Genomic DNA, 57,671 nt, shown 5'->3' with positions numbered 1-57,671 from the left:
GTCATCTTCCAATGTGGTCAGCACATCTAAAATTTTGTCATAACATTCCCAATCACGTGCTGCACGGCCGATACCGCCATAGACCACCAAGCTTTGAGGGTGCTCAGCAACATCTGGGTCTAAATTATTTTGGATCATGCGGTATACCGCTTCTGTCAGCCAGCTTTTACAGGTTTTCTCACTGCCACGTGGTGCGCGGATCACTCGAGTTGAGTCAGTACGATTTAACATGGTTGTATCCCCTATCATCCATTTTTAATTAACTTTAAATTAACAATTTTATTTATAATAATCTGCGAGATACCCAGTTAGTGGCGATGCACGTGCGTCTTCAAACTAATTAATTGATTATAAATCAACAGATTATTTTTCTATCAACTTGCTCGATACTATCTATTCATTGAGAGCGTTTATCGATGAAGTAAATATATATACATTTACTTCACAAAGTATATACATTTAAATTTGAAATTTTGTAGGAAGTGTGAAGGTTGGAATACGAGGGATGTTATACAACAACAAGTAGCTGTATGTTTCTAGAGAGAAAGTTGTATATACATTTGTTTTTATGCATAGAAACAAGCAAATAACAAAATTGAGAGTCGCTTCACAGAACATTGTAACGATGTATAGAAGTAGATGCGCTATTTATTAGCTATTCACGCTTCTTGCAATTATTTCTTCTAAAAACAGGTTATTTTTCCTCCTGTTTAAAATTGGAGAATTTTATGAGCATCAACATTACTAATTTTTTTAATCGGGTAAGAAATTATTTCATCCCAAAAAACAAAAGAAATTTTGATATAAATAAAGTTATTAATTTAAACAGCCTATTGCCATATTTAATTAAAAATAAATCTTGGTTTTATATCACCGAAGAGAAAGAAGCTATTAATTTTGCTAGAAAGCATTACTATTTGCCACTATTCTCATCATCTAAAAAAAATTGCCATATCTCATTCGATAATATATCAAATGAAAATCAAGTAATTAATTTAGAAATAAAACAAGATATAAATCCTTTTTTTGTAATTGAAAATAAAATAAGATCAAGTGGATATATTGAATTAGAATAATCCCACTTTAAACAAATCGCCTCTGACATACCAAGAATGAATATCCTTATTAAAAATCAACAAGATAACCCAATAAAACTACAATCCATAATGGATATTAAGAAATACCTAGGAAAATTACCGCCTTCACATATATGCCATATTTGTAATATTGCAAATCAAGCCCATTTGGCAGAAGGCACTATTAAAGCCTCGGAAATGATAAGTAAAACCCAATCCGAATTTTTATTTCAAGATCATGGCAAATCATCAATCATGATTAATATTTTAGATAATAATAGCTATCAGGTAAAATCTGAAGGTTACTTTAATTTAATCAATACAAAAACTGGAAAAAAAGTTAATAATTCAGAGGTTATAGCAGAAACGACGACTCATTTTACATTTGATGAACAGGATAAATTAATTGCTGAAAAACAGGACAAGTTAACACTAAAAATAAAAATTGAAACGAACCCACCGCAGCTATAACTCGATAGCATAACCAATAGCAATTTAATGATTTAATAAATAATTTTCTAAATAATTCACGTTGTGGCTAGGCGGCAAAATGAGGATATCTCGGGGAGCATACACAAGTATGTGACCCGAGTAGCTGCATGAAGCCAACAACGCCACAGCGTGAAGGATGACGAAAATTTTAGCCACCGAGATAAGCGCTGCGTACTGCCTCATTCGCTAGCAACGCTTTACCACTGTCTTCCAATACAATGTGCCCATTTTCTAGTACATATCCACGGTCTGCGAGTTTCAACGCTTGGTTGGCATTTTGCTCAACAAGGAAAATCGTCATACCTTCTTCACGTAGCTGTTGGATTGTATCGAAAATTTGCATAATGATAATGGGGGCAAGGCCTAGGGATGGCTCATCAAGCAACAACAACTCTGGCTGGCTCATTAAAGCACGGCCTATCGCTAGCATTTGTTGCTCACCACCTGACATCGTTCCTGAACGTTGGCTTCGGCGCTCATATAGCCTTGGAAACAACTTATAAACCCGCTCAATACGTTCTTGGTACTGTTGGCGATCAGCAAAAAAGCCCCCCATTGCGAGGTTTTCTTCCACAGTCATACGAGAAAATACACGCCGCCCTTCTGGTACTAGAGCAATGTCTTCACGCATAATTTTCGAAGTGGGCAATTGAGTGATATCCACGCCTCGGTAAATGACTTGGCCTTCCGATGCTCGTGGATCGCCACAAAGGGTACTGAGCAACGTTGTTTTCCCAGCGCCATTTGCTCCGATTAAGGTCACAATTTCACCTTTTTGGATATTCAAGCTAATCTCATGTAACGCTTGAATTTTTCCATAATGGGTAGAAACTTTTTTAAACTCTAGCATCAGTAAGCTTCCCCCAAATAGGCTTTTATCACATCTGGATGTTGGCGAATCTCACTCGGTGTGCCATTCGCCAATGGCGTTCCTTGATTCACGACATAAATACGATCTGAAATTCCCATGACTAATTTCATATCATGTTCAATTAATAGAATTGAAACATTATGATGAGTACGCAACTCAGCAATTAAGTCATCCAAATCATTGGTTTCTTTAGGGTTAAGACCTGCCGCAGGTTCATCCAGCATTAAAATTTCAGGGCGAGTGACCATACAGCGAGCAATTTCTAACCGACGCTGCTGACCATAGGCTAAATTACCCGCTTGGCGATTTGCAAAGGGGAGTAAATCAACACGCTCAAGCCATTTTACCGCATTATCAAGCGCTTCAGACTCTGCTCGACGAAATGCAGGGGTTTTCAATAACCCAGAAAAAATGCCACTTTTTAAATGTTGATGCTGCGCCACAAGTAAATTTTCAATCACCGTCATTTCTTTAAACAACCGCACATGCTGAAATGTTCGGATGACACCAAGGCGTGCAATCGCCTGCCCGGTCAGTCCCTCAAGATGTTTTTCTCGATATAAAATCGTGCCACTGGTCGGCTTATAAAAACCGGTTAAACAGTTAAAAATGGTGGTTTTACCCGCCCCATTTGGGCCAATCAGTGAGACGATTTCCCCTTGATTAATAGTTAACTCAACATTATTGACGGCAAGTAACCCACCAAAACGCATTGTTAAGCCATTCACTTGTAACAAAGGCGTGGTTATATGACTCATACGCCCTCCCCTTCAGGGACTTTTTTCACCTGCATTTGACGGCGTTTCATCGGTAATAGGCCTTGTGGTCGCCAGATCATCATCAGCACCATTAGCGCCCCTAATAGCAGCATGCTGTATTGGTTAAGGTCACGCATCATTTCCCGTGATACAACTAAAATAATTGCGGCTAAAATAACGGAGGTTTGTGAACCCATTCCTCCTAAAACGACGATGGCTAACACAAATGCCGATTCCACAAAGGTAAAAGACTCTGGACTAATAAAACCTTGTCGTGCGGCAAATAACGTCCCTGCAAACCCTGCAAAGGCTGCACTGATAGTAAATGCGGTTAATTTTATTCGAGTTGGACTTAACCCTAATGAGCGGCAGGCAATTTCATCTTCGCGTAATGCTTCCCACGCACGACCTAATGGCATACGCAGTAACCGATTGATAACAAATAAGGTTAAAACCACTAATAGTAAAGCGACAAAATACAGGAAGATAATTCGGTCACCTGGGCTGTAATCTAAGCCGAAAAAGTTATGGAAGGTGTCCCAACCCTCTTTCGCGGTACGGCTAAATTCCAAGCCAAAAAACGTCGGTTTCGGTAATTGGCTGATCCCATTTGGCCCACCCGTGATTTCGGTATTATTCAGTAATAAAATACGAACAATCTCCCCAAAGCCAAGCGTCACTATAGCAAGATAGTCACCACGTAACCTTAGCACAGGGAACCCTAGTAAAAAGCCCGCTAACGCAGCGGTTAAACCTGCAATCGGTAAACTTTCCCAGAACCCAAAACCATAATAATGATTTAATAAACCAAAAGTATAAGCTCCGATGGCATAAAAACCGGCGTATCCAAGAACCAGTAATCCTGATAACCCGACAACCACATTTAGCCCTAAGCCTAGCATCACATAAATTAATGTTAGGGTGGCAATATCCACACTTCCGCGAGAAACAATAAACGGCCAAATAATTGCAGCAATAATAATTATAACCGCAAGAATTTTTTGCTTGGTTGTCGAACCATCAAAATCAGGAATAGCCCACGCCTTCTTAGGAACCCCTTGCCAAACTTTACTCAACGTTGGGCGAACCAATTGATAAACAAAGATCACCACAATGCCAGCAATGATCCAGTTCCAACGCACAGAATCCCCAACTGTCACGATCAGTTTTGTGCCATCGAGCGCAAGTTGCAAGCCCATCATAAACAGCGCCAGCACGAAGAAAGTCGAGGAAGCAACAACGGCATTAATCCAATTTTCTTTTCTCATACTTTTTCGACCTCCGGGCGTCCCAGAATGCCGGTTGGCATGATTAATAACACACCTATCAATAAACCAAATGATACAACATCTTTATATTCTGTACTTAAATATGCAGAGGTCATTGCTTCTGCAACGCCTAAGATTAACCCGCCTAACATAGCACCCGGAATACTCCCAATTCCCCCTAGCACTGCCGCGGTAAATGCTTTCATTCCTGCCATAAAGCCAATATATGGGTTAATCACACCATAAAATTGCCCCAGCAGTACACCAGCTACAGCAGCCATTGCCGCACCGATAACGAAGGTCAATGAAATAACTCGATCGGTATTAATACCTAATAAGCTGGCCATTTTAAGATCTTCCGCACAGGCTCGGCAGGCTCTTCCCATCTTTGAATAGCGAATAAATAGCGTCAAAGCTAACATCGCAAGCACGGTAACCACCCAGATGGTCAATTGCATCTTAGTCACCGTGGCTTCAAAACCATCGCTTTCACCTAGAACCCATTGCCCTGTGATCAAACTGGGTAAGGCTAAATCACGGGAACCTTGTGACAGGCTGACGTAGTTTTGTAGGAAAATAGACATCCCGATCGCAGAGATCAACGCAATCAAGCGTTTAGAATGGCGAACTGGCCGATAAGCAACGCGTTCAATACTCCAACCATAGGCGCTAGAGACCACGATTGCCGCAATGAAGGCCGCAGCAACCAAGATCCAGCCGATATCGATCCCAAGCATCATTAAGCCTGCGATCACAATAAAAGAGACATAGCTACCTATCATGTACACTTCGCCGTGGGCAAAGTTAATCATCCCAATGATGCCATATACCATCGTATAGCCGATAGCTATCAATGCATAGGTACTGCCAAGGGTTAAACCATTCAGAAGTTGCTGAATAAAATAGAGAATTTGATCTGACATAAGACTATCCTTTCGAACTACTTGTCCTATATAGAGAGCAGAAGCCGGAAGCAAGTTACTCACTTCCGGTTCTTATTCACTATGCTGGAACACTGCTGAGTACTATTTTACAGAGGTGGATGTCCCATCTTTGTGCCACTCAAATACACCGAATTCAAACCCTTTCAGGTCACCGTTTGGCTGCCAGCTTAATGTTCCCATGACCGTTTCGACCGGGTTTGCTTTCAAGTCTTTCACTAAATCTTCAGGCTCGATGCTGCCAGTACGCTCCATTGCCGTCGTTAAACCTTGGATAGCAGCATAAGTTGTCCAAACAAATGGCCCTGTTGGGTCTTCTTTCTTCGCTTTGATGGCATCAACAATCGGTTGGTTAGTCGCGACTTGGTCATAGCGTTTTGGTAAAGTTACCAGCATGCCTTCCGAAGCATCACCTGCAATATTCGATAGTGAAGAGTTACCGACGCCTTCAGGCCCCATAAAGCGAATATTCAAGCCAGCTTGTTTAGCTTGGCGTAAGATTTGCCCCATTTCTGGGTAATATCCCCCAAAGTAAACAAAATCCACATTCTCTTTTTTCAATTTTGCGACTAAAGCAGAGAAGTCTTTGTCACCCGCTGTTACCCCTTCAAACATCACTTCTTTAACGCCGGCTTTATTGAGGCTTTCACGTACAGAGCGTGCTAAACCTTCCCCATATTGTTGTTTGTCGTGAACAACAGCAATACGGGTTGGTTTGATATCTTCCATAATAAATTTAGCGGCTGTTGGTCCTTGGTCTGAATCCAAACCTGTTGTACGCAACACCATCTGGTAACCACGCGTGGTTAAATCCGCATTGGTTGCTGCCGGGGTGATCATAATGACGCCTTCATCTTCATAAATATCGGATGCAGGCTGTGTTGAAGAGGAACATAAATGCCCAATAACATGGCGGATACCATCGTTAATGACTTTGTTTGCTACCGCAACCGCTTGTTTTGGGTCGCAAGCATCATCATATTCGACTGCCACTAATGTGTTTCCATTAATGCCACCTTTAGCATTAATATCTGCAATCGCTTGGCGCGCACCTGTAAATTCCATATCACCATATTGAGCCACAGGCCCCGACATCGCGCCAACAACCGCTATTTTAATTTCCTTTGCCCATCCCGCTGAACTGAATGCCATCGCAATACAGCCCGCTAATAATGCTTTATTCATATTCTTCATTTTATCGTCCCCGTCTTCATGGTTCTGAGTGTTTGTGTTTGATTTGTAGTAGATTATTATGGTTGACAGGTACAATGCCTGATATTTCAAAATACAGCGAATAAGGCTATATATTTCATAACATTAAACAAGATAATTATGCTAAATAGCAAATGGATATGGCAGGTTTTTACATTAGAAGCAGAATAAAAAACTGATGTGTTAAAGTAGGTTTTTTGTAAATACTAGTGTTATATTCGGGTTAAATTTAAATTAATCCGAGTGAAATTCGGAAAATTCAGTATCACCAAATTTTTCTCTCTAAAATCAAAAAATCGGTTGTAGATCACTCTGGCAGGATGAGTGACTGCAACTCTTACAGGGAAACAAACAAAATATCATGAGACTCACTATTATCCCGCTGGTCAATCCTACTGAGCAACAATATCTGGACTTACATAAAATCTGGCCTGACCAGAGCCCTTTTGAGCTAGTCAAAATGTGTAAAGCAGGTGAGCAATTTTACGCTGCTCGCTTTAATGACCGTCTTCTTGGCGCAGCAAAAATTACTGTGGATCATAACACCGCCACTTTGCAGGATTTTTGCGTACGAGAGGTCACTCGCCGACGAGGTGTAGGCTCATATTTATTAGAAGAAATTTGCCAAGCAATCCCTGATATTTCACTATGGAAATTTGACATTAGTGGGGTTGCCCTGCAAGAAAAAGAAGCAATGCAGCTCTTCTTGTCAGCAAATGGCTTTAATGCCACCGCACAACCTGATATATGGGAAAAACAGCATGAAGTTAAATAAAATTCATCATGTTGCTATTATCGCATCCAATTTTGACGTCAGTAAGGATTTTTATTGCCGTATTTTGGGCTTAAATTTACTTGAAGAACATTACCGTCCAGCAAATAATTCGTGGAAAGCAGACTTAGCTTTTGGTGAGCATTACCAAATTGAGTTATTCAGTTTTGTTAATCCACCAGCAAGGCTGAGTTACCCCGAAGCCACAGGGCTACGTCATTTAGCCTTCGGTGTCGATGATTTAGATAAATGGGTCGTTTATTTAACTGAACAAGGTGTGGCTTGTGAAGCAATACGGGTTGACCCCTACACGCAAAAGCGTTTTACATTTTTCACAGATCCAGATGGCTTACCACTAGAGTTATACAGTGATTAATTGAACAATCAAAAATGTAAAAATAGAAATGATTATCTGCATTTATCCACCTCTTAACAGGCAATAAATGCAGATAATTTTAGTGAGCAACGAATTGGCCAGTAATAAATTACATTTCGCTATCTTCGTCTTCTTCCATCGCCAAACGTAACTTCTTCATGGCGTTCTTTTCAAGCTGACGAACACGTTCTGCAGAAACGCCATATTTATCAGCAAGTTCTTGCAACGTTGTTTTGTTGTCATCGTCTAACCAACGAGCTCGGATGATATCCTGACTGCGCTCGTCCAAAGAGTCTAGTGCATCTGCTAAGCGATCAGTTGCATGGCTTTCCCAATTATCATCTTCAATTGAGCCGGCAAAGTCTGATGCTTTGTCTTGTAAGTATAAGACTGGGGCTACCGGACCACCAAAATCACTGCTGTCATCGTCATCTGACATATCAAATGCCATATCTTGTGCAGCCATACGTGATTCCATTTCACGCACATCTTTAGTACTTACCCCTAACTCTTGGGCAACCATATCGACTTCGTCCTGGTTAAACCAACCAAGACGTTTTTTATTCTTTCTTAAATTAAAGAATAACTTACGCTGCGATTTTGTCGTCGCGACTTTCACAATACGCCAGTTACGTAAAACGTATTCATGAATTTCAGCTTTGATCCAGTGAACCGCAAAGGAAACAAGGCGAACGCCAACTTCAGGATTGAAACGACGCACCGCTTTCATCAGGCCGATATTACCTTCCTGAATTAAATCAGCTTGCGGTAAACCATACCCTGCATAACTACGAGCAACATGAATAACAAAGCGCAAATGCGATAAGATCAGTTGCTTTGCAGCATCCAGATCACCATGGTAATGCAGCCGTTCAGCAAGTTCCTTTTCTTCCTCAGCGGTAAGCATCGGGTAAGAGTTAGCCGCCCGAACGTAGGCTTCAATACTCCCCTGTGGAACAAGAGCTAATGATTGCATGTCTTTGGTCATTCAGATCCTCAATAAAATAATAGAAAACAGATTAGTTTGTATTGATAACCGCATTGGTTAACCATGAGGCAAACACTTTTAGTCTACCAGTTTAACCGCGTTAAATAAATTATATACAAAATTTGTTAACAGTAGGTCAATGTAGGACAAAACAATTCAGACTAAGTTCATTTTTAACGCAAATTTGCAATGGAATCAAAGAGTCATGATATAATTAAATCATGACTCTTTAATAAAAATGACGAGAAAACAACTCGTTACTCAGGTGTAAAGTGTCGTAAATGTTGAAGTGTTGCCAACCATGCTGCTATCCAACCAACCATAGCGGATAACAATAGAATCAATAAAGACTCTTCCCATAACAACCCTTCAATCTGAAATTGTGTACCAAACACACTGGCTACTTTTGCAACACCGTCTGCTAACTGCCAAACAAGTAAAAAGGTCATAATCAAGGAAATAATGGCACCTAATGCGCCCAAGACAAGGCCACCATTTAAAAATGGCCTCATGATAAACCCATCGGTAGCACCAATTAACTTCATCACATTAATTGTATCACGGCGAGCAAAAATATTGAGCCGTACGCTATTTCCTATCACAAGGAACAGCGACACAATCATTAAAATCCCAATGACAGAAGCAACTTTCCCCACCAAACCTGTTAGTGCGGCTAACCGTGCAAACCAGCTATCATCCATGCGAACTTCTTCAATACCATCGACTTGGCTAACCCTATCACGCAGTGTTGTTAATACATCAGAACCTTCAAAATCAATTTTAGGCGTAATTATAGCTACTGCAGGCAGTGGGTTCTCCTCTAGCATGTCGAGCGCAGTACTAAAACCAGACCAACTGCGAAACTCACTCATGGCTTGGTCACGTGAAAGATAATTCACATGGTCAACCCCATCAAGCGCTTGCAACTGCGTTACCACATTTTGCCCACCTTGTTCATCAAGAGATTTATCCAAATAAACAGTGAGTTGTGGTGTTGGGTACCATTGCTCCGCAGCTTGCGAAACATTTTTCCACACAATATAGCAAAGACTCGGTAACGTGAGTGAAATGGCAATAACCATGATAGTCAAAAAGGTGGCTAAAGGCTGTCTAAGCATATCAGCGAGCGCATTCAACCACGAATAACGCCACTGCTCTTTCCAACCGCCTTTTAATGCTTTACTTTTCGATTGCTTGGCTCGTTCCGGCTTACTTTTTCGGACATTCTTAGCCATGTTGACCTCCAAGCATACGGCCTTCACTTAATGTAAGAACACGGTAGTTACGGCGCTCAATCAATGCAATATCATGGGTTGCCATTAAAACGGTCACCCCTACACGGTTGAACTCTTCGAATAAACGCATTATCCCTTCTGACAATTCACCATCAAGGTTACCTGTTGGTTCATCCGCTAATAACATCGTTGGCTTATTCACTACCGCTCGGGCAATACCGACACGCTGTTGCTCCCCACCAGATAACTGAATTGGAAAGTTTTTAGCTTTGTCCAATAACCCGACTTTATCTAATGCCGCAGAAACTCGGCGACGAATATCTTCGGTACTGGCACCAGAAATGATTAGCGGCATTGCGACATTGTCATATACCGTTCGATCAAAAAGCAGGTGGTGATCCTGAAAAATCATCCCGATCTGCCGACGCAGAAACGGGATCTCTCGATTTTTCAAGCGGCTGATATCATGACCATTGAATAAAATATGACCCGCACTTGGGCGTTCAATACCACAAATCAGTTTAAGTAATGTACTTTTACCTGCGCCTGAATGGCCTGTTAGAAATGCCATTTCTCCAGGTTGAAGATGAAAATCAACCCCTTGGAGTGCTTGGCGGCCACCGCGATAAGCTTTACTAACGTGTTCAAAGCGAATCATCGAAAATTATTCCTCTCGGGCAAATAGAGCCTCGATAAAGTCATCTGCTTTAAATGGACGTAAATCTTCAATACCCTCACCAATACCAATATAACGAATTGGAATACCAAATTGGTCGGCAATAGAGAAAATTACGCCACCTTTTGCTGTGCCATCGAGTTTAGTCAGTGTGATACCTGTTAGACCGACCGCATCATCAAAAAGTTTTGCCTGACTTACCGCATTTTGTCCAGTACTTGCATCTAGCGTTAACATAATTTCATGGGGAGCATTTTTATCGAGTTTTTTCATTACCCGAACAATTTTTTTCAACTCTTCCATCAAGTGCGATTTATTTTGTAAACGTCCAGCGGTATCTGCAATTAAAACATCAACCCCTTTCGCTTGTGCTGATTGAATCGCATCAAAAATAACAGATGCAGGGTCTGCACCAGTATGTTGGGCTACCACAGGGATCTTATTACGCTCACCCCATACTTGAAGTTGCTCAACGGCTGCTGCACGGAAAGTGTCCCCCGCGGCTAACATGACGCTTTTTCCTTCCGACTGATATTGACGTGCTAATTTACCAATTGTAGTCGTTTTCCCGACCCCATTAACACCAACCATAAGAATAACATAGGGTTTTTTATCTTCAATCACGAGTGGTTTATCCACTTTCGCTAAAATATCAGACATTTCCTCACGCAATTTGCCATATAACGCTTCTGCATCCTTGAGTTCTTTACGGCTTGCATGTGCCGTTAAGTTATCAATGATTTTACGAGTGGTATCAACCCCGACATCGGCAATCAATAGCTGTTCTTCTAGCTCTTCAAATAAGTCATCATCAATTTTTTTACCTGAAAACAGCCCAAAAAAACCTGAACCTAAATTCTGGCGAGTTTTTAATAACCCTTTCTTTAGCCTAGCAAAGAAACCTTCTTTTTTAGGTTTTTCTTGCTCTGTTGGTGAATTATTTTTTTCTTCTTCTAAACGTAAGCGCTCAGCTTCAGCTTCTTCCTCTGCAATTCTCGCTTCTTCTGCTGCTTGGTGCTCACGTTCCGCTTGTTCTTCGGCTAAACGGGCTTCTTCGGCTGCTTGACGTTCGCGTTCGGCTTGTTCTTCCGCTAAACGTGCTGCTTCTGCTGCTTGGCGCTCGCGTTCGGCTTGTTCTTCCGCTAAACGTGCCGCTTCTGCTGCTTGGCGCTCGCGTTCAGCCTGTTCTTCGGCTAAGCGTGCCGCTTCTGCTGCTTGGCGTTCGCGTTCTGCTTGTTCTTCGGCTAAACGTGCCGCTTCTGCTGCTTGGCGTTCACGTTCCGCTTGTTCTTCGGCTAAACGTGCGACTTCTGCTGCTTGGCGCTCACGTTCCGCGTGTTCTTCGGCTGCTTGAATGACAGCTAACTCCGCCTGACGGCGTTGCTCTTCGGCCTCCTCTGCCGCTTGAATCGCAGCTAGCTCAAGTTGACGCTGACGTTCCATTTCTTCTTCAGCAATACGCATTGCTTCAGCTTCTTGACGCTCACGCTCAGCTTTTTCTTCCGCTAGTTTTTTCTCTTGGGCTTCCTGACGCGCTTGTTCTGCTTGCTCTTGGGCGGCTTGGAGTTCTGCTAGTTTCGCTTCTCGCTCACGTTCTGCTTGCTCTGTTGCTGCCTCAATCTCAGCTTGCTGTGCTTCATACTGACGTTCAGCTTCGTCTTCAGCGGCTTTAATCGCGGCTTGCTCTGCTTGATGTTGGCGTTCTACTTCGGCTGTTGCGGCATCTACCGCAGCTTCATGGGTTGATTGTTTTTCAACGTCCTTGACTATATCATTATCATTCTGTTGAGCTTCTTGTTGCTGGGTTTCTTCTTCATTTTTACGCCCAAACCCCAACCATGAGAAAAAACCTTTTTTCTTGTCTTTAGCCATTTGCCACTACACTCCTCGCGGTAAAAATATGGCACTCGATAATCAAATCGCAATAAAATTATATGCAGTCTACCATTTCATCGCTCAGCAACACATATCTGAAAGAAAAATCCTGCCAATTTAATCTGAATTTTCGTGTTAAAACTGTGAAAATGAAGCACTATAATTGAAATACAGCCAATCAGAGATAACAACACTGCAACTTATCGCCTGACAGGTATACAATAGTAACAATCAAATTTAAGTACATAAACCCGTTAAGCAACAATAAACATTATGGCAAAAAAACCACAATCTCCCTCTTTAGGGCAAATTCGTATTATCGGTGGGAAATGGCGCGGAAGAAAGCTGCCAGTTCGTGATAGTGAGGGCTTACGCCCAACCACAGACAGAATTAAAGAAACATTATTTAACTGGTTGATGCCAATTATTCGGGATGCGCGTTGCTTAGATTGCTTCGCAGGCAGTGGTTCTCTGGGCTTTGAAGCACTTTCTCGTTTTGCAGAAACGGTCACCTTTATTGAGCTCGATAAACAAAACGCACAATTACTGGCTGAAAATAAAGCTCGCTTACAAGCCGATAACGCAACCGTAGTGAATCACAATAGCCTAAATTTTTTAAGCCAAGCAGGTATACCTTTTGACGTCGTTTTCATTGACCCACCATTTCGCAAAGGGCTGCTCAATGAAACCATTCAATTGTTAGAAAAAAACCAATGGTTAGCTGAAGAAAGCTGGATATACGTTGAGTCAGAAGCGGAGTCACCACTTACTGACATCCCAGCTAATTGGCAACTTCATCGCGAAAAAATAGCAGGGCAAGTCGCATATCGCCTTTTTATTCGAACTTCACTTTAGGGACAAAAACATGTTTATCAATATTGGACGCCTGCTCATGATTTGCGTTTGGGGCTTTATGGTCTTTAATCTCATCCACCCATTCCCTAAACCATTGAAATATTTTATGGATATTGCAATGGTTTTTATGATTTTCATGCACGCACTACAAACTATTTTCCTAAAAGCAACGCTGCCAAAAGGAGAGAAAATCTCTGGTTTAGTTCAATTACGCATTTTCTTTTTTGGCGTATTCGAAATGCTAGCCATGCAGAAAAAAAATAAAGCCGATTTAGAAGAAGCAAAGAAAAGACAATCAGGTGAATAACTTATTCTACGCTGGCTCAAAACGAATAAACCGAGTACCTTGCATAATGAGCTTGCCTTCATGGCCAAGCTCAACGCCTTGATACTGTTCTTCCGTTACAATAGTTTTAATAATTTCGCCGCTTGATAGCGTTTTAAAGTGAATCTCATAGCGAAAAGTTTCAGGTGAAACAACATCCCGCTCTCGAGAACGCATGTTAGGATAAGGGTAGTCTTTTTTGCTATCAACCTTTACTAAGTAGCTTACAGGCAAAGCGTTATCATTAAGTTCATTTTGCTTGCGTTGGTCAAAAAAACGCTTAGTGGCGAGCACCGCAATAATCGCTAAAACGATAATCAGTAATATTGGCTTATTCATAATGTGTGCATTTTGCTTAAAAAGTCCGTCATGATAGTTTATCTTATTTAACTAAACAGGACACGTTTCTAAGTTACCGGATCCCTGCCGTGTCATTCATTGAACATATAAGGATGTGTATATGATTAGTTGGCCATTCCTCGCTGTACTCTTTTCCGGTTGGTTATATGTCGATGCCGCCTATCGAGGACCCGGGTGGCAACGTTGGTTATTTCGCCCAATCACACTGCTACTTTTATTACTTTGGGGTTGGAGCTCCGACGACCTTAACCTGCAAAATTATCTTATTCTTGCGGGGCTGCTAGTTTCTCTCGTTGCAGATCTTTCTCGCATGCTTTCAAGTGAGCACTTACTAGCTTCCGTCGCGTTGATGTTCTTGAGTTATTTGATTTATACCATCAGCTTCGGAATGCAATTTAATTTCGGGCTCTATCTACCTTGGCTTGCCGCACCTCTGATTGTCGCTGCCGTTACTTTAGTTTTCATTTGGGGCAAGCTTGAAGGCCTACAAGCTATTGTTTTTGCATCATTAATAATGTGCATGATTATGGCATGGGTTGCTGGTGACCAATATTTTGGTCTCGGTCGTGAATACAACTTCTCAATCATGATTGGCGCATCACTGCTATTTCTTTCTAACTGTATTTGGCTAATTGCTCGATTCCGTATTCCCTTTAAAGCCTCAAAAGCCGTTGTTGCAGCACTATACTTCCTTGGACAGTTTTTCATTGTGCGAGCGATTTACTTATAATCACACCTTTTAGTCATACCATGCCAATTGATAAAAAGTGCTATTTGAGAATTTTATCAATTGGCCGCCCTATTTTTGTTTGACTCTGGAGTAGACTCCAGAGTGTAAACTTATCCACAATGATAGAACACATTGTTTGATAAGGGGGCGCTTATGCACTCACATTCCCATAAAGAAACACATAATCACACAAGTAGCTGCTGCTCTAGCAACAGTTGCTGTTCATCTACTGTAGCGGGCAATAGCCAAAAAGTTAGTGATGACTCACATACTCATGAACATGGTAGTGTGAAGAAACATCCTGACGACGATGAAGGCAGTCACCGGCACAGTGGTGAGTGTCATTCAACTCATGATCACGCCGCCAATGACCATTCTGGTCATGATCACAAACATGGCAATAGCTGCGGGTTAACTGCGGATATCAGCAATGAAGTTGAACCTACCCAAGCGGCAGGCCAGCGCTTTAGCTGGATCATCCGTGGTATGGATTGCCCAAGCTGTGCAAACAAAATTGAAACTGCAGTTAGGCAAATAAGTGAAGTAAAACAAGCCAAAGTGTTATTTGCTACGGAAAAACTGGTGGTTGATGCCAACACCGATATTAGTGTAGCGGTTCGTTCTACCGTTGAAACTGCGGGTTATGAATTACTTGAAGTCGGTGGCAACAGTGCGGCAACTATCGCGCCACCACAAAGCTTACTCAATGAAGCTAAGCCCGTTATTATATTAGCGATTTTAATGGCGATTAGTTGGGGAATTGAGTTTATCAATCCACAGTTGGGTAATATCGCCTTTATTTTAACCACTCTATTTGGGTTATACCCGATCGCACGTAAATCATTGCGCTTAATGCGAACGGGTTCACCTTTTGCTATCGAAACTTTGATGTCCGTTGCCGCAATAGGCGCAATCTTTATTCAAGCAACAGAAGAAGCCGCGATGGTTATCTTACTGTTTATGTTAGGCGAAATGTTGGAATCCTATTCTGCCGGAAGAGCCCGACGAGGGGTTAGCGCCTTAATGGCACTGGTACCAGAAGACGCCGTTTTAATCAAAGATGGGCAAAAAACAACGATTCCTGTTGCGCAATTACGACCAGGAGACATTATTGAGATTGCACCGGGTGGACGTTTACCTACCGATGCGGTGTTAGTGTCAGGTTTTGCCAGCTTTGATGAAAGTGCGTTAACAGGTGAGTCCGTTCCTGTAGAGCGTAATGTCGGTGAAAAGGTGGCTGCAGGCTGCTTATCTGTTGATAGAGCCGTTCAAATGCAGGTGGTATCAGAGCAAGGTCAAAATGCGATTGACCGCATTTTACAGCTAATTGAGGAAGCGGAAGAACGCCGTGCGCCGATAGAACGTTTTATTGACAGCTTTAGCCGGGTTTATACCCCAATCATTATGCTTATTTCAGCACTAGTGATTATTATTCCACCAATATTCTTCAGTGCACCATGGGAGACTTGGATTTACCGAGGTTTAACACTGTTATTAATCGGTTGTCCTTGTGCATTAGTGATTTCAACCCCTGCGGCGATAACGTCTGCACTGGCAACAGCAACACGCCGAGGTGCATTAATTAAAGGCGGTGCGGCACTTGAACAACTGGGCACTATCACGACAATTGCTTTAGATAAAACAGGCACACTCACGGAAGGTAAACCTCATGTCACTGACCTTATTCCTGTAGAAGGCATGACCGAAAGTGAATTAGTCCAAATTACCGCCTCCGTTGAAGTGGGTTCACATCATCCTCTGGCAAAAGCGGTGGTGAATAAAGCAGAGGCGTTATCGTTAGGCATCGTTGAAGCACAAGATCGTAAAGCATTAGCTGGAAAAGGAGTTGAGGGTGTACTTGATGGTAAACGTATACTAGTGAGTGCGCCAAACCGCCTTGATATTCCACTCGATAGTGAATGGCAAAATAAGGTCGAAACATTAGAAGCTGAAGGAAAAACGGTTGTTGTCACACTCGAAAATGACCGCGTAATTGGTTTAACTGCACTGCAAGATACATTGCGCAGCGATGCAGTAGATACGATGAGCATGCTGAAAGCGCTCAATGTGAATGCTGTAATGCTAACAGGCGATAACCCTCGTGCTGCAAGCGCTATCGCGGGCCAATTAGGCATGGAGTACCGCGCAGGGTTATTACCAGAAGATAAAGTGACAGCAGTTATGGCCCTTAATCGTAACCACAGCACAATGATGGTCGGTGATGGTATTAACGATGCTCCTGCAATGAAAGCGTCTAGTATCGGTGTTGCCATGGGTAGTGGTACTGATGTGGCATTAGAGACCGCCGATGCTGCATTAACCCATAACCGTTTGACTGGACTTGCAGAGATTATTGCATTATCTCGTGCGACTCGGAAAATTATTCGTGAAAATATAGCGATTGCCTTGGGGCTAAAAGCAATATTTCTGGTGACCAGTTTATTGGGAATTACCGGGCTTTGGGTCGCCGTACTTGCTGATTCAGGTGCAACAGCACTCGTCACTGCGAACGCTGTACGTTTACTGCGAGTCAAGTTACCTCAAGTGAAAAAATAATTTATACCAATTGATTTAAACGCCACACTTAGTGGCGTTTTTATTTACAACCATTCCAATATTTTGTTGTATTACAATATGTTAAATACAACCTTAATTAGAGAATTAGGACTAACTTTTTCTCCATCAGTCTCAATCTTCGCTAAAATACGTTTTGTAAATAGATTATTTCGGCATGACGTTTAGCAGGTACTTGGCATGGTAAAAAATCACAGTTCAACACCACATGATGCTGCATTTAAAGGGTTTATGTCTAAAATTGATAATGCACGTGATTTTTTTGATATCCATTTACCCGGCCATATTATGCAATTATGTGATTTCAAAACATTAGCGATAACAAACTCTTCTTTCATTGATAACCAGCTACGCACTCGTCTTTCAGATGTTCTCTACACTGTCGAGACACAGCAAGGTGAAGGGTATATTTATATGTTAGTTGAGCACCAATCAACACCAGATAAACTAATGGGTTGGAGAATGATGCATTATGCATTCCTTGCCATGAACCAACATTTACAACAAGGTCATCGTGATCTACCGCTGGTTGTGCCTGTTTTATTTTATCATGGGAAGATAACACCTTATCCATATGCTAAACCATGGACACACTGTTTCCCATGGCCAGAAATTGCATCAAACTTATATAGTCAGCCATTTCCACTCGTTGATATTACTGTTATTGATGATAACGAACTCGTAAATCATCGCAAAGTTGCCGTCATGGAACTCGCAATGAAGCACAGAGACTTAAGAGATAACATAGAAAAAGTCACGCAGCTACTAGCTGAAGCGATGAATCAAAATTATCATCATAGTGATGACATCATCACTATTTTCAACTATTTATTTATTACTATGGATTCACCTCATTTTGAGACAGTGGTTAATCAACTTATATACCAATTAGAAAATAACCAAGAGGCTATTATGAACATCGCGCAACGATTAAAAAATCAAGGGTTACAAGAGGGAATTGATATTGGTGTAAATAGAGGCATTGATATTGGAGCAAACAAAAAACAACATGAAGTTGCACTTAAAGGTTTGCAACTTGGTACAAGTATTGAACTTATCTGCCAACTTACTGGGTTAAGCTATCAGGAAGTATTAAGCCTACAATAATATCCCTACCTCTTGGCAGGGATTAACATACAAAAAGAAATTAGCTAGTAACAACTAGCTCGATTTTTTACGCAACAAATAACGATATGGTGCGTTGTCAGCCTCTACTGCTAATAAATCATGCTCCATAAAGCGGCAAAAACCTGGGATATCACGTGTGGTTGCTGGGTCATCAGCAATAATTAACAACGTTTCACCATCGGCCATGTTACGAACCGTTTTACGCACTAACATCACAGGCTCAGGGCAACGCAGACCTAGTGTATCAAGGGTTTTCGTTGGGTTAGCAAATAAATCAGACATTAAAAAACACTTCTAAAAGGGATCAATAGACTGATTATATAATAAAATATCCATTGATAAATGAACAGTTTTGCATTTGTTGCGCAACAAGAGTATGATGCGCTGCTCCCAAGTGTTGGGATGTATTTCATGGGTTCCCTCACCCCATTGTGACTAAAAAGGTACAATATGTTTGATTTTACTGCGCAGCAAAAAGCCACTGCGTTAATTTGGCTTTCGTTATTTCATATTTTAATCATTACTTCTAGTAACTACCTCGTGCAGTTGCCAATTAATATTTTTGGCTTCCATACCACTTGGGGTGCGTTTACTTTTCCATTTATTTTCTTAGCTACTGATTTAACCGTTCGTATTTATGGCGCGCCGCTTGCACGCAGAATTATCACTGCAGTTATGCTGCCCGCATTACTGATTTCATACGTTATTTCAGCTTTATATTTCCAAGGTGAATGGCAAGGTTTTACCGCATTATCTGAATTTAACTTATTTGTAGCACGTATTGCCGCAGCGAGTTTTATGGCTTATGTACTGGGTCAAATATTAGATGTCAGTGTTTTCAATCGATTACGCCAAAATGCACGTTGGTATGTAGCACCTGCCTGTGCAATGTTCTTTGGTAACTTGATTGACACTATCGCCTTTTTCTTTATTGCTTTTTTCCGCAGTAGCGATCCATTTATGGCTGCAAATTGGGTAGAGATTGCTTTAGTTGACTATGTCTTTAAGCTACTTATTTGCATGCTATTTTTCTTGCCTGCTTATGGTGTGCTTTTGAACTTTATCTTGAAGTCTTTCTTTGCAAACTCAGATAAAAAACAGTTAGCCAATCAACACTAAAAACAAAAAAAGGAGATAGCTAAATGCTATCTCCAAATAAGTTTAACTGAGCTACAACAAAAAATAACAACCCTACAATTCGATAAGTAACAGATCACAAAGCTTTTGCTAGAAGTGAAATTGGGTGCTCACACTTCTTACTCGTCGACATCTCAATCTGCCACTTACAAGTTTCGCAGTCTGTAATCACCATGTCCGCACCACTTTCTTCAATTTGACGGAACAGCCCTGCCCCTATTCCTTGAGAAACCTCATAGTTTTCTTTTTTGAAACCATAGGTTCCTGCGATACCACAACATTGTGAATCCAACACAATTAGCTCAACCCCTGGTACACGTTTAATTAACTCTAACGTATAGGAAGTCCACCCCATTTTTTCCATATGGCATGGTGTGTGATAAGCCACTTTTAAAGGCGTATGTTTCAGTTTGAGTTCACGCCCTTCTTCAAGTAAACGATAAATATAACGCGTTGCGAGCTCAATGTTATCCCTCATTGCAGAAGTATCAACATCAAGTACATGCGTATATTCATCACGGATGGTAAACGTACAGGTTGATGAAGTTGCAACAACAGATACATGTTTTTCAAGGATAGTTTCTTGCAATGACTCTAAATTAACATTGGCTTGGCGCTTCGCCTGTTTCATAAAGCCATTGGCTATTAATGCCACACCACAACATTTTTCACGTTTAAGTAGCTGAACACCAATATTCATGCCGTTAAAGACTTTAATTAAGTCTTTACCTAATTGAGGATGGTTATAATTCACATAACAGCCATGGAAGAACGCAACTTGCTCTTCAAATTTAGCTTGTTCAGCGGCTTGTTTTGCATACCAACGGCGGAAAGTCCCAAACGAATATTTAGGTAATTCACGGCGGTGGTCTATTTTCAATGCTTTATCAAGGATTTGACGTACAGGTTTTAACCCTGTAATAGTATTGACAACTGGTGCAAATGGCGTCGATAACGACCCCATTAAATCTGTATGGCTGAGAATAGCATCACGAATTTTAGGTTTCTGTTGGCTGTAAGTATTACGCGCACGAGCAATAATATCGCCAATCTTCACATCTGATGGACAAGCGACTTCGCAACGCTTGCAGTTTGTACAATATTTCAACGCTTCGTCATACAGCATCGGATCTTTTAAGCGTAAACGCTCACCGTCTGGCCCTGCTTGCTTAGGACCAGGATACAGAGGATTAACCTTTGCAACAGGGCAATAAGTGGTACACACAGTGCATTTAATACAGCTTTCAAAGCTTGCATCTTGAATACTCATTGTGCCACCTCCACCTGCATAGTTTTATTCTTACTCAGTTCATTAATAATTTCATTAGCGGCATATAATGCGCTAATTATCGATACGCCCGCACCACAACCTTGAGTGAGAGGGTCAAAACCGCCTAAAACAGCGCCGGCTACATAAAGATTAGAAATGGCTTTCCCCTCTTTTTGTGCGCGTAGTTTTTCATCGGTTTTCACACCAAAAGCCATATAGGGCTGGGAAGCGAAAAACTCTTTGTTAGTCCATTTTGCACGTTCTGAAATTTCACACAGGTCCAATTGCATCAAAGGCTCATAGACACGGTCAAACTCTGCCACCAAACCATTATTAAAAAAGCTTCCCGTCGCCAGAACAAAATGCTTAGCTTTTAAAGAGATATCGCCATGATTACGAGTCTGGACAGATTCAATTCGGCCATCAACACAATTCACAGCGGTAACTTTATCACCAGGCATCACAATTCCACCTTGGCGACGGAACTGACGCAGTAACATTTCATGCAAACGAATCCCCAATAGCGAAGGAGGAAGAGTCGGTAGTAAAAATAATGGCTTACCTAAGCTCATTTGTAATTCATGTAAAGGTTCATCACTATCGAGTCCGATACAGGCTGGCATAAAAATCGCCTCTGCATCTGTGACCAACGGAGAAATTTCAGCAACCATTTGTGCCATATTTTCTGGTCTATCAAGCCAACGAGCAACATTAACCGCTCTAAACTCACTCGGGTTTTCTCTTAATCGGTCTAATAATGGTAAATGCACATAATGCGATGTTGCTTGTAACCCCTCACGTTGTAGCTCATCAGCCACCATCTGAGGTTGAAAATCCAAGAAACCTTCGATACCAACCACAGCAATCTTGCTAACATCCATTTTATGGTGCAAACCGACAGTCGGAACAGACTCAGGACTAAGCCAAGTCATCCGTTTATGGCCCAGAGGTGTAATACGATAATGGTTTTCTTCACAAGAGCCTTTTAAATGAACTCCTGCTTGCTGCAATATTGACTGAGCCATATGCACTAGCTCAGTAACTTGCGTCTTTCCGATTAAACTATAAGGGTGTGCTGGCGCCTGTTCCTTTAGCGCATCAAGCATTTCTAGTGGTTTTTCAGCCACTTGTCCATTTGGTAAATGGGTTAATAAATCCAAGGAGCCTGATGAAAAATGTAATGCATTTTGCCCTGCACTAACAATTGCACAAGATAGACCAGACTGGGTCAAACGGATACCGCTCATTAATCCAGCTAAACCGCCGCCCATTACCACTACATCATATTTCATTGTCCGCCTCCTTCTGTGCATCCTTGCCAAGTGTCGCTTCATTCATGCCACATAACCCGTGATATACCCAGCTGGTAAATTCACTTTCACGCAATGCGTCACCCCAAGCAATTGGACGTACACCTTTCCAACGTTCATTAAGGAAGTGACTCAGTTGTTGCTCTGTTTCATGAGGCGTTGTGACATTAAAACGATTGAGTAACCCCGCAGCACGGCAAGCACATAATTCACCTTGGCAAGTTCCCATCCCCACACGAGTACGACGCCTTAAATCAAGTAAATTATTCACCGTTAATGAATTAACGGCATAGCGTACTTCACCAGCAGTAACGGCTTCACACTCACAAACTAAACTTTTATCGAGCCTATCCGTACTGAGAATTGCAGAAGCCCTGTCACCATGACGGTAAACCGCTGAGCCACGAATAGGGGCTGGGATAGAAACAACATTGCGTAAGGCTTCTTCTGCACTATGTTGCGAGCCCGGTAGTGGCGCTTCTGCTGTTGTACACTTGGCACTGTGGCCTAATTTTTCACAAACTTTATCAGTAGCCCACTCAGCCATCAGACGATATGTCATTAACTTACCACCAGTGATAGTGATAAACCCTTCTAAGCCATCGCGTTTAGCATGGTCTAACAGCACAATACCGCGGCTGACATTACGCCCTGATGGGTCATCATCACTGGCAACTAATGGCCGAACACCTGCATATGCACGTAAAATGCGTGTTGTTGCAAGTGCTGGTGATAGCATTGAACCTTCACGAATAAGAATATCCACCTCTTCAGGGGTGACATACATATTATCAATTTGGTCATATTCAATATGAGTCGATGTGGTCCCAATCAGGGAAATCGTATCGCCGGGAACTAAAATATCGGCATCTGCAGGTTTGCGGCAACGGTTTATCACCATGTTGTTCAAGCGATGGCCTAAAATTAATAGCGCCCCTTTCGCAGGGAACATTTTAATTTTTAATTCGCCATACTCTGCGATTTTTTGCCCCCAGATCCCGCCTGCATTGACGACAATTTCCGCGTAAATATCATATTGCTTCTTGGCGTGGTGATCATAAACCGTCACGCCACATACGGTGTCGCCATCACGAATCATACCAATAACTTCATGATAAGTTAACACTTTCGCGCCATGCTCTCTGGCATCTAACATATTTGCCGCAGTCAAACGGAATGGGTCAACCGTGCCATCAGGAACACGAACCGCACCTATTAGATGTGGGTTAACAGAAGGTTCAAGGCGAATAGCCTCTTTGGGGTCAATTGCAGTCGCATCAATACCCGCAGCTTGGCAAGCCGTAATGAATTGTTGCTGATACTCTAAGCTGTCTTCAGGTAAAGTAATAAACAAACCATCAGTTCGCTCTATACAGTGATGCGCGATACGTTTTAAAATCTTGTTCTCTTCTATACATTCTCTGGCGGATTCACCATCTGTGACTGCATAACGCGCGCCACTATGAAGTAACCCATGGTTACGCCCTGTCGCGCCAGTCGCAATATCATGCCTTTCGAGTAAAACAGTTCTTAGACCTCGGCGAGCGCAGTCACGAGCGACTCCTGCACCTGTTGCGCCACCACCAATAATGATGACATCCGTCTCAGTCACAGATGAGCCATTCATGTCGCATTCCTCACATTAATAAACATTTCTATAATCGATAAGTATAGATTCTATTTTTATAATCTATTATTAAATATAGCCCAGAAACGCGATCAATGTTTGATAAGGAACAAAAACGAAAGCAATTGATGCATATTCAGTGTTCAAAAGAACAAAATCGTGATGAGAATCACAAAATAATTAACATTTCTAGTTCCATTCTATTCACAAATGTCATTTACTATGCAACTTCATAAACAAAATCAATAATTGTGCGTTGGATTACAGATAAATTGTTTTTTAACGACTACAATTTAGAGCAATTAAGAAAATAAAGACTCTTAAATTACTCGATTACTTTCGTTTTTGTTACTTCACCAATAATAAACACTCAATATTTCTCTGAAATAGAGAAATGGAAGTGTAAATAAAAATTAGCATGCCATCGGAGGCGTATATGTTAAGCATTTTTAAACCAGCACCTCATATAGAGAGGCTGCCAGCGGATAAGATAGATCCTGTCTATCGTAAGCTTCGCTGGCAGATCTTCATGGGTATTTTCTTTGGTTACGCAGCGTATTATCTAGTCCGAAAGAACTTTGCGTTAGCGATGCCATATCTTGTTGAACAAGGTTTCTCTAAAGGTGACCTTGGTTTTGCATTATCAGGGATCTCAATTGCTTACGGATTTTCTAAATTTATCATGGGGTCGTTTTCCGACCGTGCAAACCCGCGTTATTTCTTACCAGCAGGTTTGATTCTCGCCTCCGCAGTGATGTTAATTATGGGCTTCGTACCATGGGCAACATCAAGCATCATGGTAATGTTCGTATTACTGTTCCTTTGTGGTTGGTTCCAAGGTATGGGTTGGCCTCCTTGTGGGCGTACCATGGTTCACTGGTGGTCACAAAAAGAACGTGGCGGTATCGTTTCGGTTTGGAACTGTGCACACAACGTCGGTGGTGGTATCCCTCCATTACTGTTCATGTTAGGTATGGCATGGTTTAACGACTGGAAAGCTGCGCTGTATATGCCTGCATTGGCTGCTATCCTTGTTGCAATCATTGCATTTGCGTTAATGCGCGACACCCCGCAATCTTGTGGTCTTCCTCCAATTGAAGAGTACAAAAACGACTATCCAACTGACTATAAAGCATCAGATGAGCAAGAGTTAACTGCAAAAGAAATCTTCATGAAGTATGTTTTCCCTAACAAACTATTATGGATGATTGCGATTGCGAACGTGTTCGTTTACTTACTGCGTTATGGTGTTTTGGACTGGTCTCCAACTTACCTGCGTGAAGTTAAACACTTCGCAATGGACAAATCTTCATGGGCTTACTTCTTATATGAATACGCAGGTATCCCAGGTACGTTACTGTGTGGTTGGATGTCGGATAAAGTCTTCCGTGGTAACCGTGGAGCCACTGGTGTGTTCTTCATGGTTCTGGTAACCATTGCAACTATCGTGTTCTGGATGAACCCAGCTGGTAACCCAAATGTTGATATGGCATGTATGTTGATCATCGGTTTCCTAATCTATGGTCCTGTTATGTTGATTGGTTTGCACGCCCTTGAACTTGCACCGAAAAAAGCAGCAGGTACAGCCGCAGGATTCACAGGCTTGTTCGGCTACCTCGGTGGTTCTGTAGCAGCAAGTGCTATCGTTGGTTATACCGTAGACTACTTCGGTTGGGACGGTGGCTTCGCAGTCATGATCGGTGGTTCAGCACTGGCCGTTGTTCTACTGTTTATCGTGATGTTGAGCGAAAGCAAACATAAACGCGAATTAGCAAACTCACAATAAACATTCATCAAATGTTCATTGTTAATCGCTAGACTCGTGGGCTATATCAAAAAATGATGTAGCCCATTTTTTTACCCAAATAAAGTGCCAAGGAGATATAATCATGAGCTTTCCATTAAAAACATTGGTGGCTAGTATGGTTTTAGTGATGTCAGTGTCTGCTGTAGCTCAAGCTTCAAGTAAAGTTGTCATTGCACATCGTGGTGCAAGTGGTTACTTACCGGAACATACCCTACCTGCAAAAGCAATGGCTTACGCACAAGGTGCTGATTTTCTTGAGCAAGATTTAGTTATGACGAAAGATAACGAGCTCGTGGTCTTACATGACCATTATCTCGATCGCGTGACAGATGTTGCTGAACGTTTCCCTGACCGCGCTCGTAAAGATGGCCGTTACTATGCGATTGACTTTACCCTTGATGAAATCAAATCACTCAATTTTACAGAAGGATTTGATATTGTTGATGGTAAAAAAGTGCAAAGCTATCCGAACCGCTTCCCAATGGGCAAATCAGACTTCCGCGTTCATACTTTCCAAGAAGAGATTGAATTTGTTCAGGGATTAAACAAGTCAACGGGTAAGAATATTGGTATCTACCCAGAAATTAAAGCCCCTTGGTTCCACTTACAAGAAGGCAAAGATATCACCAAAAAAACACTCGAAGTCCTTAAAGAGTATGGCTATACCACCAAGGATTCCAACGTTTATCTACAGTCATTTGACCCTAATGACCTAAAACGTATCAAAAATACCTTGATGCCAGAAATGGGAATGGATCTTAAATTAATTCAATTGATTGCTTACACCGATTGGAATGAAACTCAAGAGCAAAAACCTGACGGAACTTGGGTTAATTACAATTATGATTGGATGATGAAACCCGGCGCCATGAAAGAAATTGCGACCTATGCAGATGGTATTGGCCCTGACTATCATATGCTAATTAGTGAAGAATCCACGCCAACTAATATCAAAGTGAATGGCATGGTTAAAGAAGCTCATGATAACAAAATGGCAGTTCATCCGTTCACTATCCGTGTTGATAAGCTGCCAAAATACGCCAAAGATGGGCAACAGCTTTATGACATTATTTATAACCAAGCCGATGTCGATGGCGCCTTCACAGACTTCCCTGACTTAGGGGTTAAGTTCTTGGAACAGCAGAAGCAAAAATAGTTTTCTGAACCAAAAACAAGAATGCAGCCATTTCATTTGGCTGCATTCTCTTCAAGTTAACCGTCTTAGTTAAGCAATAGTGACAGGGAATGCGATCACATCACTGATCTTGTCTGCATTTAATGCAATCATTATCAGCCTATCAACCCCAACTGCTACACCAGAACAATCGGGTAAACCATGCTCTAAAGCCGCCAATAAGTGCTCATCAATAGGCGCAGTAGGTAGCCCCATTGCCGCACGCTTACGGTTGTCTTGTTCAAATCGCTGGCGTTGTTCGCTTGCATCGGTGAGTTCATGGAAACCATTCGCCAGTTCCATCCCTTTATAATACACCTCAAAACGCTCAGCTACGCGGTGGTCTTCCGTGCTAATCACCGCAAGAGAAGCTTGAGTCGCAGGGAAATGATACACGACTGCAGGCTTTTCTTTACCAATATGAGGCTCAACGCCCATGGTAAATAGCAGTTGAAGTAAGGTATCTTTATCTTCTTCCTGATCCGCGATATTGCTCAAATCTAAACGGGCTGCAACCTCACGTAATTCGCTTTTTTCAGCGGACAGCGGGTCAATATCCAAATAACGTAAAAACGCTTGTTGGTAAGAAAGTAGCTCTGCACTCTCACATTCTAAAACTTGTTGCAGTAAATCATCCACTTCATTAATCAAACGATACATATCAAAATGCGGACGATACCACTCTAACATGGTAAATTCAGGGTTATGATGTCGCCCTGCTTCTTCATTTCTAAAGCTACGACCTAACTGATAGATAGGGCCACTACCTGCCGCTAATAAGCGTTTCATGTGGTATTCAGGGCTAGTCATTAAATATAAATTAATGCCCTGTGCCGCACCAGGACCCACAAAACGCGTTTCAAATGGAACAAGATGAATGTCAGTGACTGTTGCCTGACTCATTGCGGGGGTTTCGACTTCAAGTACACAGCGATCAGTAAAAAAACGTCTGACTTCCGCAATTATTTTTGCGCGCTGTAACAGGTTAGCGATGGGGGCGGTTGGCTGCCAATTCGCTATATCACTCATTAAGATAACTCCAAAATAAACTTAGTCGTGCAGTGTACCCACCTCACTTGCAACACACAATGCATTTACACTGATAATGCACATTTATCTGGGCGTAAGTACTTGTAACTGTCGACATGATGAGTAAGTAGAGATAACCAGATTATCTCTTGCTTTATACGATTAGGCAAAGCCTTTACTTTGAGCTATACATCGAGTTAATGAGGAAAGATAAAGAAAATAGTCAGAAACATGATTATTTCTTATGTTATGTGACATAACTGTTACTAAAAAAGCGAAACGATTCGCTTTCTCAATCTATTTTAAAATTTTCTCTTCGAAATTGAACTTCTTCTAAAAATAAATAGTGAGACTCCTCGCAAATTAGCATTCAATATGAATGAAACTCTTCAGCTATAATAATAGTATTATTCACTTATTATAGGTAAAACCTGACTAATTCCCTTGGTTTTATACACTAAAATTTTATGTAAATTTAATGATAATTATTTGAAATTCCTTTTTATTCGATGTTAACAGCCTAGAAAATCGAGCAATGTAAAAACAATTTATAAAAAGAAGATCTACCTCACACTTTATCGCTAAATTTGGCCAAAACCCCCCTCTATATCAAATTTATCTTGAGTACTATTCGCTATAATTCACAGCATGATAAGTCATTATTAGCTATTATATTATTTACTATTAAAAAACAGATATTTCGTAGTTTAGCTTTAAGTTGAACTGAAAATGACGTAGCTAATTATCAAAAGTATTTAAAAGAATTTATCAATTTTACACTTGAACAATGGAGAAGCGCAGTGCAAACCTTCAATGCCGATTTAGCGATTATCGGGGCCGGGGGCGCAGGCTTACGTGCAGCAATTGCTGCCGCTGAAGCAAATCCCAATATCAAGATTGCTCTGGTCTCAAAAGTATACCCAATGCGTAGTCACACTGTGGCCGCAGAGGGGGGATCAGCAGCAGTTACTCAGGCTCATGACTCCTATGACTATCATTTTAATGATACTGTAGCTGGTGGGGACTGGCTGTGTGAGCAAGATGTTGTCGACTATTTTGTCGAACACTGCCCAACAGAAATGACCCAACTAGAGCTATGGGGCTGCCCGTGGAGCCGTAAACCAGATGGTTCAGTTAACGTTCGCCGTTTTGGTGGAATGAAAATTGAGCGTACGTGGTTTGCTGCTGATAAAACTGGCTTCCACATGCTCCATACCCTGTTCCAAACTTCATTAAAATATCCACAAATCCAACGTTTTGACGAACATTTTGTTCTCGATATCATTGTTGATGAAGGCCAAGTCCGTGGTCTTGTCGCGTTAAATATGATGGAAGGAACAAAAGTCCAGATCCGTGCTAATGCCATCGTGATGGCAACTGGCGGTGCTGGACGCGTTTATCGCTACAATACCAATGGCGGTATTGTAACCGGTGATGGTATGGGTATCGCATTCCGCCATGGCGTGCCGCTGCGTGATATGGAATTTGTTCAATATCACCCAACTGGGTTACCGGGTTCTGGTATCTTAATGACCGAAGGTTGTCGTGGTGAGGGGGGGATCCTTGTCAATAAAGACGGCTATCGCTATCTGCAAGACTACGGAATGGGGCCTGAAACTCCACTGGGTAAACCTGAAAATAAATATATGGAACTGGGTCCACGTGACAAAGTTTCCCAAGCGTTCTGGCACGAATGGCGTGCAGGTCGCACCATCAGTACCCACCGCGGTGATGTTGTTTACTTAGATCTTCGCCACCTTGGCGCAGAAAAACTGCATGAGCGTTTACCATTTATTTGTGAATTGGCGAAAGCCTACGTGGGTGTTGACCCAGTAACAGACCCAATTCCTGTTCGCCCAACCGCTCACTACACCATGGGTGGTATCGAAACGGATCAACGCACAGAAACACGCATCAAAGGCCTATTTGCTGTCGGTGAGTGTTCTTCTGTTGGCTTGCACGGTGCAAACCGTTTAGGTTCTAACTCATTAGCTGAATTAGTCGTATTTGGTCGTCTGGCAGGTGAAGAAGCTGCTCGCCATGCTGCTGAAGCAACACCAGCCAATGCAAATGCTATCGAAGCCCGTACTCGTGATATCGAAGCTGACCTCAGCAAGCTCATGAACCAAAAAGGGAAAGAGAGCTGGTCGAAAATTCGCGACGAAATGGGTATTTCAATGGAAGAAGGCTGCGGTATCTACCGTACTCCTGAATTAATGCAAAAAACCGTTGATAAAATTGCTGAGCTGAAAGAACGCTTCAAACATGTCGAAATTACCGACCATAGCAGCGTATTTAATACTGACCTACTGTACACCATTGAATTAGGCTTTGGCCTTGATGTGGCGGAATGTATGGCTCACTCTGCAATCAACCGTAAAGAATCACGTGGTGCACACCAACGTCTCGATGAAGGCTGTACTGAGCGTGATGATGTTAATTTCCTTAAACATACTTTGGCATTCTATAACCCAGAGGGCTCCCCTCGTTTAGAATACAGTGACGTGAAAATCACGAAATCTCAGCCAGCTAAACGTGTTTACGGTGCCGAAGCTGAAGCTCAAGATAAGGCGAAGAAGGAGCAAGCTAATGGATGATATGAAACACCTAAAAATGGAGATCATGCGTTACAATCCGGAAACGGATAGTGAGCCCCATTTGGTGACGTATGATGTCCCTTACGACGAGCAAACTTCTTTGTTAGATGCGTTAGGCTATATCAAAGATAATCTCGCTCCAGACCTGTCTTACCGCTGGTCCTGTCGTATGGCGATTTGTGGTTCTTGTGGCATGATGGTGGATAAAGTGCCTAAACTGGCTTGTAAAACATTCCTGCGTGAATACCCGCAAGGCATGAAAGTTGAGCCATTAGGTAACTTCCCAATCGAGCGCGACCTTGTTGTTGATATGACTCACTTTATTGAGCGTTTAGAGGCGATCAAACCGTACATTATCGGTAATGACCGTAAACCTTCTGAAGGCCCAAATAAGCAAACGCCTGCCCAGATGGCGAAATACCATCAATTCTCAGGCTGTATCAACTGTGGTCTGTGCTATGCAGCTTGCCCACAATTTGGACTGAACCCAGAGTTCATCGGTCCAGCCGCGATTACATTGGCAGAGCGCTACAATTTAGATAACCGAGACCATGGTGCGAAAGAACGCATGACCTTGTTAAACGGTGACAATGGTGTCTGGAGTTGTACGTTTGTAGGCTACTGCTCTGAAGTCTGTCCTAAGCATGTCGACCCTGCGGGTGCGATCCAACAAGGTAAAGTTGCCAGTGCGCAAGACTTTGTTATCGCCATGCTGAAGCCACGATAAGGAGAATTGAAGTCATGACAACAAAACGTAAACCCTATGTAAGGGAAATGAAGGGCGATTGGTGGCAAAAGCTAGGTTTTTACCGCTTTTATATCATGCGTGAAAGTACTTCAGTCCTTCAAGTCTGGTTTAGTATCTTAGTCCTATATGGGGTATTTGCACTCAAGAGTGGCCCTGAATCATGGGCTGGCTTTGTTGGGTTCTTAAGTAACCCAATCATTCTTATCATTAACATTATTACTTTGGCAGCAACATTATTGCACACCACCACGTGGTTTAATCTTGCACCAAAAGCCGTCAGTATTATTGTGAAAGATAAGAAAATGTCTGATGAGCCTATCGTTAAAGGCTTCTGGGCTCTCACGATTGTTGTTACGGCAGCAATCTTAGCTATCGCATTATTATTTTAATCTAAGGAGAATCTGATGAATCTAACGCCTAAACGTTCCGATGAGCCGATTTTCTGGGGATTATTTGGTGCCGGTGGTATGTGGAGCGCCGTCATTGGCCCTGCAATCATCATTCTGTTAGGGATTTTAATTCCTCTCGGCGTTGCACCAGAAATGCTTAGCTATGAGCGCATTATGGCATTTAGCCAAAGCTTTATTGGCCGCGTATTCTTATTACTGATGATTATTTTGCCAGTTTGGTGTGGTATGCACCGTATTCACCATACGCTGCACGATTTTAAAATCCACGTCCCTGCGACGAAATGGGTTTTTTACGGTGGTTCAGCAATCATTAGTGTAATTGCAATTATTGGTGTATTCACACTGTAATTGCAAAATAAAATAAATCTAAATACCCCATTGTCATTGGCACTGGGGTATTTTTTTATCGAGCAAAACCATTTTATATGACGAATAAATATATCTAATCATTAAATAAAACAAAAATAACTGTTTTTATTACTCTATTTGGCACATTTAAAACAGTTTAAAGGTGAATATTCGACATACAAAACACATTCAGATTAACCTGAGACTTCACTGATATTGCTCTTGTTATGATTATCTTCGATTAATAATAAATTATTTCATAAATATCAATATATTAAATTAATTTTTATTGATATTTTTCATGGTAAGAGAAAATTAAAATGAAACTTAAAACCTTTATTTTTTCACTCGTTATGTCTAGCGCTTTTATATTACCCTTTCAAGCAGATTCATTTACGGTTAAGGAAGAACAAGCTAACCAAATACCAACAGAGATGGATTTATATAATGATTGCATAAAATCAAGCAAATATACCTATTTACCAAACCCAGGGGAACCTCAGTCTTCTGTTAACAAAAAACGGGCGAAAATTAAAGCTGCTACGTAGAAAAAATGTAAATGTACTGCCCCGCGTGAATATAAACTTCTAAAAGATGTGATAGGCAATGACCTTGAAGCCTTTTCAGCAAGAATGCAATCTGATGAAAAAGCAGCTAGAGCAACGGTCAAAAAATTGACGGAACAGAAACGCCAAATTGAAAAACTGTGTTCTAAATAAAGTGTGTCACTCGCACAACCTATTTTCAGTTGTGCTAATGACCTTCTCTCAAGCCATCAATTGCCGTTCAAAACCTTGAATCAATGACTCCAAGCCAAATAAAAAAGCACCAAAGCCATTATCATGATCCATAATTTGTATCGCCTCTTTAAGTAATGGCGGCATCCCTTCATCCAATGTGGTATCTCGCTCATTTTGAGCGGCTAAATGCTCTTGCTGCTCAAGTACTGAACCCAATGTAAAGTGCCCCACTGCACTCACTGCATAAAGGCCACTTTTTAATGAAAAACCGCTATCAATCATAAATTGTAATTGCTTTTCTACGGTGGCGTATTGTTCTGTACTAGGGCGTGTTCCTAAATGTACCTTTGCTCCATCACGATAACTGAGCAAGGCTCGGCGAAAACTTAATGCGTTATGGCGCAAAAACTCCTGCCACGATTCCCCCTCAACGGGTAATGAATGGTCATGGTGTCGTTTTAGCATTTCAACAGATAATGCATCCAATAATGTCCGCTTGTTCTTCACATGCCAATATAGTGTCGGCTGCTCTACCCCTAGCTTTTGTGCTAGTTTTCGTGTTGTTAGTCCTTCCATTCCCACTTCATTCAACAAATCTAATGCCGCCGTAATAATGGTTTCTTTATCCAATCGTGCCATCGCTTTCCCCTTAATTTCTATTGACACTCTATCACTGATAGGGATATATTCCAACTCTATCACCGATAGAGAAATGGATAATGAATAAATTTGCGATCACGGCATTAATGATCACAGCCCTTGATGCGATGGGGATCGGTTTGATCATGCCTGTTTTGCCTGCTTTACTGCGTGAATATGTTTCCATAGAACATTTGGCTAATCATTACGGCATGCTGCTCGCACTCTATGCCATCATGCAGGTATTTTTTGCTCCAATATTGGGTAAATGGTCCGATAAATTCGGCCGCCGGCCCATTTTGCTTCTTTCCCTTGCCGGAGCAGCGCTGGACTACACTTTGTTGGCTTTATCGAGCTCACTTTGGATGCTGTATTTAGGCCGTTTAATTTCAGGGATCACTGGTGCAACAGGCGCAGTAGCCGCTTCTGTTATTGCAGACAATACACTGCCACAAGAACGTACCAAGTGGTTTGGTCGTTTAGGTGCAGCTTTTGGTATTGGCTTAATCGCAGGGCCTGCGATTGGGGGTTTTGCAGGACAACTCTCTCCTCATCTTCCTTTTGTTATTGCGGCTATTTTGAATGCGTGCTCTTTTGTCGTGATCTGGTTTATTTTTAAAGATCAACACAAAGTCGCTGAACAGGGTGAGCAGAATGGGGAGCTACCATCACCTGTTCCCTTCATGCAAGTGGTAAAACCCGTGATTCTGCTACTTTTCGTCTTTTTTATAGCGCAGTTAATTGGCCAAATCCCTGCAACAACTTGGGTGTTATTTACCGAAAACCGCTTCCAATGGAATAGCATGCAAGTTGGGTTATCCTTAGCAGGCTTAGGCGTTATGCATGCCTTGTTTCAAGCCTTTGTCGCAGGCGCAATAGCCAAAAGATTCAATGAAAAAGTGACAATCATTGTCGGCTTTATCGTGGATGGGGCCGCATTCATTATTTTGTCATTACTGACAGAAGGCTGGATGATTTACCCAACATTGGTCTTACTCGCTGGTGGCAGTATTGCATTGCCAGCGCTACAAGGGTTGATGTCAGCTCAAGTTAATCAAGCTAACCAAGGTAAATTACAAGGGATTTTAGTCAGTTTAACCAATGCCACTGGGGTTATTGGTCCATTATTATTTAGTTTTATTTTTGGTCAAACACTCGCAACATGGGATGGCTGGGTATGGCTGATTGGTGCGATGATGTATGTTTTATTGATCGCATTTATTTTATCTTTTCATAGAAGTAGCAGCCAGATAGTTAAAATAACGAAACTGCCGGAGAGCTAAGTTTTAGCATGTCAATATCAAGTGCTATGATGGCCTTATCAGATTTGCTTTTGGAACATGACGTTAAGAGATATTTCGATGACAATACAACCTAAAAAGCCGAGAACGAAACCTGCAAAAGAAAGGCTAGATAACCTGATAAACGCATCATCTGAACTTAAATCATGGTATGAAAATAGCGTCAAATACTATGTCGAAAAGCAAAATATTTATATAGTTAATAAGGTAACTATCTGATTTTTCGTTACTGTAACCCTATGATGTATTGATATTTAACCCCCCTTAAGGGGGATTAAATCATGACTAACACTAAACAGGATTTGGTTTTGGCAACCAAGTAGATATAAAGTAGGAAAGCCCACAAACCGCAACAAATAGCCCAACATAACCTAAGTTAAAGTGACCTAAATAACCGACGACTAAAGGCGTTATCCCCCCGATAGAGGCAGAGGCGCCATTGTACCCTACGCCTAGTATTGTTGCTTGCCCATTAGATTTATCCATCAGTACGGCCGATAAATTACACAATATCATCGCTGAATATACGGACATAACGACTTGAGCGAAAAAGACGAGAAGTAAATTATCTAGCTGCAATGAAAAATAGAGTGGTACTGAAAGCAATACCATCCCAATGACTCCCATATTAAAAACAGATTTAACTGAGCTATATTTATCGGTTAACCAACCACATATCAGCATAAAAATTAACAATAGACCGGACGAAAATATTTCATAAAAACTCTTTATCTCGTCTATCATTAATTTTTCAATAATTAATGAAGTTGATAAATTTTGAGAGTAGAAAGTGACAGTACCAGGAATGGTAAATAAGAAAACCCAAAATACATGGAGCCAACTGAATATTGGTTTTTCATCTAATTCACTTTTATAATCCGGTAATTTTGCTCTAAACCAAAAACTAATTAAAATATTAATTAAACCAATTAATAGTGGGAGCCTCCAGCCAATTGACTGCATCGCTTCTTCAGAAAATGTGTTCTTTAACATGAAAACGACAGCTAATGATGCGATTACTCCACATAAAGAACTACCAACAATAATTGATGAAACTCTAGATTGAATATTCCCATCTAAATCCTTAAATAAATAAGTGATTAAAGAAGGAAATTCCCCAGCAAAACTAAAAGAAAGTGCTAATTGTAAAATTAATATTACTAATGGCGTATAGTTCCCTAATAATTCAATGGGTAACAGTGCCATCATTAATGTTGCCGTACCGGTTATCATACTTGTTAATACTAGAGCTGATTTTTCCCCTACCGTATCAGCATATCGGCCTATAACATACCCACCTAGTGGGCGGATTAAAAAACGTAATGCAAAAATCCCCCATACCATTTCCGTTGCTTGTGTATAACCTAAATTAGTTAATTCCGTACTTAAATAAGTGGATATAGCCGCAAACACAGCAATATCATAATACTTTAAAGCATTACCTGCGACGGCGCCAAACATGAATCTCCATTTCATTATTTATCCCTTTTCTATTAATCAATTTCCTTGTAGAAAAATATTCTCATATTTAAGGGTAACTCACCAAAGATTCCAAACACGCAAGAGTAATGCCATTTTCTTTTAAAGCCTGAAATAAACCACTAGGTGAAGTATAAGAGCAACCTAGTTTTTCTTTAATGCGTAGAATACGTTTATTTTCTGTCGCTTCCGAACAACCTTGAATATAACTAATTTCCTTTACTCGGCAATGTGATAATAATAAACGAATAGTTATCATTTCTTTACGGGTAAAACGAATGTTACCAAAACGCATATAATGATGAAAATCTAAAATATCTCGGTTATTATCTTCAATTTGTTGAGATAAGCTTATGTCCGCCCTAAGTGGTAAAATAATATTTTCATTATCTTTCCAGACATGCTGGGAGTAATCAGAAATAACAGCTCTTAATTTATAGAGCTCTAATAACTCATTAGATGAGAATTTCTTTATTGAATTTATTGATGTAATTTCATATACACCGCCATATTGAGTACAAAAATCCACTTTCATTTCTTTCTTATCTGTTTTAGATAATGTTTTTTGAAATTCGGCAGAGTAATTATTCCAATATTGAATACCAGGGATTAATCGCTCCTTTACTTTCTTATCTAAATCATCATCCCAAACCATAAGAACCCAATTATAATTACTAGAAATAGTCCTTACAGAATGATTAATCAAATCTACTCTACTATAAGTAACATCTATATCATTCCAATCGAAATACTTTAAAAACTTATCACCAAAACCAGAACAAGAAAGTTCTAGGTGTTTATTTTCTATATTCATATGTCACCCTTACATTTAAATAGTTAATAACCTTTGTTTTTTACTCAATAACAATGAAACAAATAGAGTTAACGAACTCAACGAAACAAAAACACCAACCAAGGAAACATCAATGATGACTAAATAGTTGATAATTAAAGGCGTTAACCCGCCTATAATCGTCGATGCAAGATTGTATCCCATACTTAAAGTCGTAACTTGTCCATTGGCTGGTTTTGCCATGGCATAATTCCAATTACATAAAACCATTGCTGAAATAATAATAATTGACGATTGGGAGATAAGTACTAATGATAAAACCTTAGTCGACATTAGGTAATAAATAGGAATTGATAGTATGGCAGCAAGCTTTACCCCTAAGTTAAAAACCCGTTCAGCGTAACTGTATTTATCTGTTAACCAGCCAACTATTGCCATTAAAATCAATAATAAAGTTGATGATATCATTGAATATATACTTTTAAATTCTTCTAGCTCTAACTCCTTAAGCAAAAAAGAAGATGAAAAATTTAAGGTATAAAAAATAACCGAACCAGGAATAACAACCAGTAAAATATTAAATGCCTTAAGCCAATCTATTTTTTGGCACCCATCATACTCAATGGGTTGGTCTGGTAAGCGATAGCGAAACCAAAAACAAATCAGTATATTACCTAGACCTAATAGTAGTGGTATCCTCCACCCCACCCTTTGCATGGTTTCAGGGTCTAATATATTTTCGAGAATTAACACGATTCCTAACGAGCCAATAACACCAACAACCGCACTTCCGGTTAACAACGCCGAAATTCTACCTCGTTCTTGGGGCTTAGAGTCTTTATATAAATAGGTAGACAGTGATGGGCTTTCACCCGCAAAACTAAAAGATAGCAACATTTGAAGAAATAATATGGCTAAAGGCGTATATACCCCTAAGAGTTCAATTGGCAAAAATGCCATACATAATGTTGCACTACCGGTGAGAATACTTACCAAAATCATTGCTGGTTTTTTACCAACTTTATCTGCATAACGGCCAATCACATACCCACCTAGTGGTCGTATAAGAAAGCGTAAAGCAAAAATTCCCCACACAAGTTCCGTTGCTTGCTGATAACCTAGCCGAGTTAATTCTGCACTTAAATATGATGAAATCGCTGCAAAAATTGCAACATCATAAAATTCTAAGGTATGCCCTGCTACAGCGCCAAAACGTAATTTCCATTTCATAAAATGATCCCATATCCCTATATGAAACAAATAGTTAAATTAATTAATAGGCATTAATTTTTCTAAGCTTGCTAATGTAATCCCGTGATCTTTCATTACCGAAAAACATTCCTTTTGAGATACCATTTCACAGTTTAATTTTTTCTTGATATTGTTAACCCTTATATATTCGTCCTCCTCCGAACAGCCTTGAATACGGCTAATTTCATTTATATTTCGGTGGGAAAGCAACAAACGGATGGTTAATACTTCTTTATTTGAAAATGACAACTGCCCAAAACGTATATAATTAGAGATTTCATTACCCCTGCAAATAATAGGTGCGGTTTCGTCTAATTCAATTTTTTGGCGTAACGGTAATGCAACCGTTTTATTTTCAGACCATTTTTCATATGCATATTCAGAAACTATTGAACGCCATCGATACAATGAAAGTAAATGATCATATGGGACTTTATGATTCGCATTGAGTGAAAATATCTCAAATAAATTATTGTATCTATTGCAAAAATCAATTTTTTTATTTCCTTTATCTAATTTGGTTAAAATTTTCTGGTATGCTTCCGAATAATTACTCCAATATTGAACACCCGCAAATAACCGTTCTTTTAATGATAAATCCATATCATGATGCCAATAAATTAATTGCCATTCATAGTCGCTTGACAATGCATATATCTTTTTTTCGTCAATATCAATAATATTATAATTAACATCAATATCATTCCAATTAAAATAATTACATAGGTCTAATTTCACACTAGCACTTATTTTTTCCATCCTATTGCTTTCTATATCCATAAAAATCACCTTTTAGTTATTTAAATAAAAATAAAGATAATAAAAACGTTGAATCTATATCTTTAACACATAAAAATAAATATTCAAAGGCCAAAATTTAAAGGTATTCAAAATTAAGAATTATTTTTTTATCTTTATATCTCAATTGAATTACAGTTCATTAAAATAATTTAAATTATATTTATATATTAACTATTGGAGATCATATGAAACAAGATTGGCACTCGGCTGATATTATTGCAGCAATAAAGAAAAAAGGTTCTTCTCTTTCACAAATATCACGTTCAGCAGGGTTAAACTCATCAACATTAAATAATGCCCTGTCAAGACGCTGGCCAAAAGGAGAACGTATTATTGCCGAGTTTTTGGGTGTTGCACCATCTGAAATTTGGCCATCGCGTTATAACGAAAAATAACATAAGAATTGTTTTCTCTATGTCCCCAAAAATATCAAAAAAAGCGGGTAACTTTCTCTGTCACCCGCTTATTATTCATTTTTAATTAAAAAATGCTTAATTTGAAAGCTAACTTGATACTTTTAAACCAATTAGCCCTGTAATAATCAAGGCAAGGCTTAATAAGCGAAACATATTCGCTGATTCCCCAAGAAAAATAATCCCAACAATTGCCGTACCCACTGCACCAATACCGGTCCAAATTGCATAAGCCGTGCCAACAGGTAAGTCACGCATTGCGTAAGCTAACAGACCCATACTCGCAATAATCGCAATAATGGTAATGATACTCGGTGTTAAACGTGTAAAACCGTGGGTATATTTTAAGCCAACAGCCCATACAACTTCTAATAAACCCGCAAATAAAAGGACGATCCAAGCCATAGCTGGTTGCTCCCGTTAAATACTCGGGGTCGTCCCCATATTTAAATGACGTTAATTCAGGTCGTCCTGAATACGTATGAAGTGAAAATCCATTATAAACATTCATGTAACAAGACTCAAGCAACGAAAAATAACAAATAAGCGCAAATCAGCAATAATATTTAACCTTTTTATACTGTTTTTTATGATTAAGCATCATAACCATCGCACTCAAAATTATACACAGGTAAAGTAGGTGTCTTATCTGGCAAGTTCATCGAGAAAACAGCATGAGTCTCAGAGACATCTTACTCGCCCTTTGTGTGGTGATTATTTGGGGAGTTAACTTCGTTATCATTAAGCTCGGGGTAACTGCACTTCCACCGTTATTATTAGGTGCCTTACGCTTCATGTTTGTGGCCTTTCCCGCTATTTTTATTTTTAAACGCCCTAAAATTCCATTCAAATTATTACTTCTCTATGGGCTAACGATTAGCTTTGGTCAATTCGCCTTCTTATTTTGTGCTATTCAAGTTGGTATGCCTGCGGGTATAACCTCTGTCATATTGCAATCCCAAGCTTTCTTTACCCTATTACTTGGCGCAATGATTTTAAAGGAATCATTACAGCCAACCCACTTTATTGGTATGTTTATCGCAATTGCAGGGCTGACGGTGTTAGCCAATGGTGCCACTGCCGGTGGGCTTGATGATATCCCATTACTCGGATTAGCATTCACTTTAATTGCTGGATTATCATGGGCTTGTGGTAATATCACTAATAGAATTATTATGAAACAGGAAGGCGCAGAGAAATGCAGCGCCCTATCTTTAGTCAGTTGGAGTGCTCTGATCCCAATTATTCCGTTTTTAATTAGTTCATGGATTTTAGAAGGTGAAGAAGCAATTATTGAAGGGCTATCTGGTTTTAATTGGTCGGTCTTTGGTGTCATTATCTATTTAGCTTATTTATCAACATTTGTTGGCTATGGGATCTGGGGTGTCTTACTTGGTCGCTATGAAGCGTGGCGTGTTGCTCCTTTTTCATTGTTAGTTCCCGTCTTCGGTTTAAGCAGTAGTGCATTATTTCTTGATGAGCACATTAATGGCGTACAAGTTGCTGGCCTTGTTTTAATCATGTTTGGCCTAATTACTACACTTTTTGGCAAAAAAATAATTCAAAAATTAAGACATACCTAGTTAACCAATTAATAATCGGAGGTTTTTTAACTTCCGATTATTTGCCCTACCTTTACCCATCCCCTCATCGGTAAAAACACATCAACAGTCATTAATTTCAAAATAAATAATAAATCAAGATAAAAAACCAATTCAATAGACAACCACTAGTCCAAAACCAAATAAAATCCAATAAATAATCCTAAATTAGTGATACTGGCTACAATTATGAAATTTATCTCAAATTTCAATTAGGTGTATCGGTTTAGCTACTTTTTCTTTGACTTAAGTATGGTTATACCTTTCTCAGTTTTACTTAAACAAATAACAAAAAGTAATCAACTGAACAGATGGGGATGGCTATGGGTAAACAATTAATATGGATTGTGCTCGCATTACTTGGTGCTTTTTCACTGGGTTACATCGCCTTAAATCGAGGTGAACAGATTAATGCCCTGTGGATCGTTGTTGCAGCCGTGTGTATTTATCTGATTGCATACCGATATTATGGGCTTTTTATTGCTAAAAAAGTACTCCAAGTTGATGCAACTCGTATGACACCAGCAATTCGTCATAACGATGGCTTAGACTACGTACCAACAGATAAAAAAGTATTATTTGGCCACCACTTTGCCGCTATCGCAGGTGCTGGCCCACTTGTCGGCCCTGTACTTGCGGCACAGATGGGGTATTTACCAGGCATGCTTTGGCTACTTGCTGGGGTTGTGCTAGCAGGGGCCGTACAAGACTTTATGGTGTTGTTTGTTTCAACACGTCGAGACGGCCGTTCACTGGGTGAATTAGTTAAAGAAGAAATGGGTAATACGGCTGGGGTTCTGGCTTTAATTGCTTGTTTTATGATTATGGTGATTATCTTAGCCGTACTCGCTATGATTGTCGTAAAAGCCCTCACTCATAGCCCATGGGGAACTTACACCGTTGCCTTTACTATTCCATTGGCGATTTTTATGGGTATTTATACCCGTTATATACGCCCAGGACGCATTGGTGAAGTTTCTATTATAGGGTTAGTTTTCCTCGTATTTGCAATTATCTCTGGGGGTTGGGTCGCTGAAAGCGAAACTTGGGCACCTTATTTTGACTATACTGGTGTTCAACTCACTTGGATGTTAGTGGGATATGGCTTTGTTGCCGCTGTACTTCCTGTTTGGCTGCTACTTGCCCCACGAGACTACCTATCAACCTTCTTAAAAATCGGTACTATTATTGGTTTGGCAATTGGTATTTTAATCCTCAATCCAAATCTAAAAATGCCATCGCTGACCAAATATATTGATGGTACAGGCCCGGTTTGGGCAGGTGACTTGTTTCCATTCTTATTTATTACCATTGCTTGCGGTGCCGTTTCTGGCTTCCACGCACTGATATCATCGGGTACCACACCCAAAATGTTGGCGAATGAAAACCAAGCTTGCTTTATCGGCTATGGTGGCATGTTGATGGAATCTTTTGTAGCTATCATGGCGTTAGTCGCCGCTTGTGTGATTGACCCGGGTGTTTATTTCGCCATGAATAGCCCCATGGCAATGTTAGCCCCCGCAGGTACACAAGATGTAGTCGCTTCTGCTGCCCAAGTTGTCAGTAGTTGGGGCTTCCATATCACCCCTGAACAGCTTAACAGCATTGCTAATGATGTGGGTGAAACCAGTATTATTTCACGTGCCGGAGGTGCTCCAACACTGGCTGTTGGGATGGCGTATATTCTCCACGGTGCCCTTGGCGGTCTAATGAATGTCGCCTTCTGGTATCACTTTGCCATCCTATTTGAAGCGTTGTTCATTTTAACCGCGGTGGATGCAGGAACTCGAGCGGCACGCTTTATGCTGCAAGATTTACTGGGTGTGGTTTCTCCATCCTTGAAACGTACCGATTCGTTACCCGCAAACTTGATAGCAACCGCGCTATGTGTGCTTGCTTGGGGTTATTTTCTTCACCAAGGTGTTGTCGACCCACTTGGCGGTATTAACACCTTATGGCCATTGTTTGGTATCGCGAACCAAATGTTAGCGGGTATGGCATTAATGCTGTGTGCTGTGGTACTGTTTAAAATGAAGCGCCAAAGATATGCATGGGTCGCTTTAGTCCCAACTGCATGGTTGTTAATCTGTACGATGACTGCAGGCTGGGAGAAAACTTTCAGTGAAGATGCCCGTGTTGGTTTCTTAGCTGTCGCAAATAAATTCCAAGCAATGATTGATAGCGGTAATATTCCAGTTCAATATACGGAATCTCAATTAACTCAGTTAATTTTCAATAACCGCTTAGATGCAGGATTAACTATTTTCTTTATGATTGTTGTGGTATTGCTAGCTCTATTCTCCATTCGCACTGCGTTGAAGGCATTAAAATCCGACCAACCAACAGCGAATGAAGTACCATACGAAGCCATGCCAGCCAACTATGAAGAAATCGTGGCAAATACACGCCATCATTGATTTTCGCGGAAAAGCTTGTCACTGTTTAGGACATATACTCTTTCTCCAAAATAATTCACGTTGGAGCAAGGCGGCAAAGAAGATAATCCCTAGGAGCATACTCCAGTATGTGACTAGGGTTAGCGAATGAAGCCAACGCAGCAATAGCGTGAAGTATGAAGGAGAAACTAGGAGCATACATAACAGTATGTGACTTGGGTAGCCGAGAGCAGCCAACACCGCTACAACACAAAGTATGACGAGGATTTATGTTTGGAGAACTGGGAAAAGCAGCCCGCTACCTAGGCCAAGCGGCAAAAATGATGGTCGGCGTCCCCGATTACGACAACTACGTCGCTCATATGCAAAAAACGCACCCTGACCAAACTCCCATGACCTATGAAGAGTTTTTTAAAGAGCGCCAAGATGCACGTTACGGTGGTAAAGGTGGGTTTAAGTGCTGTTAGGCCTTAAAAAATAGACAAAAAAAGCCGTGGCATTCCGACCACGGCTTTTTATTTTTAACGATTCAGTATAGGATCAACCGTTATTTTACGCGTGAAACATACTCGCCAGAACGAGTATCAACACGGATCACTTCACCGATCTGAACAAACAGAGGAACCTTAACCACTGCGCCAGTGCTCAGTGTTGCAGGTTTACCACCTGTACCTGCGGTATCACCTTTCAGGCCAGGGTCAGTATCAGTAATTTCTAACTCAACAAAGTTAGGTGGAGTGACCGCGATAGGACGGCCGTCCCACAGTGTTAAAATACATTCTGCTTGGTCAACTAACCATTTCGCGTTATCGCCAACGGTTTTTTCGTCCGCTGCTAACTGTTCGAAAGTTTCGTTGTTCATGAAATGCCAGAACTCACCGTCGTTGTACAGGTAAGTTAAGTTCATATCCATGACATCTGCACCTTCAACAGAGTCAGTAGACTTAAATGTTTTTTCCAACAGTTTGTTAGAAATCAGTTTACGGATACGCACACGTGCGAACGCTTGACCTTTACCCGGTTTGACGAATTCACTTTCTAAAACGACACAAGGCTCGCCATCTAACATGATTTTAAGACCTGAGCGGAATTCATTGGTACTATAAGTAGCCATGGTGATCCTCTAATTTATAAACTAAAAATGGCATAGCCAAAAAATGGTCGATATTGTAACTCAAAATACCTCATCCAGAGAAGTCTGGATACAACAACTTGCAGAAGCAATCACTAATCCAGATGAATTGCTGCAAATACTTAACCTAGAAAATCACCTTTTATCAAAAGAAGGCAGTGAGGCACGTAAACTATTTCCTTTACGCGTTCCAATGCCCTTTATTTCCCGTATGAAGAAAGGCGATCCACTAGATCCTCTGTTATTGCAGGTACTAACCGCAAAAGCAGAGTTTGATATACATCCAGGTTTTTCTACTGACCCACTAGAAGAGCAGGATAATGAAATTCCAAGTTTACTGCATAAATACCACAACCGCGCATTACTGCTGGTAAAAGGTGGCTGTGCAGTCAACTGTCGCTACTGTTTTCGCCGGCATTTTCCTTATGAAGACAACAAAGGAAATAAAAATAACTGGTTGATGGCTGTGGATTATATAAAAAACCACACCGAACTCAATGAAATCATCTTCTCAGGTGGTGATCCATTGATGGCAAAAGACCATGAACTCGATTGGCTTATCAGCCAATTAGAGGCGATCCCACATATAAAACGCCTTAGAATTCATACTCGTTTGCCTGTAGTGATACCAGAACGTATCACTGAAACTCTCTGTAAACGCCTTGCTAGCTCAAGGTTACAAGTAATTATGGTGACACACGTTAACCACGCTAACGAAATCGACGAGTCATTCACCAATGCTATGCAAAAACTAAAGTTATCAGGTGTGACATTATTAAACCAAAGCGTATTACTGCGCCAAGTTAATGACAACGTGACAGCTCTGATGAATTTAAGTAATGCTCTGTTTGATGCGGGTATTTTACCTTATTACTTACATGTATTAGATAAAGTCCAAGGTGCCGCTCACTTTTTAGTGAGTGATACTGAAGCTAGACAATTAATACAGCAATTATTGAGTAAAGTCTCAGGGTACCTTGTACCTAAGCTCGCTCGGGAAATTGGGGGAGAGCCAAGTAAAACACTGCTTGACCTTAATTTAAGGCAGAACTAGAAAGCAAAACGCCCAAATCATCATTTGGGCGCTATGAATTCATTTTAGGGGCACTTATAAACTTGGCCAACCATTTTGCTATCTAATGGAATGAAGCTAGATAACACAGTTTCACTTGGACTTGATGCACCAAAAATCACGTTACCGCCCATTGCCGCGGCTTTATTACGTAAATCATTTGCTGCGCTGCGCATTGAGCTAGATTCATTATTCACACCACTCAACCAGTTGCTTTGAGTCCCTGCAACCTGACCGAGAAGTTGGCAATCACTTCCTGGTTGATTCTCAACAAAACGAACTTGTGAGCCTGCCGCAGTCAAATTAGTTGTTGTTGAACAACCTGCTAAAAGCAATAATGCAGCAGCACCAAGCAAGACTTTAATTCGCATGTTTTCCCTCATTTTTTCATTGTGTTTTTGCAGCTGGTTTGAAAATCGCTTTAGTTTCAATAATCTATTAATTGAAATATCTAGGAGGTGATTAACATACAGCGCCATAATTGCCGCACATCACCAGCCGAATAGAGTTTACCACAAATTAACCAAGAACCTGCTCTATTCTTTACTAATTCAAACCATTTACCTTACGTTAAATATAACCTGTGAAGCAACATTGACGCAAAAATAAATCGTATAACGCATTAATTGTACATCGTTTCGAGGTATTACATTCATCAATAATTAATGGTTATATATTTATTAAAAACCAATAAAAAACCGGCACCGCTAGGAACACTAACGATACCGGTTTTGTGGTGGGTAGCCCTAACTGAGTTAGTGACTACTTAAGCTTGATGTCGCCAGCTGGCTTACATCATACCGCCCATTCCACCCATGCCGCCCATACCAGCAGCACCTAAGTCAGGTGCGTCTGATTTTGGCAGTTCAGTGATCATCGCTTCAGTGGTAATCATCAGACCTGCGATAGACGCTGCGAATTGCAGAGCAGAACGCGTTACTTTAGTTGGGTCTAAGATACCCATGTCAATCATGTCGCCGTAAGTATCAGTCGCCGCGTTGTAACCTTCGTTACCTTTTGCTGCTTTCACGTTGTTAACAACAACAGAGGCTTCTTCACCTGCGTTAGTAACGATTTGACGCATTGGCGCTTCCATCGCACGCAGAGCAACACGAATACCTACGTTTTGTTCTTCGTTTTCACCAGTCAGTGCTTCCAGTTTCGCTGCAACGCGAACCAGTGCAGTACCACCACCAGCAACAACACCTTCTTCAACCGCTGCGCGAGTTGCATGCAGAGCATCGTCAACACGAGCACGTTTCTCTTTCATTTCAACTTCAGTTGCTGCGCCCACTTTAATAACAGCAACACCGCCTGCTAATTTAGCAACGCGCTCTTGCAGTTTTTCACGGTCGTAGTCAGAAGAAGATTCTTCGATTTGTTGACGAATTTGTGCAACACGGCCCGCAATCGCAGATTCTTCACCCACACCATCAATGATAGTGGTAGTGTCTTTGTTAATAACAATACGTTTTGCTTGACCTAAATCTTCTAATGTCGCTTTTTCTAACTCCATACCGATCTCTTCAGAGATAACAGTACCGTTAGTCAGAATTGCGATATCTTGCAGCATGGCTTTACGACGGTCACCGAAGCCCGGTGCTTTAACCGCTGCAACTTTAACAATACCACGCATGGTGTTAACAACCAGAGTTGCCAGTGCTTCACCTTCAACATCTTCAGCGATGATTAACAGTGGTTTGCTTGCTTTAGCAACGCCTTCTAATACTGGCAGTAATTCACGGATGTTAGAGACTTTTTTGTCAACTAACAGGATGAATGGGTTTTCTAATTCAACTGCACCTGTTTCTGGTTTGTTGATGAAATAAGGAGACAAGTAACCGCGGTCAAATTGCATACCTTCAACCACATCCAACTCATCTTCCAGACCAGTACCTTCTTCAACTGTGATAACGCCTTCTTTACCGACTTTATCCATAGCTTCTGCAATTAATTTACCCACGGTTTCGTCGGAGTTTGCAGAAATAGTACCAACCTGTGCGATTGATTTAGTGTCTGAACAAGGAACAGACAAGGCTTTCAGTTCTTCAACTGCAGCAACAACTGCTTTGTCGATACCGCGTTTCAGGTCCATTGGATTCATACCCGCAGCAACCGCTTTTAAGCCTTCAGTAATGATAGCTTGAGCCAGTACAGTTGCAGTTGTTGTACCGTCACCTGCAGCGTCGTTAGCTTTAGAAGCAACTTCTTTCACCATTTGAGCGCCCATGTTTTCGAATTTGTCTTCTAATTCGATTTCACGTGCAACTGAAACACCATCTTTGGTGATAACTGGTGAACCAAAAGATTTATCTAAAACTACATTACGGCCTTTAGGACCTAAAGTCACTTTTACTGCGTCTGCCAGAACATTCACACCACGAAGCATTTTCGTACGTGCATCACTACCAAATTTAACGTCTTTAGCTGCCATTATCTCTTTCCTTCAAATTCTTTTCGTTCGTTGAGAAGTTTTAAGTGAAAATTACGCTTCAACAATTGCCAGAATGTCACTTTCGGACATAATCAGAACTTCTTCATTGTCGATTTTTTCAGCTTTCACGCCATAACCATCGTTAAAAATTACGATATCGCCAACTTTCACATCCAGTGCTTTGATTTCACCATTTTCGAGGATGCGGCCGTTGCCAACAGCAAGAACTTCACCACGAGTTGATTTGCTTGCAGCAGTACCCGTCAGAACGATCCCGCCGGCAGATTTTGATTCAACTTCTTTACGCTTAACGATAACACGGTCATGCAATGGACGAATTTTCATTAATAGTTCTCCTATAAATAAAGTCCATACTAGGTAAAAGGACGATACCAGCATGTCTTAAATAAACTAGTACCATGTTTGAGCAGATTGGGGCGAAGAAGAGGGACTTCAAGGGGGGAGATAAAAAATTTTTCATTTTTATCTCCCCATAAATAGGGTGGTTTTATGGTTTAGGGCGTTCGTCTTTATCCGATGAATCTGTTTTATCTGAATTATCGATTGTAAAAGAAGGATCATCTTGCTTACGTTGGAATTCCCCCTCAAAAGTATCGCCACGTTGAAAGCCGCTATTTCCTGTTTGGTTAAAACCTGAACCCGGCTGGTAGAAACGAATATGAGGAATTAAGCGCATTACAATAAGCTTTTGAATTGGCGGAAGTAACAATAGTAAGCCAATAAAATCTGTAAAGAACCCCGGCACAATCAATAAGAAGCCCGCTAAAACCAATGCAACGCTCTTGATCATTTCAGCTGCTGGGCTTTCACCCGATGCTAACTTTTGTTGGATTTGTAGTACATTTTTCATACCTTGATTTTTAACGAGTGACACACCTAAACAGGATGTCAAAACGACCAAAATTAGCGTCATTAAAACACCAACTTCGGATGCAACCCGCACAAAAATCACGGATTCAATGTAAACGAGAATACATATCAGAATGAGTGGTAACCAGCGCACAAGTTCTCCTTTATTTCAATAAGCTATCGATTATTTTACGCCCCTAGGGAAACCTTTGTGAACTGCATCTAAGAGACAACTATCAATATTCGCTTTTTTCTTTAGTATAGCCATAATAATTGGGGCAGAGATAACGCTTTTCAACTCACAGATTTTTTTCATTAATGATACTTATCTGTGATGAATGTCACACAACGTGAAATCTGTTGCATAAATCAAACTATATAGTGATCTAGGTTCAAGGCAATAGATGATTAAAAGCATATCATCTACCCATAAATCAGTAGATCATAATGCTGACAACGTAGTAGACGGTGTTAATTGCTTGTAAAGTTTTACTTTGCAATATTAATCACCTGTGAATTTTGTTTTACGAAGTATAGATTTTTAAAGCGCATAAACGGACAGTAACTGTAATCTAATTAAGAAGGTTCTCATGTCAAACAATACTCGTATCGAAGAAGACCTGTTAGGTAAAAAAGAAGTTCCAGCTGATGCCTATTATGGTGTTCATACTCTGCGTGCGATTGAAAACTTTTATATCAGCGACCGCACTATTAACGATGTCCCAGAATTTATCCGCGGCATGGTTATGGTAAAAAAAGCGGCAGCTTTAGCCAACAAAGAACTGAAAACTATTCCTCGTAATATCGCAGAGACTATTATCAAAGCCTGTGACGTTGTGTTGAATGAAGGCAAATGCATGGATCAGTTCCCTGTTGACGTATTCCAAGGTGGTGCGGGCACATCACTGAACATGAATACCAATGAAGTACTGGCGAATATCGGTTTAGAGCTGATGGGTCACAAAAAAGGGGAATATGAATTCCTCAACCCAAATGATCACCTGAACAAAAGTCAATCCACTAACGATGCTTACCCTACTGGGTTCCGTATCGCAGTGTATAACTCAGTACTGAAGTTAATTGAATCTGTTGAATACCTGAGAAAAGGCTTTGAAGCTAAAGCTGAAGAATACAAAGACATTCTGAAAATGGGCCGTACCCAGTTGCAGGATGCTGTTCCAATGACCGTCGGCCAAGAATTCCATGCTTTCGCTACTCTCTTAAAAGAAGAAGAGAAAAACTTAAAACGCAGCATCGAATTACTGCTCGAAGTTAACTTAGGCGCTACTGCTATCGGTACAGGCTTGAATACTGCACCTGGTTACTCAGAGCTTGCCGTTAAAAAATTAGCTGAAGTGACTGGTTTACCATGCGTTCCTGCAGAAGACTTAATCGAAGCAACCTCTGACTGCGGCGCTTACATCACAGTTCACGCGGGCTTAAAACGTCTGGCGATGAAACTGTCTAAAATTTGTAACGACTTACGTCTGTTATCTTCCGGTCCTCGTGCAGGTCTGAAAGAAATCAATTTACCTGAGTTACAAGCTGGTTCTTCTATCATGCCAGCAAAAGTTAACCCTGTAATTCCTGAAGTTGTTAACCAAGCTTGTTTCAAAGTTATTGGTAACGATATCTGCGTAACAATGGCTGCTGAAGCGGGTCAATTGCAATTAAACGTAATGGAACCAGCGATTGGCCAAGCGATGTTCGAATCCATCTCTTTAATGAGCAACGCATGTCGTAATCTGCAAGAAAAATGCATTAGCGGCATTACAGTAAACAAAGAAATCTGTGAAGCATTTGTATTTAACTCCATCGGTATCGTCACTTACTTAAACCCATTTATTGGCCACCATAATGGTGACATCGTGGGTAAAATTTGTGCTGAAACCGGTAAGAGCGTCCGCGAAGTTGTTTTAGAACGCGGTTTACTGACTGAAGCTGAACTGGATGATATTTTCTCTATTGAGAACTTAAAACACCCAGCTTATAAAGCAAAACGCTTTGATGACTAAAAATTTATGTTTATCATAAATAACACTTAAAAATAAAGGCACGCCTCTCAATAGAAAGCGTGCCTTTTTTGATTGATACACACACAAATAATTAACATAACAGTTTCATAATTTTAATTTTCATTTTGTCGAGGAGTAAACACTATGTTAGCCGTAGAATTTATTATTGTTCTGCTGGCCATCTTTTTGGGGGCCCGTTTAGGTGGGATAGGTATCGGCTTCGCCGGTGGCCTTGGGGTACTGGTACTCGCTGCTATTGGCGTAAAACCAGGAACCATTCCATTTGACGTTATCTCAATCATCATGGCTGTTATTGCCGCTATCTCTGCAATGCAAATTGCTGGAGGTCTGGACTATTTAGTTGCCCAAACCGAAAAATTACTGCGCCGCAATCCTAAATACATCACCATTCTTGCACCCATTGTTACCTACTTCCTGACACTTTTCGCAGGGACAGGTAATATCTCTTTAGCAACACTGCCTGTTATTGCAGAAGTTGCAAAAGAGCAAGGCGTAAAACCGTGCCGTCCATTATCAACTGCGGTTGTTGCTGCTCAGATAGGTATTACAGCATCACCAATTTCTGCTGCAGTGGTTTACATGGCATCCGTCATGGAAAACCCTGCAATGGTTGGTGCAGGTAACACAGTCAGTTACATCTCTCTCTTAAGTGTTCTATTACCTGCGACATTCCTTGCTATCATTTTGATGTCGTTCATCATCTCTTGGACTTTTAACTCTAAATTATCCGATGACCCTATCTACCAAAAACGTTTAGCTGAAGGTTTAGTTGAACTGCGTGGTAGCCAAGTAAAAGAAATCAAAGCCGGTGCTAAGTCTTCTGTACTGCTGTTCTTACTTGGGGTTGTTGGCGTTGTCTGTTATGCCATCATTAACAGCCCAAGCTTAGGGATTGTCGAAACCCCATTAATGAACACCACAAATGCTATTTTGATTATCATGCTGACTGTAGCGACATTAATCACTATTTTCTGTCGTGTTAATACTGATGCAATCTTGAACTCAAGTACCTTTAAAGCAGGTATGAGCGCATGTATTTGTATTTTAGGTGTTGCTTGGTTAGGTGATACTTTCGTACAGCATAACATTGACTGGATCAAAGAAACTGCCGGTGATTTAATCCATGAGCACTCTTGGATGTTAGCGGTAATTTTCTTCTTCTGCTCTGCTTTACTATACTCACAAGCTGCAACAGCAAAAGCATTGATGCCTATGGCATTAGCGCTGAATGTAAGCCCATTAACGGCTATCGCATCATTCTCTGCGGTTTCTGGTCTATTTATTCTGCCTACTTACCCAACACTGGTTGCAGCAGTACAAATGGATGATACAGGGACAACACGTATTGGCCGATTTGTCTTTAACCATCCATTCTTTATTCCAGGTACCATCGCTGTCGCATTAGCTGTTTCATTCGGCTTCTTATTCGGCGGTATGATCCTATAGTTTATATTAGTATCAATTAATATTATAAAGACCCGTGCAAATCGCACGGGTTTTCTATGCCTACATATAACATATTATTTTTGTTATTCTATACAAAGTCACGGAGGAAATTATAAAAATATAATAATCATTCAGATAAAAAACTAAGCCATTTATTAAAAATATATTTAAAATATATTGAACTCGGTTGTTAATAATTAAATTAAAATCAGAAATAAGTATTTTTCTAACAATATATCTATATTAATACTCTACATATAAGTGTAACAAACAATGACTATAATCATATAATGACAAGCTGCTTCATTCATTTCTTCAAAATCACAAATAGAAATATAAATTCAAAAATAAAGTAAAAATAAATAATCATCAAAACAAATCACTAATAAAGCGGAAGCAGACAAATAATAACACTAAAAAACCCCTCATCACACACGAATTGAGAGTACCAAAGATAGAAATCATCTATCAAAAATTTAAAATCAATCCGCCATAAATATTGGTAATAATTAACTGACCCTTGTTTAATAATATCCGAAAAGTCTGATAACTATCTTTTAATCACTCTGAGTGACACAAATTAAACATCACGAAACTTTAATAGAAAAATAACTTATTTGTTCAATATTTATATATTTGGAGGAGTAATGCTAAATACTCAAAGAAATGAAAATACAAATGTAACCGTTTATATTGGAAGCTTTTTAAAACACCGTAGAAAAGTGGTGGGCTTAACTGGCTCACAATTAGCTTCTCGCTTAAAAATTAGCCAACAACAAGTTTCTCGTTATGAAAGAGGTAAAAATGCGATTACGATCCAAGGTCTTTTAGATATTTTACAAGCTCTCGAATTACGAACACATGATATTGATGATTTTATGAAAAAAGTCTTTCAGTTTTATTATATCGATGCTGCATTAGAAGCTAAGTTGATCAACTAAGACCGATGTAAATCCATGAAGTTCGTTTCAGGGGGGTTCTTCCCCCTCCTGTTTGCTTTAAACTCCCCCTCTTAATTTCCTATTTGATTTCGTTCTCCTTCGAAAACGACGACTCATAATAGCACTGCAAACCGCTATAATTCACAATTGAACATTGTTATGATGGATAAAAATCAGACATTATTGTGATGGAGTTAACAATGCCTATCCAACGCGAAATTATTTTGAGCCATGCGTTAAATCAATTGGAAATTCAAGGCTTATCCGCATCTACAGAGAATTTACTCAGTGAAATTGAATCTGATTTCTCTACTATTCGCCAGTTCTGGCCAGACGATGAGGCGCTTATTTATGATTGCTTACGCTATCATAGCCAGCAAATCGAAGTATGGCAGCGACAGACTTTGCTAGATGAGTCCCTAAGCCCACAGCAAAAATTAATGGCTCGCTACCAACAATTATCAGAAAAAGTCAGCCAAGGGCGTTTCCCTGGCTGTTTATTTATTTCTGCATGTAATTATTACCCAGATGCAGAGCACCCTATCCACCAATTAAGTCGCTTGCAAAAAGACAATTCGTTTCACTTCACTAAAAACCTATTAGAAGAGCTAGATATTGAAGACTCTGTATTGGTTGCTAACCAAATGGAACTAGTACTTGAAGGCTGTTTAAACCGTTTATTAGTACAAAGAGACATTCAAGATGTCGAGATTGCACAACACCTTTCTGAGGATATCCTAACAATCGCACTATGCCGTAAAAAAGGAGCGTTAAGTTAAAAAAACAACTAACGCATACTAAACACACACATTTTGCTGAAAAAGAAAACACTCAGTAAAAAAAAGTGGTTTTTTATTAAAAATGCATTGACGCAAACGGCTGAATACGGTTTAATGCGCCCCGTTGCCCGGATAGCTCAGTCGGTAGAGCAGGGGATTGAAAATCCCCGTGTCCTTGGTTCGATTCCGAGTCCGGGCACCACCTTATTATCAACAGACGTCAACCGACGTCTGTTTTTGTTTGTAAAGCCCGCTAAAATCAACACTCTCCCAAAGTTTCAACTCCACTGAATTCTACTCGATTCTACCCACATCAACCCCATTGTGCGGGTACAATTGCGGGTATACACTAGTTCGATAGAATTTTGTACCCACTTTATCTCTCAGGAAGCTCACTATGGCACTGACTGACGCTAAAATTCGGGCGGCTAAACCCGATGTGAAATCCTATAAATTAACCGATGGTGCAGGTCTGCACTTATTGGTTCACGCTAATGGTTCTAAGTACTGGCGGTTACGCTATCGCCACTTAGGTAAAGAGAAAACCTTAGCATTGGGTTTATACCCTGATGTCTCTTTATCAGAGGCGCGTTTAAAACGTGATGAAGCAAGAAAATTGATTGCTGACGGTATTGACCCGTGCGAACAAAAACGTGTGGCTAAAGCAGCTTCTGATGCTAACCTCTCTTTTGAAACCATCGCAAGACAATGGCATGCCAGCAATAAAAAATGGTCTGAATCACACAGTGAAAAGGTTTTAAAGAGTTTGGAGTCGCATGTCTTTCCTTATATTGGATTACGCGATATCACTACCCTCAAAACCCCTGACCTGCTTATTCCTATCCGTGCAGCAGAAAGTAAAGAGATTTATGAGATAGCTGCGCGTTTACAGCAACGTATCGCTGCTATCATGCGTTATGCGGTGCAATCCGGTATTATTGGCTATAACCCTGCTATTGATACCGCAGGGGCTGTAACGACGGTACAACGCCAACATCGTCCAGCTCTTAACCTTGACCGTCTACCGGAACTCATTACCCGTATCGATGCTTATAAAGGGCAACCCGTCACTCGCCTAGCCGTGATATTAAATTTATTAGTGTTTATTAGGTCAAGCGAACTTCGCTATGCGCGTTGGTCTGAAATTGACTTCGATAAAGCCTTATGGACTATTCCTGCTCAGCGAAAGCCTATACCCGGCGTTAAATTCTCACACAGAGGCGCTAAAATGCGCACTCCGCATTTAGTTCCCCTTAGCCACCAAGCCATCACTATACTGAAAGAAATTTGGGCATGGACGGGTGAACATGAATTGATCCTAACGGGCGCTCATAATCCCTTTAAGCCTATGAGCGAAAATACAGTCAATAAAGCCTTACGCGTCATGGGCTATGATACGAAAACTGAAATTTGTGGACACGGTTTTAGAACAATGGCGTGCAGTTCACTTATTGAGTCCGGATTGTGGTCTAAGGACGCCGTAGAACGTCAGATGAGCCACCAAGAACGTAACTCAGTGAGGGCTGCTTATATTCATAAGGCAGAACATATAGACCAACGCCGATTAATGGTGCAATGGTGGGCTGATTATTTGGATGCTAATCGGGAACAAACTATTTCGCCATTCGACTTTGCCAAATTGAATAACCCAATGATTAATACCGGCGGTTAAAAATCAAATAAAAAACAGTTTAATTCTCTCATCTGGGGGCCTATTTGGGGGCCTCTGTATTCGATATAGACAAGAGCCCCCAAACAGTCTAAAAAGCACTATAAATTAAAATGTTAATCAAGATTAATCAACAAATTGCATCTATTTCTACGATTTGACTATGAGTACGATCTTACATGAAAAAGACTTTAACAGCGCTTGTATTGAAACACAGATGGCGCATAGCAATAAAAATGCGATACGTGGAACCTATAACCATGGCGCAATATTTAGAAGGTAGACGAGAAATGATGCAGTGGTATGCCGACTATATCGATTCATTGAGAAATGGTGGCAATATTCTTCATGGGAATTTTCATCGTCAAAACGCATGATAACTAACCACAATTTATCGTAATACATCTCATTCAATAAAAAAACTTTATCACTGAAAGCCTCTGTCCTCACGGACAGGGGCTTTTTTGCTTTTAAATCAACCTAAAAGGAAATTATTATGGAAAATTACATTCGTTGCCCGGCCTGCGATTCAACTCGCATTCGTGAACGTCATATCGGGAAAAAGACCGGAGCTGTTGCTGGTGGCGTATCAGGCGCACTAGCTGGAGCGTCTATCGGCTCTGCTGTTCCTGTTGTAGGGACGATTGCTGGTGCTGCGGTAGGCGCTCTATTTGGACGTTTAGTCGCTGGAGCTACTGCTGGGGCTGTGAGTGGTTCAGCTTTAGATGGCGTGGTATTTGATCGTTATGAATGTATCGAGTGTGAATACACGTTTGATTGATAGCCATAAGTTAACGGAAACCCCTGATGGGGTTTCATCTCTTAGGAGTCTGTGAGTCTGAACTGACCCTAGTTTATTGGACAGGGGCTTTTTTCGTTTTAACCCACGCAAATTGAGATCATGATAGAAAGCATAACATGTTATCGGGATTGTAAGGCAACTCATTATCCTGCTCTAAAACGTCATTAATCATTTTTAAAGCGAGTTGTCTGTTTTTCAGCTGATTGGCTTTTTATATCAATATCATCTTCTAAAGGGAAATAGCTCCCTTTATCAAAATATCGCCATTAATTAAATCACAATACATCAATAATAGGACACGAATATGCATATAACTGCGACGGCTTCCCCATGCCTAAAATCGGGGATGATTTCTGTTTTTATCACTAACTTAGGAAAATATAACGAAGGTGAACTTGTTGGTGAGTGGCTTGAACTTCCGGCAACCTCAAAAGAGATCGAACACTGTTTAGTACGAATTGGCATTGATGGTATTCACTATGAAGAGTATTTTTTGACCGACTATGAATCCTCCATTGATGGCCTTTCGTCTTACATTTCAGAATATAGCCTTTTAGATGAGTTGAACGAGTTAGCCTCGCGATTAGCCATGTTATCGCCAGATGAAATTGACCTTTACCAGGCAGCCATTGAAATCGGTTCTTCAACGAGTTCAATCCATGATTTAATTCATTTAGCGAATAATTTAGATTCTTTCCAGCAATTAGCGGGAGTCAATAATGAATATGATTTAGGTTATTACTGGATAGAAGAAAGTGGTTGTTATGATTTAGCACAACTGGGTCATTTATCCCATTACTTTGACTATGAACGCAATGGACGTGATGTTTGCCTTGAACAAGGCGGAATTTTTCACAGTGGAGGATATGTTTATCATACGGGTGGGTAGATAGGATAACAGAATGAGAGTCAAACCGATTTCATCCCTTAAGGCGGGAAATAAAGAATGCTGTGGTATCCCAATAACATCCATAATCTAGAACGTTAATCAAACTAAACTCTATTTTAAGCCATCTTTACGGGTATCCGTCACGGCTTGCGCATGAGTTAAATAGTTGTTAAGTCCCAAATAACACGTGCTCTCGAAACTCTGTATTTAACGCACAT

Annotated in this window: 57 protein-coding genes, 1 tRNA gene and 1 pseudogene (1 of these 59 running past the window's edge); 32 read left to right on the top strand and 27 right to left on the bottom strand. The window is 40.7% G+C overall.

Annotation, left to right across the window (positions count from 1 at the left end; all coding sequences use genetic code 11):
• Positions 1–231, bottom strand: partial view of a urocanate hydratase gene (gene hutU, locus SJ312_RS17405; protein ID WP_153673840.1) — the start only. The gene continues 1,437 nt to the left of window position 1, outside the view; the window shows 231 of its 1,668 coding nt (coding positions 1–231); it begins with the start codon at positions 229–231; the stop codon falls past the left edge of the window.
• Positions 232–728: 497 nt separating this feature from the next.
• On the opposite strand from hutU, the gene SJ312_RS17400 reads away from it, so the two are divergent.
• On the top strand, positions 729–1,076 hold the full coding sequence (locus SJ312_RS17400) for a hypothetical protein (protein ID WP_319868144.1): 348 nt from the start codon (positions 729–731) through the stop codon (positions 1,074–1,076).
• Between the two features lie 36 nt (positions 1,077–1,112).
• Complete coding sequence (locus tag SJ312_RS17395; protein ID WP_319868143.1) at positions 1,113–1,547, top strand: hypothetical protein; 435 nt, start codon at positions 1,113–1,115, stop codon at positions 1,545–1,547.
• Positions 1,548–1,716: 169 nt separating this feature from the next.
• Here SJ312_RS17395 and livF read toward each other — a convergent pair whose 3' ends face one another.
• The 5 genes from livF to SJ312_RS17370 all read right to left on the bottom strand — a co-directional run bounded on the left by livF (position 1,717) and on the right by SJ312_RS17370 (position 6,600).
• Positions 1,717–2,418, bottom strand: coding sequence for a high-affinity branched-chain amino acid ABC transporter ATP-binding protein LivF (livF, locus tag SJ312_RS17390; protein ID WP_004258508.1), 702 nt, complete (start codon positions 2,416–2,418; stop codon positions 1,717–1,719).
• On the bottom strand, positions 2,418–3,197 hold the full coding sequence (livG, locus tag SJ312_RS17385) for a high-affinity branched-chain amino acid ABC transporter ATP-binding protein LivG (RefSeq protein WP_004258513.1): 780 nt from the start codon (positions 3,195–3,197) through the stop codon (positions 2,418–2,420). The genes livF and livG overlap by 1 nt, the downstream gene beginning before the upstream one ends.
• Positions 3,194–4,465, bottom strand: a complete 1,272-nt coding sequence (locus SJ312_RS17380) for a high-affinity branched-chain amino acid ABC transporter permease LivM (RefSeq protein WP_094961471.1) — start codon at positions 4,463–4,465, stop codon at positions 3,194–3,196. The genes livG and SJ312_RS17380 overlap by 4 nt, the downstream gene beginning before the upstream one ends.
• The gene (gene livH / locus SJ312_RS17375) at positions 4,462–5,388 is read right to left on the bottom strand and encodes a high-affinity branched-chain amino acid ABC transporter permease LivH (RefSeq protein WP_004258523.1); all 927 of its coding nucleotides are present in this window, start codon (positions 5,386–5,388) and stop codon (positions 4,462–4,464) included. Before livH ends, SJ312_RS17380 begins: the two co-directional genes overlap by 4 nt.
• 102 nt (positions 5,389–5,490) lie before the next feature.
• Positions 5,491–6,600: a branched-chain amino acid ABC transporter substrate-binding protein gene (locus tag SJ312_RS17370; protein WP_004908157.1), complete on the bottom strand. Its 1,110-nt coding sequence runs from the start codon at positions 6,598–6,600 to the stop codon at positions 5,491–5,493.
• 379 nt (positions 6,601–6,979) lie between these two features.
• Between SJ312_RS17370 and panM the strand changes: the two genes are divergently transcribed.
• Together panM and SJ312_RS17360 are read left to right on the top strand one after the other, a co-directional pair.
• A complete protein-coding gene (panM, locus tag SJ312_RS17365) occupies positions 6,980–7,393 on the top strand; it encodes an aspartate 1-decarboxylase autocleavage activator PanM (RefSeq protein ID WP_153673841.1) in 414 nt (137 codons plus the stop codon).
• Positions 7,380–7,766, top strand: coding sequence for a VOC family protein (locus SJ312_RS17360; protein WP_153673842.1), 387 nt, complete (start codon positions 7,380–7,382; stop codon positions 7,764–7,766). Before panM ends, SJ312_RS17360 begins: the two co-directional genes overlap by 14 nt.
• Before the next feature lie 109 nt (positions 7,767–7,875).
• Here the strand turns inward: SJ312_RS17360 and rpoH are convergent, their stop codons facing one another.
• From rpoH to ftsY, 4 genes are all read right to left on the bottom strand, one after another.
• Positions 7,876–8,754 carry an RNA polymerase sigma factor RpoH gene (rpoH, locus tag SJ312_RS17355; RefSeq protein WP_004258535.1) on the bottom strand — a complete coding sequence of 293 codons (879 nt, stop codon included), beginning with the start codon at positions 8,752–8,754 and terminating at the stop codon, positions 7,876–7,878.
• 257 nt (positions 8,755–9,011) lie between these two features.
• Positions 9,012–9,989 (bottom strand): permease-like cell division protein FtsX, encoded by a 978-nt coding sequence (ftsX, locus tag SJ312_RS17350; RefSeq protein WP_004258540.1) that lies wholly within the window; start codon positions 9,987–9,989, stop codon positions 9,012–9,014.
• Positions 9,982–10,647: a cell division ATP-binding protein FtsE gene (gene ftsE / locus SJ312_RS17345; protein WP_004258545.1), complete on the bottom strand. Its 666-nt coding sequence runs from the start codon at positions 10,645–10,647 to the stop codon at positions 9,982–9,984. Before ftsE ends, ftsX begins: the two co-directional genes overlap by 8 nt.
• Positions 10,648–10,653: 6 nt before the next feature.
• Positions 10,654–12,537, bottom strand: a complete 1,884-nt coding sequence (ftsY, locus tag SJ312_RS17340; RefSeq protein WP_319868141.1) for a signal recognition particle-docking protein FtsY — start codon at positions 12,535–12,537, stop codon at positions 10,654–10,656.
• A gap of 276 nt (positions 12,538–12,813) precedes the next feature.
• Between ftsY and rsmD the strand changes: the two genes are divergently transcribed.
• Together rsmD and SJ312_RS17330 are read left to right on the top strand one after the other, a co-directional pair.
• A complete protein-coding gene (gene rsmD, locus SJ312_RS17335; protein ID WP_004258577.1) occupies positions 12,814–13,395 on the top strand; it encodes a 16S rRNA (guanine(966)-N(2))-methyltransferase in 582 nt (193 codons plus the stop codon).
• Positions 13,396–13,405: 10 nt separating this feature from the next.
• Entirely contained in the window at positions 13,406–13,702 is a 297-nt protein-coding gene (locus SJ312_RS17330) for a DUF1145 family protein (protein WP_319868140.1), read from the top strand.
• 6 nt (positions 13,703–13,708) lie between these two features.
• On the opposite strand, the gene SJ312_RS17325 is transcribed toward SJ312_RS17330, so the two are convergent.
• The gene (locus SJ312_RS17325; RefSeq protein ID WP_004258585.1) at positions 13,709–14,059 is read right to left on the bottom strand and encodes a DUF2500 family protein; all 351 of its coding nucleotides are present in this window, start codon (positions 14,057–14,059) and stop codon (positions 13,709–13,711) included.
• Between the two features lie 121 nt (positions 14,060–14,180).
• Between SJ312_RS17325 and SJ312_RS17320 the strand changes: the two genes are divergently transcribed.
• The 3 genes from SJ312_RS17320 to SJ312_RS17310 all read left to right on the top strand — a co-directional run bounded on the left by SJ312_RS17320 (position 14,181) and on the right by SJ312_RS17310 (position 18,491).
• A complete protein-coding gene (locus SJ312_RS17320; RefSeq protein WP_004258589.1) occupies positions 14,181–14,810 on the top strand; it encodes a lysoplasmalogenase in 630 nt (209 codons plus the stop codon).
• A gap of 153 nt (positions 14,811–14,963) precedes the next feature.
• Positions 14,964–17,366 (top strand): zinc/cadmium/mercury/lead-transporting ATPase, encoded by a 2,403-nt coding sequence (locus SJ312_RS17315; protein ID WP_153673846.1) that lies wholly within the window; start codon positions 14,964–14,966, stop codon positions 17,364–17,366.
• Positions 17,367–17,564: 198 nt separating this feature from the next.
• Entirely contained in the window at positions 17,565–18,491 is a 927-nt protein-coding gene (locus SJ312_RS17310; protein WP_319868139.1) for an Rpn family recombination-promoting nuclease/putative transposase, read from the top strand.
• A 54-nt stretch (positions 18,492–18,545) separates the two neighbouring features.
• Here SJ312_RS17310 and tusA read toward each other — a convergent pair whose 3' ends face one another.
• Complete coding sequence (tusA, locus tag SJ312_RS17305; RefSeq protein ID WP_004258596.1) at positions 18,546–18,794, bottom strand: sulfurtransferase TusA; 249 nt, start codon at positions 18,792–18,794, stop codon at positions 18,546–18,548.
• A 168-nt stretch (positions 18,795–18,962) separates the two neighbouring features.
• Here tusA and SJ312_RS17300 point away from each other — a divergent pair, with 168 nt between their 5' ends.
• On the top strand, positions 18,963–19,631 hold the full coding sequence (locus SJ312_RS17300; RefSeq protein WP_004258598.1) for a 7-cyano-7-deazaguanine/7-aminomethyl-7-deazaguanine transporter: 669 nt from the start codon (positions 18,963–18,965) through the stop codon (positions 19,629–19,631).
• 94 nt (positions 19,632–19,725) lie between these two features.
• On the opposite strand, the gene glpC is transcribed toward SJ312_RS17300, so the two are convergent.
• Genes glpC through glpA form a run of 3 tightly spaced genes read right to left on the bottom strand, consistent with a single transcriptional unit; the run spans position 19,726 to position 23,856 of the window.
• A complete protein-coding gene (gene glpC, locus SJ312_RS17295; protein ID WP_319868138.1) occupies positions 19,726–20,919 on the bottom strand; it encodes an anaerobic glycerol-3-phosphate dehydrogenase subunit GlpC in 1,194 nt (397 codons plus the stop codon).
• Positions 20,916–22,211, bottom strand: a complete 1,296-nt coding sequence (gene glpB / locus SJ312_RS17290) for a glycerol-3-phosphate dehydrogenase subunit GlpB (protein WP_153673848.1) — start codon at positions 22,209–22,211, stop codon at positions 20,916–20,918. The genes glpC and glpB overlap by 4 nt, the downstream gene beginning before the upstream one ends.
• Entirely contained in the window at positions 22,201–23,856 is a 1,656-nt protein-coding gene (gene glpA, locus SJ312_RS17285; protein ID WP_319868137.1) for an anaerobic glycerol-3-phosphate dehydrogenase subunit A, read from the bottom strand. The genes glpB and glpA overlap by 11 nt, the downstream gene beginning before the upstream one ends.
• Before the next feature lie 436 nt (positions 23,857–24,292).
• On the opposite strand from glpA, the gene glpT reads away from it, so the two are divergent.
• Together glpT and glpQ are read left to right on the top strand one after the other, a co-directional pair.
• Positions 24,293–25,642 (top strand): glycerol-3-phosphate transporter, encoded by a 1,350-nt coding sequence (gene glpT, locus SJ312_RS17280; RefSeq protein WP_036958039.1) that lies wholly within the window; start codon positions 24,293–24,295, stop codon positions 25,640–25,642.
• A 103-nt stretch (positions 25,643–25,745) separates the two neighbouring features.
• Complete coding sequence (glpQ, locus tag SJ312_RS17275; protein WP_004258611.1) at positions 25,746–26,819, top strand: glycerophosphodiester phosphodiesterase; 1,074 nt, start codon at positions 25,746–25,748, stop codon at positions 26,817–26,819.
• Between the two features lie 69 nt (positions 26,820–26,888).
• Here glpQ and epmA read toward each other — a convergent pair whose 3' ends face one another.
• Positions 26,889–27,866: an elongation factor P--(R)-beta-lysine ligase gene (gene epmA, locus SJ312_RS17270; protein ID WP_004258613.1), complete on the bottom strand. Its 978-nt coding sequence runs from the start codon at positions 27,864–27,866 to the stop codon at positions 26,889–26,891.
• A gap of 800 nt (positions 27,867–28,666) precedes the next feature.
• On the opposite strand from epmA, the gene frdA reads away from it, so the two are divergent.
• The 5 genes from frdA (at position 28,667) to SJ312_RS17245 (ending at position 32,517) form a co-directional block, all read left to right on the top strand.
• Entirely contained in the window at positions 28,667–30,463 is a 1,797-nt protein-coding gene (gene frdA / locus SJ312_RS17265; protein ID WP_004258614.1) for a fumarate reductase (quinol) flavoprotein subunit, read from the top strand.
• Entirely contained in the window at positions 30,456–31,190 is a 735-nt protein-coding gene (locus SJ312_RS17260) for a succinate dehydrogenase/fumarate reductase iron-sulfur subunit (RefSeq protein WP_004258616.1), read from the top strand. Before frdA ends, SJ312_RS17260 begins: the two co-directional genes overlap by 8 nt.
• A gap of 14 nt (positions 31,191–31,204) precedes the next feature.
• The gene (frdC, locus tag SJ312_RS17255) at positions 31,205–31,600 is read left to right on the top strand and encodes a fumarate reductase subunit FrdC (protein WP_004258617.1); all 396 of its coding nucleotides are present in this window, start codon (positions 31,205–31,207) and stop codon (positions 31,598–31,600) included.
• Positions 31,601–31,615: 15 nt separating this feature from the next.
• Positions 31,616–31,969, top strand: coding sequence for a fumarate reductase subunit FrdD (frdD, locus tag SJ312_RS17250; RefSeq protein WP_004258620.1), 354 nt, complete (start codon positions 31,616–31,618; stop codon positions 31,967–31,969).
• Positions 31,970–32,289: 320 nt separating this feature from the next.
• Positions 32,290–32,517 (top strand): hypothetical protein, encoded by a 228-nt coding sequence (locus SJ312_RS17245; protein WP_319868136.1) that lies wholly within the window; start codon positions 32,290–32,292, stop codon positions 32,515–32,517.
• A 219-nt stretch (positions 32,518–32,736) separates the two neighbouring features.
• Here SJ312_RS17245 and tetR read toward each other — a convergent pair whose 3' ends face one another.
• Positions 32,737–33,348: a tetracycline resistance transcriptional repressor TetR gene (gene tetR / locus SJ312_RS17240; protein WP_110591186.1), complete on the bottom strand. Its 612-nt coding sequence runs from the start codon at positions 33,346–33,348 to the stop codon at positions 32,737–32,739.
• A gap of 80 nt (positions 33,349–33,428) precedes the next feature.
• On the opposite strand from tetR, the gene tet reads away from it, so the two are divergent.
• The gene (gene tet, locus SJ312_RS17235) at positions 33,429–34,631 is read left to right on the top strand and encodes a Tet(A)/Tet(B)/Tet(C) family tetracycline efflux MFS transporter (protein ID WP_110591185.1); all 1,203 of its coding nucleotides are present in this window, start codon (positions 33,429–33,431) and stop codon (positions 34,629–34,631) included.
• 309 nt (positions 34,632–34,940) lie between these two features.
• On the opposite strand, the gene SJ312_RS17230 is transcribed toward tet, so the two are convergent.
• From SJ312_RS17230 to SJ312_RS17215, 4 genes are read right to left on the bottom strand one after another with little or no spacing between them, the layout of a single operon-like run.
• Positions 34,941–36,125 carry an MFS transporter gene (locus SJ312_RS17230; RefSeq protein ID WP_110591184.1) on the bottom strand — a complete coding sequence of 395 codons (1,185 nt, stop codon included), beginning with the start codon at positions 36,123–36,125 and terminating at the stop codon, positions 34,941–34,943.
• Between the two features lie 52 nt (positions 36,126–36,177).
• Positions 36,178–36,942 (bottom strand): helix-turn-helix transcriptional regulator, encoded by a 765-nt coding sequence (locus SJ312_RS17225; RefSeq protein WP_110591183.1) that lies wholly within the window; start codon positions 36,940–36,942, stop codon positions 36,178–36,180.
• A 15-nt stretch (positions 36,943–36,957) separates the two neighbouring features.
• Complete coding sequence (locus SJ312_RS17220) at positions 36,958–38,151, bottom strand: MFS transporter (RefSeq protein WP_096864378.1); 1,194 nt, start codon at positions 38,149–38,151, stop codon at positions 36,958–36,960.
• Positions 38,152–38,190: 39 nt separating this feature from the next.
• Complete coding sequence (locus tag SJ312_RS17215; RefSeq protein ID WP_110591182.1) at positions 38,191–38,952, bottom strand: hypothetical protein; 762 nt, start codon at positions 38,950–38,952, stop codon at positions 38,191–38,193.
• A 206-nt stretch (positions 38,953–39,158) separates the two neighbouring features.
• Here SJ312_RS17215 and SJ312_RS17210 point away from each other — a divergent pair, with 206 nt between their 5' ends.
• Positions 39,159–39,368, top strand: a complete 210-nt coding sequence (locus SJ312_RS17210; protein WP_004908101.1) for a helix-turn-helix domain-containing protein — start codon at positions 39,159–39,161, stop codon at positions 39,366–39,368.
• Between the two features lie 108 nt (positions 39,369–39,476).
• Here the strand turns inward: SJ312_RS17210 and sugE are convergent, their stop codons facing one another.
• On the bottom strand, positions 39,477–39,791 hold the full coding sequence (gene sugE / locus SJ312_RS17205; protein WP_004258648.1) for a quaternary ammonium compound efflux SMR transporter SugE: 315 nt from the start codon (positions 39,789–39,791) through the stop codon (positions 39,477–39,479).
• 269 nt (positions 39,792–40,060) lie between these two features.
• Between sugE and SJ312_RS17200 the strand changes: the two genes are divergently transcribed.
• The 3 genes from SJ312_RS17200 to SJ312_RS17190 all read left to right on the top strand — a co-directional run bounded on the left by SJ312_RS17200 (position 40,061) and on the right by SJ312_RS17190 (position 43,850).
• Positions 40,061–40,969 carry an EamA family transporter gene (locus SJ312_RS17200; RefSeq protein WP_004258651.1) on the top strand — a complete coding sequence of 303 codons (909 nt, stop codon included), beginning with the start codon at positions 40,061–40,063 and terminating at the stop codon, positions 40,967–40,969.
• 341 nt (positions 40,970–41,310) lie between these two features.
• A complete protein-coding gene (gene cstA / locus SJ312_RS17195; protein WP_319868135.1) occupies positions 41,311–43,404 on the top strand; it encodes a pyruvate/proton symporter CstA in 2,094 nt (697 codons plus the stop codon).
• A 248-nt stretch (positions 43,405–43,652) separates the two neighbouring features.
• Positions 43,653–43,850, top strand: a complete 198-nt coding sequence (locus SJ312_RS17190) for a YbdD/YjiX family protein (RefSeq protein WP_004258665.1) — start codon at positions 43,653–43,655, stop codon at positions 43,848–43,850.
• A gap of 80 nt (positions 43,851–43,930) precedes the next feature.
• On the opposite strand, the gene efp is transcribed toward SJ312_RS17190, so the two are convergent.
• Positions 43,931–44,497 carry an elongation factor P gene (gene efp, locus SJ312_RS17185; protein WP_004258667.1) on the bottom strand — a complete coding sequence of 189 codons (567 nt, stop codon included), beginning with the start codon at positions 44,495–44,497 and terminating at the stop codon, positions 43,931–43,933.
• 43 nt (positions 44,498–44,540) lie between these two features.
• Here efp and epmB point away from each other — a divergent pair, with 43 nt between their 5' ends.
• On the top strand, positions 44,541–45,569 hold the full coding sequence (gene epmB, locus SJ312_RS17180) for an EF-P beta-lysylation protein EpmB (protein WP_110591180.1): 1,029 nt from the start codon (positions 44,541–44,543) through the stop codon (positions 45,567–45,569).
• A 44-nt stretch (positions 45,570–45,613) separates the two neighbouring features.
• Here the strand turns inward: epmB and SJ312_RS17175 are convergent, their stop codons facing one another.
• The 4 genes from SJ312_RS17175 to SJ312_RS17160 form a co-directional block, all read right to left on the bottom strand.
• Entirely contained in the window at positions 45,614–45,958 is a 345-nt protein-coding gene (locus tag SJ312_RS17175) for a DUF4156 domain-containing protein (RefSeq protein WP_004908089.1), read from the bottom strand.
• A 419-nt stretch (positions 45,959–46,377) separates the two neighbouring features.
• Positions 46,378–48,021 (bottom strand): chaperonin GroEL, encoded by a 1,644-nt coding sequence (gene groL / locus SJ312_RS17170; protein WP_004258673.1) that lies wholly within the window; start codon positions 48,019–48,021, stop codon positions 46,378–46,380.
• Between the two features lie 51 nt (positions 48,022–48,072).
• Positions 48,073–48,366: a co-chaperone GroES gene (locus tag SJ312_RS17165; RefSeq protein ID WP_004908085.1), complete on the bottom strand. Its 294-nt coding sequence runs from the start codon at positions 48,364–48,366 to the stop codon at positions 48,073–48,075.
• 163 nt (positions 48,367–48,529) lie between these two features.
• On the bottom strand, positions 48,530–49,045 hold the full coding sequence (locus tag SJ312_RS17160; protein ID WP_036958041.1) for an FxsA family protein: 516 nt from the start codon (positions 49,043–49,045) through the stop codon (positions 48,530–48,532).
• A 436-nt stretch (positions 49,046–49,481) separates the two neighbouring features.
• On the opposite strand from SJ312_RS17160, the gene aspA reads away from it, so the two are divergent.
• From aspA to SJ312_RS17115, 9 genes and pseudogenes are all read left to right on the top strand, one after another.
• Positions 49,482–50,906: an aspartate ammonia-lyase gene (gene aspA, locus SJ312_RS17155; RefSeq protein ID WP_004258700.1), complete on the top strand. Its 1,425-nt coding sequence runs from the start codon at positions 49,482–49,484 to the stop codon at positions 50,904–50,906.
• Between the two features lie 144 nt (positions 50,907–51,050).
• Positions 51,051–52,373, top strand: coding sequence for an anaerobic C4-dicarboxylate transporter (locus SJ312_RS17150; RefSeq protein ID WP_004258703.1), 1,323 nt, complete (start codon positions 51,051–51,053; stop codon positions 52,371–52,373).
• A 647-nt stretch (positions 52,374–53,020) separates the two neighbouring features.
• The gene (locus tag SJ312_RS17145; protein ID WP_004258707.1) at positions 53,021–53,314 is read left to right on the top strand and encodes a helix-turn-helix domain-containing protein; all 294 of its coding nucleotides are present in this window, start codon (positions 53,021–53,023) and stop codon (positions 53,312–53,314) included.
• 206 nt (positions 53,315–53,520) lie between these two features.
• Positions 53,521–54,093, top strand: a complete 573-nt coding sequence (dicD, locus tag SJ312_RS17140) for a division control transcriptional repressor DicD (RefSeq protein ID WP_409201109.1) — start codon at positions 53,521–53,523, stop codon at positions 54,091–54,093.
• A 126-nt stretch (positions 54,094–54,219) separates the two neighbouring features.
• Positions 54,220–54,295, top strand: a tRNA-Phe gene (locus SJ312_RS17135).
• Between the two features lie 195 nt (positions 54,296–54,490).
• Positions 54,491–55,765 (top strand): tyrosine-type recombinase/integrase, encoded by a 1,275-nt coding sequence (locus tag SJ312_RS17130; protein ID WP_319868134.1) that lies wholly within the window; start codon positions 54,491–54,493, stop codon positions 55,763–55,765.
• Between the two features lie 157 nt (positions 55,766–55,922).
• Positions 55,923–56,139, top strand: a pseudogene (locus SJ312_RS17125) (tyrosine-type recombinase/integrase); the annotation flags it as partial.
• 119 nt (positions 56,140–56,258) lie between these two features.
• Positions 56,259–56,543, top strand: coding sequence for a hypothetical protein (locus SJ312_RS17120; protein ID WP_008913927.1), 285 nt, complete (start codon positions 56,259–56,261; stop codon positions 56,541–56,543).
• Positions 56,544–56,868: 325 nt separating this feature from the next.
• Positions 56,869–57,453, top strand: a complete 585-nt coding sequence (locus SJ312_RS17115; RefSeq protein WP_319868133.1) for an antirestriction protein ArdA — start codon at positions 56,869–56,871, stop codon at positions 57,451–57,453.
• Positions 57,454–57,671: the final 218 nt, after the last annotated feature.

It is taken from the genome of Providencia sp. CIM-Carb-044 (genome assembly GCF_033901115.1).
GTDB classification, from domain to species: domain Bacteria; phylum Pseudomonadota; class Gammaproteobacteria; order Enterobacterales; family Enterobacteriaceae; genus Providencia; species Providencia hangzhouensis.
This window is presented reverse-complemented; position numbering and strand designations above follow the sequence as displayed.

What these genes read in the sequence shown, in the direction of transcription:
- efp (WP_004258667.1), bottom strand. Translation starts at nt 44,497, where the DNA reads ATGGCTACTTATAGTACCAATGAATTCCGCTCAGGTCTTAAAATCATG.
- epmB (WP_110591180.1), top strand. Translation starts at nt 44,541, where the DNA reads ATGGTCGATATTGTAACTCAAAATACCTCATCCAGAGAAGTCTGGATA.
- rsmD (WP_004258577.1), top strand. Translation starts at nt 12,814, where the DNA reads ATGGCAAAAAAACCACAATCTCCCTCTTTAGGGCAAATTCGTATTATC.
- glpB (WP_153673848.1), bottom strand. Translation starts at nt 22,211, where the DNA reads ATGAAATATGATGTAGTGGTAATGGGCGGCGGTTTAGCTGGATTAATG.
- SJ312_RS17360 (WP_153673842.1), top strand. Translation starts at nt 7,380, where the DNA reads ATGAAGTTAAATAAAATTCATCATGTTGCTATTATCGCATCCAATTTT.
- frdD (WP_004258620.1), top strand. Translation starts at nt 31,616, where the DNA reads ATGAATCTAACGCCTAAACGTTCCGATGAGCCGATTTTCTGGGGATTA.
- SJ312_RS17150 (WP_004258703.1), top strand. Translation starts at nt 51,051, where the DNA reads ATGTTAGCCGTAGAATTTATTATTGTTCTGCTGGCCATCTTTTTGGGG.
- SJ312_RS17245 (WP_319868136.1), top strand. Translation starts at nt 32,290, where the DNA reads ATGAAACTTAAAACCTTTATTTTTTCACTCGTTATGTCTAGCGCTTTT.
- tet (WP_110591185.1), top strand. Translation starts at nt 33,429, where the DNA reads ATGAATAAATTTGCGATCACGGCATTAATGATCACAGCCCTTGATGCG.
- SJ312_RS17310 (WP_319868139.1), top strand. Translation starts at nt 17,565, where the DNA reads ATGGTAAAAAATCACAGTTCAACACCACATGATGCTGCATTTAAAGGG.
- glpT (WP_036958039.1), top strand. Translation starts at nt 24,293, where the DNA reads ATGTTAAGCATTTTTAAACCAGCACCTCATATAGAGAGGCTGCCAGCG.
- SJ312_RS17315 (WP_153673846.1), top strand. Translation starts at nt 14,964, where the DNA reads ATGCACTCACATTCCCATAAAGAAACACATAATCACACAAGTAGCTGC.
- SJ312_RS17220 (WP_096864378.1), bottom strand. Translation starts at nt 38,151, where the DNA reads ATGAAATGGAAATTACGTTTTGGCGCTGTAGCAGGGCATACCTTAGAA.
- SJ312_RS17380 (WP_094961471.1), bottom strand. Translation starts at nt 4,465, where the DNA reads ATGAGAAAAGAAAATTGGATTAATGCCGTTGTTGCTTCCTCGACTTTC.
- SJ312_RS17165 (WP_004908085.1), bottom strand. Translation starts at nt 48,366, where the DNA reads ATGAAAATTCGTCCATTGCATGACCGTGTTATCGTTAAGCGTAAAGAA.
- livF (WP_004258508.1), bottom strand. Translation starts at nt 2,418, where the DNA reads ATGCTAGAGTTTAAAAAAGTTTCTACCCATTATGGAAAAATTCAAGCG.
- SJ312_RS17400 (WP_319868144.1), top strand. Translation starts at nt 729, where the DNA reads ATGAGCATCAACATTACTAATTTTTTTAATCGGGTAAGAAATTATTTC.
- groL (WP_004258673.1), bottom strand. Translation starts at nt 48,021, where the DNA reads ATGGCAGCTAAAGACGTTAAATTTGGTAGTGATGCACGTACGAAAATG.
- frdC (WP_004258617.1), top strand. Translation starts at nt 31,205, where the DNA reads ATGACAACAAAACGTAAACCCTATGTAAGGGAAATGAAGGGCGATTGG.
- cstA (WP_319868135.1), top strand. Translation starts at nt 41,311, where the DNA reads ATGGGTAAACAATTAATATGGATTGTGCTCGCATTACTTGGTGCTTTT.
- SJ312_RS17215 (WP_110591182.1), bottom strand. Translation starts at nt 38,952, where the DNA reads ATGGATATAGAAAGCAATAGGATGGAAAAAATAAGTGCTAGTGTGAAA.
- SJ312_RS17300 (WP_004258598.1), top strand. Translation starts at nt 18,963, where the DNA reads ATGTTTGATTTTACTGCGCAGCAAAAAGCCACTGCGTTAATTTGGCTT.
- glpA (WP_319868137.1), bottom strand. Translation starts at nt 23,856, where the DNA reads ATGAATGGCTCATCTGTGACTGAGACGGATGTCATCATTATTGGTGGT.
- ftsX (WP_004258540.1), bottom strand. Translation starts at nt 9,989, where the DNA reads ATGGCTAAGAATGTCCGAAAAAGTAAGCCGGAACGAGCCAAGCAATCG.
- ftsY (WP_319868141.1), bottom strand. Translation starts at nt 12,537, where the DNA reads ATGGCTAAAGACAAGAAAAAAGGTTTTTTCTCATGGTTGGGGTTTGGG.
- SJ312_RS17130 (WP_319868134.1), top strand. Translation starts at nt 54,491, where the DNA reads ATGGCACTGACTGACGCTAAAATTCGGGCGGCTAAACCCGATGTGAAA.
- SJ312_RS17200 (WP_004258651.1), top strand. Translation starts at nt 40,061, where the DNA reads ATGAGTCTCAGAGACATCTTACTCGCCCTTTGTGTGGTGATTATTTGG.
- glpQ (WP_004258611.1), top strand. Translation starts at nt 25,746, where the DNA reads ATGAGCTTTCCATTAAAAACATTGGTGGCTAGTATGGTTTTAGTGATG.
- sugE (WP_004258648.1), bottom strand. Translation starts at nt 39,791, where the DNA reads ATGGCTTGGATCGTCCTTTTATTTGCGGGTTTATTAGAAGTTGTATGG.
- SJ312_RS17175 (WP_004908089.1), bottom strand. Translation starts at nt 45,958, where the DNA reads ATGCGAATTAAAGTCTTGCTTGGTGCTGCTGCATTATTGCTTTTAGCA.
- SJ312_RS17320 (WP_004258589.1), top strand. Translation starts at nt 14,181, where the DNA reads ATGATTAGTTGGCCATTCCTCGCTGTACTCTTTTCCGGTTGGTTATAT.
- SJ312_RS17325 (WP_004258585.1), bottom strand. Translation starts at nt 14,059, where the DNA reads ATGAATAAGCCAATATTACTGATTATCGTTTTAGCGATTATTGCGGTG.
- ftsE (WP_004258545.1), bottom strand. Translation starts at nt 10,647, where the DNA reads ATGATTCGCTTTGAACACGTTAGTAAAGCTTATCGCGGTGGCCGCCAA.
- panM (WP_153673841.1), top strand. Translation starts at nt 6,980, where the DNA reads ATGAGACTCACTATTATCCCGCTGGTCAATCCTACTGAGCAACAATAT.
- SJ312_RS17210 (WP_004908101.1), top strand. Translation starts at nt 39,159, where the DNA reads ATGAAACAAGATTGGCACTCGGCTGATATTATTGCAGCAATAAAGAAA.
- SJ312_RS17190 (WP_004258665.1), top strand. Translation starts at nt 43,653, where the DNA reads ATGTTTGGAGAACTGGGAAAAGCAGCCCGCTACCTAGGCCAAGCGGCA.
- livG (WP_004258513.1), bottom strand. Translation starts at nt 3,197, where the DNA reads ATGAGTCATATAACCACGCCTTTGTTACAAGTGAATGGCTTAACAATG.
- SJ312_RS17370 (WP_004908157.1), bottom strand. Translation starts at nt 6,600, where the DNA reads ATGAAGAATATGAATAAAGCATTATTAGCGGGCTGTATTGCGATGGCA.
- tetR (WP_110591186.1), bottom strand. Translation starts at nt 33,348, where the DNA reads ATGGCACGATTGGATAAAGAAACCATTATTACGGCGGCATTAGATTTG.
- SJ312_RS17225 (WP_110591183.1), bottom strand. Translation starts at nt 36,942, where the DNA reads ATGAATATAGAAAATAAACACCTAGAACTTTCTTGTTCTGGTTTTGGT.
- SJ312_RS17395 (WP_319868143.1), top strand. Translation starts at nt 1,113, where the DNA reads ATGAATATCCTTATTAAAAATCAACAAGATAACCCAATAAAACTACAA.
- rpoH (WP_004258535.1), bottom strand. Translation starts at nt 8,754, where the DNA reads ATGACCAAAGACATGCAATCATTAGCTCTTGTTCCACAGGGGAGTATT.
- aspA (WP_004258700.1), top strand. Translation starts at nt 49,482, where the DNA reads ATGTCAAACAATACTCGTATCGAAGAAGACCTGTTAGGTAAAAAAGAA.
- SJ312_RS17145 (WP_004258707.1), top strand. Translation starts at nt 53,021, where the DNA reads ATGCTAAATACTCAAAGAAATGAAAATACAAATGTAACCGTTTATATT.
- SJ312_RS17330 (WP_319868140.1), top strand. Translation starts at nt 13,406, where the DNA reads ATGTTTATCAATATTGGACGCCTGCTCATGATTTGCGTTTGGGGCTTT.
- SJ312_RS17260 (WP_004258616.1), top strand. Translation starts at nt 30,456, where the DNA reads ATGGATGATATGAAACACCTAAAAATGGAGATCATGCGTTACAATCCG.
- epmA (WP_004258613.1), bottom strand. Translation starts at nt 27,866, where the DNA reads ATGAGTGATATAGCGAATTGGCAGCCAACCGCCCCCATCGCTAACCTG.
- glpC (WP_319868138.1), bottom strand. Translation starts at nt 20,919, where the DNA reads ATGAGTATTCAAGATGCAAGCTTTGAAAGCTGTATTAAATGCACTGTG.
- SJ312_RS17120 (WP_008913927.1), top strand. Translation starts at nt 56,259, where the DNA reads ATGGAAAATTACATTCGTTGCCCGGCCTGCGATTCAACTCGCATTCGT.
- SJ312_RS17230 (WP_110591184.1), bottom strand. Translation starts at nt 36,125, where the DNA reads ATGAAATGGAGATTCATGTTTGGCGCCGTCGCAGGTAATGCTTTAAAG.
- tusA (WP_004258596.1), bottom strand. Translation starts at nt 18,794, where the DNA reads ATGTCTGATTTATTTGCTAACCCAACGAAAACCCTTGATACACTAGGT.
- livH (WP_004258523.1), bottom strand. Translation starts at nt 5,388, where the DNA reads ATGTCAGATCAAATTCTCTATTTTATTCAGCAACTTCTGAATGGTTTA.
- SJ312_RS17115 (WP_319868133.1), top strand. Translation starts at nt 56,869, where the DNA reads ATGCATATAACTGCGACGGCTTCCCCATGCCTAAAATCGGGGATGATT.